This is a genomic window from Staphylococcus sp. mip270_02 (assembly GCF_054031535.1).
Genome location: NZ_CM132934.1, coordinates 2,652,888 through 2,710,558 on the forward strand (window position 1 = coordinate 2,652,888; position 57,671 = coordinate 2,710,558).

At 31.9% G+C, this 57,671-nt stretch carries 61 protein-coding genes (2 of these 61 cut by a window edge); 18 read left to right on the plus strand and 43 right to left on the minus strand.

Translation table 11 applies throughout. The features are described 5' to 3' along the window. The 5 genes from ACW5YJ_RS12700 to ACW5YJ_RS12720 form a co-directional block, all read right to left on the minus strand. Positions 1 to 214 carry the start of a 5-oxoprolinase subunit B family protein gene (locus ACW5YJ_RS12700; RefSeq protein WP_017722541.1) on the minus strand. Its footprint begins 494 nt before the window's first position, so 214 of the gene's 708 nt are visible here — the first part of the coding sequence; its start codon is at positions 212 to 214; the stop codon falls past the left edge of the window. A 22-nt stretch (positions 215 to 236) separates the two neighbouring features. Beyond that, complete coding sequence (locus ACW5YJ_RS12705; protein WP_080619636.1) at positions 237 to 443, minus strand: hypothetical protein; 207 nt, start codon at positions 441 to 443, stop codon at positions 237 to 239. 112 nt (positions 444 to 555) lie between these two features. Continuing rightward, on the minus strand, positions 556 to 1,164 hold the full coding sequence (locus ACW5YJ_RS12710) for an aminotransferase class IV (protein WP_171914733.1): 609 nt from the start codon (positions 1,162 to 1,164) through the stop codon (positions 556 to 558). Further along, entirely contained in the window at positions 1,164 to 2,306 is a 1,143-nt protein-coding gene (pabB, locus tag ACW5YJ_RS12715; protein ID WP_153672536.1) for an aminodeoxychorismate synthase component I, read from the minus strand. Before pabB ends, ACW5YJ_RS12710 begins: the two co-directional genes overlap by 1 nt. Further along, positions 2,290 to 2,883, minus strand: a complete 594-nt coding sequence (locus ACW5YJ_RS12720) for an anthranilate synthase component II (protein WP_135092207.1) — start codon at positions 2,881 to 2,883, stop codon at positions 2,290 to 2,292. Before ACW5YJ_RS12720 ends, pabB begins: the two co-directional genes overlap by 17 nt. A gap of 255 nt (positions 2,884 to 3,138) precedes the next feature. On the opposite strand from ACW5YJ_RS12720, the gene queC reads away from it, so the two are divergent. The 5 genes from queC to ACW5YJ_RS12745 all read left to right on the plus strand — a co-directional run bounded on the left by queC (position 3,139) and on the right by ACW5YJ_RS12745 (position 6,098). Continuing rightward, positions 3,139 to 3,810: a 7-cyano-7-deazaguanine synthase QueC gene (queC, locus tag ACW5YJ_RS12725; RefSeq protein ID WP_171914731.1), complete on the plus strand. Its 672-nt coding sequence runs from the start codon at positions 3,139 to 3,141 to the stop codon at positions 3,808 to 3,810. Between the two features lie 2 nt (positions 3,811 to 3,812). Then, the gene (gene queD / locus ACW5YJ_RS12730; RefSeq protein ID WP_017722546.1) at positions 3,813 to 4,241 is read left to right on the plus strand and encodes a 6-carboxytetrahydropterin synthase QueD; all 429 of its coding nucleotides are present in this window, start codon (positions 3,813 to 3,815) and stop codon (positions 4,239 to 4,241) included. Further along, the gene (gene queE / locus ACW5YJ_RS12735; protein WP_017722547.1) at positions 4,234 to 4,950 is read left to right on the plus strand and encodes a 7-carboxy-7-deazaguanine synthase QueE; all 717 of its coding nucleotides are present in this window, start codon (positions 4,234 to 4,236) and stop codon (positions 4,948 to 4,950) included. Before queD ends, queE begins: the two co-directional genes overlap by 8 nt. 236 nt (positions 4,951 to 5,186) lie before the next feature. Continuing rightward, on the plus strand, positions 5,187 to 5,780 hold the full coding sequence (locus ACW5YJ_RS12740; RefSeq protein WP_107551322.1) for a hypothetical protein: 594 nt from the start codon (positions 5,187 to 5,189) through the stop codon (positions 5,778 to 5,780). A 63-nt stretch (positions 5,781 to 5,843) separates the two neighbouring features. After that, complete coding sequence (locus tag ACW5YJ_RS12745; RefSeq protein WP_017722549.1) at positions 5,844 to 6,098, plus strand: GlsB/YeaQ/YmgE family stress response membrane protein; 255 nt, start codon at positions 5,844 to 5,846, stop codon at positions 6,096 to 6,098. A gap of 185 nt (positions 6,099 to 6,283) precedes the next feature. Here the strand turns inward: ACW5YJ_RS12745 and ACW5YJ_RS12750 are convergent, their stop codons facing one another. The 11 genes from ACW5YJ_RS12750 to norA form a co-directional block, all read right to left on the minus strand. Beyond that, a complete protein-coding gene (locus ACW5YJ_RS12750; RefSeq protein ID WP_107551323.1) occupies positions 6,284 to 7,345 on the minus strand; it encodes a glycosyltransferase family 2 protein in 1,062 nt (353 codons plus the stop codon). A gap of 369 nt (positions 7,346 to 7,714) precedes the next feature. Further along, positions 7,715 to 8,554, minus strand: a complete 840-nt coding sequence (locus tag ACW5YJ_RS12755; RefSeq protein ID WP_107552018.1) for an aldo/keto reductase — start codon at positions 8,552 to 8,554, stop codon at positions 7,715 to 7,717. A gap of 329 nt (positions 8,555 to 8,883) precedes the next feature. After that, positions 8,884 to 10,233, minus strand: a complete 1,350-nt coding sequence (locus ACW5YJ_RS12760; protein WP_017722552.1) for a hemolysin family protein — start codon at positions 10,231 to 10,233, stop codon at positions 8,884 to 8,886. A gap of 269 nt (positions 10,234 to 10,502) precedes the next feature. Next, complete coding sequence (gene nagA / locus ACW5YJ_RS12765; RefSeq protein ID WP_017722553.1) at positions 10,503 to 11,663, minus strand: N-acetylglucosamine-6-phosphate deacetylase; 1,161 nt, start codon at positions 11,661 to 11,663, stop codon at positions 10,503 to 10,505. Between the two features lie 188 nt (positions 11,664 to 11,851). Further along, the gene (locus tag ACW5YJ_RS12770) at positions 11,852 to 13,801 is read right to left on the minus strand and encodes a PTS fructose transporter subunit IIABC (protein WP_017722554.1); all 1,950 of its coding nucleotides are present in this window, start codon (positions 13,799 to 13,801) and stop codon (positions 11,852 to 11,854) included. 1 nt (position 13,802) lies between these two features. Then, positions 13,803 to 14,726, minus strand: coding sequence for a 1-phosphofructokinase (pfkB, locus tag ACW5YJ_RS12775; RefSeq protein WP_107552019.1), 924 nt, complete (start codon positions 14,724 to 14,726; stop codon positions 13,803 to 13,805). Next, positions 14,723 to 15,481: a DeoR/GlpR family DNA-binding transcription regulator gene (locus ACW5YJ_RS12780; RefSeq protein ID WP_457338265.1), complete on the minus strand. Its 759-nt coding sequence runs from the start codon at positions 15,479 to 15,481 to the stop codon at positions 14,723 to 14,725. Before ACW5YJ_RS12780 ends, pfkB begins: the two co-directional genes overlap by 4 nt. A 622-nt stretch (positions 15,482 to 16,103) precedes the next feature. Further along, positions 16,104 to 16,589, minus strand: coding sequence for a Cys-tRNA(Pro) deacylase (ybaK, locus tag ACW5YJ_RS12785; protein WP_017722557.1), 486 nt, complete (start codon positions 16,587 to 16,589; stop codon positions 16,104 to 16,106). 106 nt (positions 16,590 to 16,695) lie between these two features. After that, positions 16,696 to 17,565 carry a UTP--glucose-1-phosphate uridylyltransferase GalU gene (gene galU, locus ACW5YJ_RS12790; protein ID WP_017722558.1) on the minus strand — a complete coding sequence of 290 codons (870 nt, stop codon included), beginning with the start codon at positions 17,563 to 17,565 and terminating at the stop codon, positions 16,696 to 16,698. A 182-nt stretch (positions 17,566 to 17,747) separates the two neighbouring features. Continuing rightward, on the minus strand, positions 17,748 to 18,482 hold the full coding sequence (locus ACW5YJ_RS12795; RefSeq protein WP_017722559.1) for a hypothetical protein: 735 nt from the start codon (positions 18,480 to 18,482) through the stop codon (positions 17,748 to 17,750). A gap of 377 nt (positions 18,483 to 18,859) precedes the next feature. Continuing rightward, on the minus strand, positions 18,860 to 20,020 hold the full coding sequence (norA, locus tag ACW5YJ_RS12800) for a multidrug efflux MFS transporter NorA (protein WP_017722561.1): 1,161 nt from the start codon (positions 20,018 to 20,020) through the stop codon (positions 18,860 to 18,862). A gap of 204 nt (positions 20,021 to 20,224) precedes the next feature. On the opposite strand from norA, the gene ACW5YJ_RS12805 reads away from it, so the two are divergent. The 3 genes from ACW5YJ_RS12805 (at position 20,225) to ACW5YJ_RS12815 (ending at position 21,915) form a co-directional block, all read left to right on the plus strand. Then, positions 20,225 to 20,644, plus strand: a complete 420-nt coding sequence (locus ACW5YJ_RS12805; RefSeq protein ID WP_107552021.1) for a PPC domain-containing DNA-binding protein — start codon at positions 20,225 to 20,227, stop codon at positions 20,642 to 20,644. Between the two features lie 381 nt (positions 20,645 to 21,025). Continuing rightward, entirely contained in the window at positions 21,026 to 21,643 is a 618-nt protein-coding gene (locus tag ACW5YJ_RS12810; protein ID WP_017722563.1) for a DUF1361 domain-containing protein, read from the plus strand. Further along, positions 21,640 to 21,915, plus strand: a complete 276-nt coding sequence (locus tag ACW5YJ_RS12815) for a hypothetical protein (RefSeq protein WP_080619637.1) — start codon at positions 21,640 to 21,642, stop codon at positions 21,913 to 21,915. Before ACW5YJ_RS12810 ends, ACW5YJ_RS12815 begins: the two co-directional genes overlap by 4 nt. Before the next feature lie 385 nt (positions 21,916 to 22,300). On the opposite strand, the gene mdh is transcribed toward ACW5YJ_RS12815, so the two are convergent. The 5 genes from mdh to ACW5YJ_RS12840 all read right to left on the minus strand — a co-directional run bounded on the left by mdh (position 22,301) and on the right by ACW5YJ_RS12840 (position 26,176). After that, entirely contained in the window at positions 22,301 to 23,236 is a 936-nt protein-coding gene (gene mdh / locus ACW5YJ_RS12820) for a malate dehydrogenase (RefSeq protein ID WP_017722564.1), read from the minus strand. Between the two features lie 100 nt (positions 23,237 to 23,336). Further along, on the minus strand, positions 23,337 to 23,948 hold the full coding sequence (locus ACW5YJ_RS12825; RefSeq protein WP_017722565.1) for a DedA family protein: 612 nt from the start codon (positions 23,946 to 23,948) through the stop codon (positions 23,337 to 23,339). 33 nt (positions 23,949 to 23,981) lie between these two features. Then, entirely contained in the window at positions 23,982 to 24,281 is a 300-nt protein-coding gene (locus ACW5YJ_RS12830) for a hypothetical protein (RefSeq protein ID WP_017722566.1), read from the minus strand. A gap of 25 nt (positions 24,282 to 24,306) precedes the next feature. Beyond that, positions 24,307 to 25,215 carry an aldo/keto reductase gene (locus ACW5YJ_RS12835; RefSeq protein WP_107552035.1) on the minus strand — a complete coding sequence of 303 codons (909 nt, stop codon included), beginning with the start codon at positions 25,213 to 25,215 and terminating at the stop codon, positions 24,307 to 24,309. 34 nt (positions 25,216 to 25,249) lie between these two features. Next, positions 25,250 to 26,176: a CobW family GTP-binding protein gene (locus ACW5YJ_RS12840; protein ID WP_457338266.1), complete on the minus strand. Its 927-nt coding sequence runs from the start codon at positions 26,174 to 26,176 to the stop codon at positions 25,250 to 25,252. Positions 26,177 to 26,403: 227 nt separating this feature from the next. On the opposite strand from ACW5YJ_RS12840, the gene mgrA reads away from it, so the two are divergent. Then, the gene (gene mgrA / locus ACW5YJ_RS12845; protein WP_017722569.1) at positions 26,404 to 26,847 is read left to right on the plus strand and encodes a global transcriptional regulator MgrA; all 444 of its coding nucleotides are present in this window, start codon (positions 26,404 to 26,406) and stop codon (positions 26,845 to 26,847) included. A 286-nt stretch (positions 26,848 to 27,133) separates the two neighbouring features. Here mgrA and cydC read toward each other — a convergent pair whose 3' ends face one another. Together cydC and ACW5YJ_RS12855 are read right to left on the minus strand one after the other, a co-directional pair. Continuing rightward, a complete protein-coding gene (gene cydC / locus ACW5YJ_RS12850) occupies positions 27,134 to 28,813 on the minus strand; it encodes a thiol reductant ABC exporter subunit CydC (RefSeq protein WP_017722570.1) in 1,680 nt (559 codons plus the stop codon). After that, positions 28,797 to 30,440 (minus strand): ABC transporter ATP-binding protein/permease, encoded by a 1,644-nt coding sequence (locus tag ACW5YJ_RS12855; RefSeq protein ID WP_135092215.1) that lies wholly within the window; start codon positions 30,438 to 30,440, stop codon positions 28,797 to 28,799. The genes cydC and ACW5YJ_RS12855 overlap by 17 nt, the downstream gene beginning before the upstream one ends. A gap of 294 nt (positions 30,441 to 30,734) precedes the next feature. On the opposite strand from ACW5YJ_RS12855, the gene ACW5YJ_RS12860 reads away from it, so the two are divergent. The 4 genes from ACW5YJ_RS12860 to ACW5YJ_RS12875 all read left to right on the plus strand — a co-directional run bounded on the left by ACW5YJ_RS12860 (position 30,735) and on the right by ACW5YJ_RS12875 (position 33,563). Next, on the plus strand, positions 30,735 to 31,610 hold the full coding sequence (locus ACW5YJ_RS12860) for an undecaprenyl-diphosphate phosphatase (RefSeq protein ID WP_017722572.1): 876 nt from the start codon (positions 30,735 to 30,737) through the stop codon (positions 31,608 to 31,610). Positions 31,611 to 31,822: 212 nt separating this feature from the next. Next, positions 31,823 to 32,524, plus strand: coding sequence for a hypothetical protein (locus ACW5YJ_RS12865; protein ID WP_017722573.1), 702 nt, complete (start codon positions 31,823 to 31,825; stop codon positions 32,522 to 32,524). A 5-nt stretch (positions 32,525 to 32,529) separates the two neighbouring features. Further along, positions 32,530 to 32,994 (plus strand): YaiI/YqxD family protein, encoded by a 465-nt coding sequence (locus ACW5YJ_RS12870; protein WP_107552032.1) that lies wholly within the window; start codon positions 32,530 to 32,532, stop codon positions 32,992 to 32,994. Positions 32,995 to 32,996: 2 nt separating this feature from the next. Next, positions 32,997 to 33,563: an LOG family protein gene (locus ACW5YJ_RS12875; RefSeq protein ID WP_107552031.1), complete on the plus strand. Its 567-nt coding sequence runs from the start codon at positions 32,997 to 32,999 to the stop codon at positions 33,561 to 33,563. 59 nt (positions 33,564 to 33,622) lie between these two features. On the opposite strand, the gene ACW5YJ_RS12880 is transcribed toward ACW5YJ_RS12875, so the two are convergent. Continuing rightward, entirely contained in the window at positions 33,623 to 34,237 is a 615-nt protein-coding gene (locus ACW5YJ_RS12880; protein ID WP_135092217.1) for a LysE/ArgO family amino acid transporter, read from the minus strand. Between the two features lie 118 nt (positions 34,238 to 34,355). On the opposite strand from ACW5YJ_RS12880, the gene ACW5YJ_RS12885 reads away from it, so the two are divergent. Next, entirely contained in the window at positions 34,356 to 35,783 is a 1,428-nt protein-coding gene (locus ACW5YJ_RS12885; protein WP_107552029.1) for an aminotransferase-like domain-containing protein, read from the plus strand. A gap of 229 nt (positions 35,784 to 36,012) precedes the next feature. Here ACW5YJ_RS12885 and ACW5YJ_RS12890 read toward each other — a convergent pair whose 3' ends face one another. The 4 genes from ACW5YJ_RS12890 to ACW5YJ_RS12905 form a co-directional block, all read right to left on the minus strand. Beyond that, entirely contained in the window at positions 36,013 to 36,564 is a 552-nt protein-coding gene (locus ACW5YJ_RS12890; RefSeq protein ID WP_017722578.1) for a GNAT family N-acetyltransferase, read from the minus strand. Positions 36,565 to 36,665: 101 nt separating this feature from the next. Then, on the minus strand, positions 36,666 to 36,962 hold the full coding sequence (locus tag ACW5YJ_RS12895) for a hypothetical protein (protein ID WP_017722579.1): 297 nt from the start codon (positions 36,960 to 36,962) through the stop codon (positions 36,666 to 36,668). A 312-nt stretch (positions 36,963 to 37,274) separates the two neighbouring features. Further along, positions 37,275 to 37,487 (minus strand): SA0632 family lipoprotein, encoded by a 213-nt coding sequence (locus ACW5YJ_RS12900; protein ID WP_017722580.1) that lies wholly within the window; start codon positions 37,485 to 37,487, stop codon positions 37,275 to 37,277. A 40-nt stretch (positions 37,488 to 37,527) separates the two neighbouring features. Next, positions 37,528 to 37,995 (minus strand): GNAT family N-acetyltransferase, encoded by a 468-nt coding sequence (locus tag ACW5YJ_RS12905; RefSeq protein WP_017722581.1) that lies wholly within the window; start codon positions 37,993 to 37,995, stop codon positions 37,528 to 37,530. Between the two features lie 101 nt (positions 37,996 to 38,096). Here ACW5YJ_RS12905 and ACW5YJ_RS12910 point away from each other — a divergent pair, with 101 nt between their 5' ends. Continuing rightward, positions 38,097 to 38,780, plus strand: a complete 684-nt coding sequence (locus ACW5YJ_RS12910) for a DUF1129 family protein (protein WP_017722582.1) — start codon at positions 38,097 to 38,099, stop codon at positions 38,778 to 38,780. 216 nt (positions 38,781 to 38,996) lie between these two features. On the opposite strand, the gene ACW5YJ_RS12915 is transcribed toward ACW5YJ_RS12910, so the two are convergent. The 5 genes from ACW5YJ_RS12915 to ACW5YJ_RS12935 all read right to left on the minus strand — a co-directional run bounded on the left by ACW5YJ_RS12915 (position 38,997) and on the right by ACW5YJ_RS12935 (position 43,994). Continuing rightward, on the minus strand, positions 38,997 to 40,157 hold the full coding sequence (locus ACW5YJ_RS12915) for an MFS transporter (protein WP_017722583.1): 1,161 nt from the start codon (positions 40,155 to 40,157) through the stop codon (positions 38,997 to 38,999). Between the two features lie 260 nt (positions 40,158 to 40,417). Continuing rightward, positions 40,418 to 40,906, minus strand: a complete 489-nt coding sequence (locus tag ACW5YJ_RS12920; RefSeq protein WP_017722584.1) for a DUF456 domain-containing protein — start codon at positions 40,904 to 40,906, stop codon at positions 40,418 to 40,420. A 2-nt stretch (positions 40,907 to 40,908) separates the two neighbouring features. Further along, positions 40,909 to 42,120, minus strand: coding sequence for a sugar efflux transporter (locus ACW5YJ_RS12925; RefSeq protein WP_107551940.1), 1,212 nt, complete (start codon positions 42,118 to 42,120; stop codon positions 40,909 to 40,911). 98 nt (positions 42,121 to 42,218) lie between these two features. Then, the gene (locus ACW5YJ_RS12930; protein ID WP_017722586.1) at positions 42,219 to 43,073 is read right to left on the minus strand and encodes a LysR family transcriptional regulator; all 855 of its coding nucleotides are present in this window, start codon (positions 43,071 to 43,073) and stop codon (positions 42,219 to 42,221) included. 225 nt (positions 43,074 to 43,298) lie between these two features. Next, the gene (locus ACW5YJ_RS12935; RefSeq protein ID WP_457338267.1) at positions 43,299 to 43,994 is read right to left on the minus strand and encodes a ribonuclease FAU-1 family protein; all 696 of its coding nucleotides are present in this window, start codon (positions 43,992 to 43,994) and stop codon (positions 43,299 to 43,301) included. A gap of 210 nt (positions 43,995 to 44,204) precedes the next feature. On the opposite strand from ACW5YJ_RS12935, the gene ACW5YJ_RS12940 reads away from it, so the two are divergent. Next, positions 44,205 to 45,317 (plus strand): 5-methyltetrahydropteroyltriglutamate--homocysteine S-methyltransferase, encoded by a 1,113-nt coding sequence (locus ACW5YJ_RS12940; RefSeq protein WP_017722588.1) that lies wholly within the window; start codon positions 44,205 to 44,207, stop codon positions 45,315 to 45,317. Between the two features lie 83 nt (positions 45,318 to 45,400). Here ACW5YJ_RS12940 and ACW5YJ_RS12945 read toward each other — a convergent pair whose 3' ends face one another. From ACW5YJ_RS12945 to ACW5YJ_RS12965, 5 genes are all read right to left on the minus strand, one after another. Then, positions 45,401 to 45,907, minus strand: coding sequence for a cupin domain-containing protein (locus ACW5YJ_RS12945; protein ID WP_107551941.1), 507 nt, complete (start codon positions 45,905 to 45,907; stop codon positions 45,401 to 45,403). A gap of 1 nt (position 45,908) precedes the next feature. Then, entirely contained in the window at positions 45,909 to 46,625 is a 717-nt protein-coding gene (locus ACW5YJ_RS12950; RefSeq protein ID WP_017722590.1) for a YebC/PmpR family DNA-binding transcriptional regulator, read from the minus strand. A 211-nt stretch (positions 46,626 to 46,836) separates the two neighbouring features. Continuing rightward, complete coding sequence (locus tag ACW5YJ_RS12955) at positions 46,837 to 47,193, minus strand: transcriptional regulator, SarA/Rot family (protein ID WP_017722591.1); 357 nt, start codon at positions 47,191 to 47,193, stop codon at positions 46,837 to 46,839. A 168-nt stretch (positions 47,194 to 47,361) separates the two neighbouring features. Further along, complete coding sequence (locus tag ACW5YJ_RS12960) at positions 47,362 to 49,512, minus strand: AraC family transcriptional regulator (protein ID WP_318755251.1); 2,151 nt, start codon at positions 49,510 to 49,512, stop codon at positions 47,362 to 47,364. 318 nt (positions 49,513 to 49,830) lie between these two features. Continuing rightward, positions 49,831 to 50,496: a Bax inhibitor-1/YccA family protein gene (locus ACW5YJ_RS12965; RefSeq protein WP_017722593.1), complete on the minus strand. Its 666-nt coding sequence runs from the start codon at positions 50,494 to 50,496 to the stop codon at positions 49,831 to 49,833. A gap of 463 nt (positions 50,497 to 50,959) precedes the next feature. Here ACW5YJ_RS12965 and ACW5YJ_RS12970 point away from each other — a divergent pair, with 463 nt between their 5' ends. Beyond that, complete coding sequence (locus ACW5YJ_RS12970) at positions 50,960 to 51,766, plus strand: LysM peptidoglycan-binding domain-containing protein (protein ID WP_457338268.1); 807 nt, start codon at positions 50,960 to 50,962, stop codon at positions 51,764 to 51,766. A 464-nt stretch (positions 51,767 to 52,230) separates the two neighbouring features. Here the strand turns inward: ACW5YJ_RS12970 and ACW5YJ_RS12975 are convergent, their stop codons facing one another. From ACW5YJ_RS12975 to ACW5YJ_RS12995, 5 genes are all read right to left on the minus strand, one after another. Next, a complete protein-coding gene (locus ACW5YJ_RS12975) occupies positions 52,231 to 53,238 on the minus strand; it encodes an inorganic phosphate transporter (protein WP_017722595.1) in 1,008 nt (335 codons plus the stop codon). A gap of 13 nt (positions 53,239 to 53,251) precedes the next feature. Then, a complete protein-coding gene (locus ACW5YJ_RS12980) occupies positions 53,252 to 53,869 on the minus strand; it encodes a DUF47 domain-containing protein (RefSeq protein ID WP_017722596.1) in 618 nt (205 codons plus the stop codon). A gap of 607 nt (positions 53,870 to 54,476) precedes the next feature. Next, the gene (locus ACW5YJ_RS12985; RefSeq protein ID WP_135092227.1) at positions 54,477 to 55,505 is read right to left on the minus strand and encodes a sensor histidine kinase; all 1,029 of its coding nucleotides are present in this window, start codon (positions 55,503 to 55,505) and stop codon (positions 54,477 to 54,479) included. After that, on the minus strand, positions 55,498 to 56,172 hold the full coding sequence (locus ACW5YJ_RS12990; RefSeq protein WP_017722598.1) for a response regulator transcription factor: 675 nt from the start codon (positions 56,170 to 56,172) through the stop codon (positions 55,498 to 55,500). Before ACW5YJ_RS12990 ends, ACW5YJ_RS12985 begins: the two co-directional genes overlap by 8 nt. 16 nt (positions 56,173 to 56,188) lie before the next feature. Further along, positions 56,189 to 57,106, minus strand: coding sequence for a Rossmann-fold NAD(P)-binding domain-containing protein (locus ACW5YJ_RS12995; RefSeq protein WP_107551221.1), 918 nt, complete (start codon positions 57,104 to 57,106; stop codon positions 56,189 to 56,191). A 121-nt stretch (positions 57,107 to 57,227) separates the two neighbouring features. Between ACW5YJ_RS12995 and ACW5YJ_RS13000 the strand changes: the two genes are divergently transcribed. Continuing rightward, a protein-coding gene (locus ACW5YJ_RS13000) for a GNAT family N-acetyltransferase (RefSeq protein WP_017722600.1) crosses the window boundary here: on the plus strand, positions 57,228 to 57,671 show its 5' portion. Its footprint extends 63 nt past the window's final position; 444 of the gene's 507 nt are visible here — the first part of the coding sequence; it begins with the start codon at positions 57,228 to 57,230; its stop codon lies beyond the right edge, outside the window.

The following is a 57,671-nucleotide window of genomic DNA, read 5'->3' on the forward strand; positions in this document are numbered from 1 at the left end:
AAAATGGAGATTGAATATGATGATGCTTAATCATGTCCCTTGCATCATAACAAATCATCATGTCTGATTCTGTAGGTACAATTTCTGTTATAAAAGGATACTGTTTGTCTGCTAAATATTTTTTCAAAGCTAACAGATCTTCAGTCAAATCTTTAGAGACTTCTTTTTCTATAGAAACCACTATTGCTTGGTCTCCTTGACTATATATCTTCATAGTTTCACCTCATAAATTGTTACTAACGATAAAATACATCAAATACTTGTATCAAATAATGTACGAGTTCTTTTACTAGGAAATAGACAAATATAAATTGAAATATGCAAGATACTGTAATGACGAAGCGTGTTAAATAAACACTTTGTCGTTTCAACAATTGATTTACGCCCCATTTGGTAAGCATAGAAATTATAATAATTGTAAATGCCCAAACCAATATCATCATTTTTCCTCACTCACTGTTTATAAATTTTGTCTTTACTATTTTGTTTATAAAATTTGATTATTTTAAATTGCGTATGCGCTATCAATGACGCCATGATTATACTTTCTATATTCTATAGATAAATTTCTACCTCGGCAACCTCTCGCAAACTATTTATTAGAAAAATCTGTATCATATTACTACTTATTTTATCTTTTAATTCATGTATATCATAATCTTTTTCTATTAACTCACCTTTGTCTAATAATTCTTGACGCATACAGCCACACAAAAAATCTTCATTATAAAACGGTGTATAGTAATAGCCACCTTCTCTTATCATTATATTCCCTATATCAAATTCTAATACTTTACCTTCTTCATTATATAATAGAACGATATCAGTTTGATGATTATGCTCTAAATGTTCTCTTTGTGTCGTCTTGTGAACTATGACTTGGTTATTCACATCAGCTGATAAGGGTAACAGCTTTGCTGTAAATGTTGACTTTTCTGGCAAAGGCGCTGCAACGTAATGCATTGTTCCATCTTTATTCAACAAAATTTTTATTCGATAAACACCCGTTGCATATTGCTCGCTAATTGATATTATAAGCTCTGACCAAGTAGACTCATCAAACAAAAACCCTAATTGTTCAGAAGCGTTTTTCATTCTTTTTTTATGATAAGAAATTCTTGGAAATAAACCTGACTCTAACCTCATCGTTTCAAAAAGTTGCATTATAATCGCTCCAATATCTTTGTTTTGTCTATAAATTCTTGAACTTCCTGCTCAGGTATAGAGTCAATTGTAATACCTGCACCGACTCCATAAATGGCTTGGTTATTTAAGTATTGTATTGTTCGAATCGGCACATTAAAGATTGATTTACCATTTGGAAGTAATAAGCCAATCGCACCGCAGTATATATTTCGTGGTGTTTGTTCTAATTCTTTTATATAGCTCATCGTATTAAGTTTTGGGGCTCCTGTAATTGAACCGCAAGGGAATAGTGCACTTAGTATCTGATTTAAGTCTGTATCTTTATGTAAAGTGGCAGTAATCGTTGACGTCATTTGAAATACTGTTTGATATGGTTCTATATGAAACGGTTTATATACATTAACACTGCCGGTTTTTGCAATTCGACTCATGTCATTACGTAGTAAATCTACAATCATTACATTTTCTGCTCTATCTTTGCTTGAGTGACTTAAAGTGTTTAGATTTTGCCTATCTTCTTTTTCATTACTACCTCTTGGCATCGTACCTTTCATGGGTTTACTTAATAATATATCTTCATTAGCTTTAAATGGACCTCGTTGGAAGAATAATTCTGGTGATAATGAAGCAACTTGTAGCTCATCTGTTTCAATAAGCGCAGAATAAAATCCGTGATTATCATTTAAAAGATGATAATATAAAGTCGCTATAGAATGATGAATTGAATCTACTAATCTCGTTGTATAATTTACTTGATATGTGTTTCCCTCCACAATAGCTGATTGAATTGTCCGAATATGTTTGATAAGCTCAGCTCTATTTAATTGAAATTGGAAGCTACATTGTTGTTGATATATTGTATCCTCAACGTCATTTTCAGTTTCTGATATATTCTCAAAAACATATACTGCCGCGTATACATAGTCTTCTTCAGTCGACACCGTTGCCATGTCTTTATTGAAGTAAGTTGCCGCTTCATAAGGTAAATATAAGGCTGCGTAATAGCCATCATTTTGATATCTTTCTGCAAAGCACACGACATCACCGACTTCTTCTATTGTATATGCAACTTTTTTAGCAATACATTGAGTGAATAAATAACGATGCGTTTCATGCGTTGTTTCATCAGTTATGTAACGGTAATTAAAGTGTATTTGCATGGTAGACCTCCACTATATCTATAAATATTTGAATCTGTTTAAGACCATATTCACTTAATATGGATTCAGGGTGATATTGTACTCCATAAATAGGTAATAATTTATGTTCCAAAGCCATTATAATGTCTTCATTATTTGTAGCTGTAACAGTTAATGTTTCTGGAAAGGATGATCGCTCCGCTTTTAAAGAGTGATAACGCATCACATCGAATGATTCAGGCAAACCATCAAAGATACCTATACCTTTATGTGTTATGCGTGTTGTATGACCATGAATAGGTTTATCACTTTTTATTATATTTCCACCGAAATAAGTCACAATTTGTTGAAACCCTAAACAAACGCCTAATATGGGCGCCTCTGTAGAAAATGTTTGAATTACTTCATTTAATATAGGATAGTCCTCAGGAGAACCTGGCCCCGGTGAAATTATAATTGCATCAGGTTGATGTAAACGAATTCGTTCATTTGTCACCGTTTCTACATCAATAACCTTAACTTGCCCTCGATAACTTTGCTTAATATAATCTACGATGTTATAAGTGAACGAATCTTTATTATCTATAATTAGTATCATTTCGTCGCCTCTTTTTAAATATCTTCGTTATTCTGTTATACTTATTATCACAAATATTAACTTGATTTTACAGTTTAAATATATTATTCTAAATCACGTTATAAATGAATACAAAGAGGTTCCTAGCTGATACCCTCTATAAAAAACTAGACACATGATTTTCGTCTGTCTTTTTTATAGAGATGGACGTTTTTTTATGCCGTCACACCATGAGTTATAACAGCTAGTTTGACAATATGAAGGAGTGCAAGCAATATGACGCAACAATCTTTAAACAATGACAAAGCTATCGTAGTATTTAGCGGAGGACAAGATAGTACGACTTGTTTATTTTGGGCTAAAAAATATTTTGAAAGTGTAGAACTAGTTACATTCGCATACGGCCAAAGACACGATACAGAAATTGAAGTAGCAAAACGTATTGCAGAAGAACAACATGTTAAACATCACATCTTAGATATGTCTTTACTTTCACAACTAACACCTAATGCTCTTACGCAACACGATATGGATATCGAAGTAGGAGAAGATGGTATCCCTAATACATTTGTTCCTGCAAGAAATTTACTATTCTTATCTTTTGCTGGTGCCTTAGCATACCAGACAAACACTAAAAATATCATTACCGGTGTATGCGAGACGGATTTTTCAGGGTACCCTGATTGTAGAGATAGTTTTATTAAATCAATGAATGTAACGTTATCACTATCCATGGATAAAGACTTTGTAATTCATACACCTTTAATGTGGTTAGATAAAAAAGCAACCTGGGCATTAAGTGATGAACTCGGAGCGCTAGACTATATTCGTTACAACACGCTTACTTGCTATAACGGCATCGTTGGCGAAGGGTGTGGAGAATGCCCTGCTTGCGAATTAAGAGCGCATGGTTTAAATACCTATTTAGCTGAAAAAGGAGAGAATTAATTATGTTCCAACAAAATTATCCAAGCGTACAACATCCATATACTTTCGAACTAAATAAAGACTTTAATTTTTCTGCAGCGCATTATATACCAAGTGAAGATGCAGGCAAATGCATGCGCACACATGGTCATACTTATTTTGTTAATTTAACGATTGTTGGCGATTCATTAGATCACAATGGTTTTTTAGTAAATTTTAGCGAGCTAAAGAAATTAGTTCACGGTCAATTCGATCACCACTTACTTAATGATTTACCACAATTCGAAGGAAAAAGCCCTTCTACTGAAATTGTAGCTCAAACTATATACGAAATGGTTCAAACATCTTTAAACCAGCGTAGTAATCAACCTAAATGTGTTCAAGTCTATGTAAGAGAAACGCCGACAAGCTATGTCGTATACAGACCAAAGGAGCAACATAATCATGAGTAAAATACCTGTATTAGAAATTTTCGGTCCAACAATTCAAGGTGAAGGCCGTGTCATAGGCCGCAAGACCATGTTTGTACGAACTGCCGGTTGTGATTATCGTTGCAGTTGGTGTGATTCTAGTTTTACTTGGGACGGTAGCGCTAAAGAAGATATTCGTATGATGACTGCTGAAGAAATTTATGATGCTTTATATGAGATTGCTGGAGACTCTTTTAACCACGTTACAATTTCTGGTGGTAACCCTGCCCTAATTAAAGGGATTCAACAATTAGTTGATTTATTTGATGAAAAACACATACAAAGTGCTTTAGAAACGCAAGGTAGTAAGTTCCAACCGTGGATGACTCAAATAGATGACTTAACGATAAGTCCCAAACCACCAAGTTCAAAAATGAAACCAAACTTGCCTATATTAGATGAAGTCATTGAACAATGTGTACCAGAATCACTAAATCTAAAAGTTGTTATTTTCGATGACGAAGACTATGAATTTGCTAAAAAAATCCATCACAGATACCCTGCTATTCCCTTTTACTTACAAGTAGGCAATCCTTACTTAGATGGTGAATACGTAGAATCACACACTAAAAAGTTATTAACGTTATATGAAACGTTAGTAGACCGCGTAATGGTCAGTAGTGATATGAACAATGTATATGTTCTACCTCAATTACACACATTGCTTTGGAGTAACAAAAAAGGTGTTTAAATTGTGTAATCTATGCGATCCGTTGTATAATGCTCTTTGTCTATATAACGAATCGCTTTTTAGTGATGCAAAAATATATAGTTGGTCATCACTGTAAAATTATTTTTATTATGCATTTAACATCATTTTTAATCACATTTGAATGATGATGCTTTGAAGAAATTATGTAATTAAATGATTAACTTTCACTTAATTGATATAATGTTGCAGTGAAGTATTTAGGTTAGGAGAGCAGCATGCTAATTAATATAATTATAAATATAGCTACGGTATTAATTGTGCTCGGCATTGATTTATATCGTCAGAATTTCAAACAACTAAAGTTTAGCTCTATACTGATTGCAATAACACTCAATGGTATTATTAATTTATTTTTAGTCGGTGAATATGATTACATCGCTTTTTATACAATCACACAATTATTTATTTGGACTTTATTACAACTTTATTTAAATCGTAAGATAACTGCTTATAAAATTACAGATCAAAAATTCATTGCAGTTATTTTAACAATTATCATGAGTACATCATTAATTCTTACATATAGTACTAGTCACGACTCGTATTATATGTCTATCCCATATTTAGCCCCTGCTATATTCCTAGTTGGTGCAATATTACTTTTCTATAGTACTTTTCAACCAAAGGAAAAAGAGCAACTTAAGCTATTACAACGTATCAAGCATCCAATTTTAATAGGCCAAATATGTATAATCGGTGCTTTTACGATAATGATGCTATTAACGCCTTACTGGTACGCCTTTATTATAGTTCATTTGCTATTTATATTTTTCTTATTATGGCAGAATATATTTTTTTCACATAAATGATTAACATATTATATTTTGTGGTATAAATAAACAGTTAAATAATTTCTTAAAGGAGGTTAAATTATGTTTGGATTTATACTTATGTTAATTGTCGGCGGCTTAATCGGCTGGATAGCTGGTGGCATTGTCGGTAAAGATATCCCAGGCGGGATTTTAGGTAATATTATTGCTGGTATCGTAGGTGCAGCATTAGGTTCATGGATTTTTGGTGACTGGGGTTGGCACTTAGGTGGCATCGCAATCTTCCCAGCATTAATCGGTACAATTATTTTAGTTGCAGTGGTTTCATTCATTTTTGGTAAATTACGTAAAAAATAATCAATCATAATGAAACGTAATGATTTACTAATATTAATATGGGGCGGTTCACAGAAATCAACTCGAGATTTTGTGGCTGCCAAGACAAAAGTGTCCGAGACAATTGTTATGTCTCGGACGCTTACTTATTGCTTTTCCTTTTATAAGTTCATTGTACTTTGTTTTAATCAAGAGTTAATTAAAATTCATCTATTTTTAATTAGTTCTTTTTTCTTTTTATCTTGTGTTTTTGAAGATTTTCTACGCTCACTATTTCCTACATCATCATTGATATCTTGCGTGATATTTTTATAATTTGCTTCATCAGCACATTTGAAATTAGAAGCCTGTACAATATATTTTGGTCGTTGTTTCACTTCGTAATATATACGGCCGATATATTCACCGACAATCCCAATTGAAATGAGTTGGATGCCACCAAGTAATAATATAGCAGCAATTGTAGAGAAATAACCAGGTGTTTCAACGCCTCTGATCATAATACCTACTGATATATAACCGATATATAACAAACTAATAAAGAATACCATTAGTCCGAGATAAATCATCGCACGTAAAGGTTTATTGTTGAATGAAATCAGACCGTCAATACCATAATTCAATAATTTACTAAATGACCATTTAGATTCCCCATCCTCACGCTCAACATTTTCATAGGTAAAGACTTTGGTGTTATAGCCTATCCATTCGTATAAACCTTTAGAAAATCTATTATATTCATCTAATTGAGTCAAAGATTGTACTGCACGTTGGCTTAACAATCTAAAATCTCCAACGCCATCTTCTAATTTAATATCTTCTACAAAATGATTTATTAATTTATAATAAATTTTTGTCATCAATTTTCTAGATTTATTTTCACCCGTTCTATCTCTTTTGGCTATAACTTGGTCATAACCATCCATATAACCTTCTATCATTTGAGGTATTAATTCAGGTGGATGTTGCAAATCTGCATCAATCATAATTACGCCATCACAATTTTCACTATGTTGGTATCCGGCAATCATTGCTGACTCTTTGCCAAAATTACGACTAAAGGAGATAAATTTAACATGTTCATCTTTCGTGGCCATATCTTGAATATAATTAATGGTCTTATCTTTACTTCCGTCATCTACAAATAATAAATCATAGTCATAATGATGATTCTGACTATCTTTCGATAATATTTCAGTCAATCGTTCATACGTCTTTACTATTACTTCACCTTCATTATAACAAGGTACTATAACTCTTATTTGCATATATAAACACCTTCATTTCAATTACTTCAATTTTTACTTTATCAATTCCCACCATCATTATGCTATATAAATCATTTAGATTTACATAATCTTTATATAGCCTTAATACTAAATATTAAAACTTAACTTTTAAGCGAAGATTTTTAAAAATGAATTAATTTTAAGATTGTTTAAAAAAATACAAAATCATTCATCTATTGAATTTTTAATCAAAATGCTAATATTGACTGAAATATAAACTTATAAAAATTATAAATTGTTACTTTAAGTCTATCAATTATTTCCATTATTTGAAAATAAAAACCATCACCACAATAAAGAAGAGACTATCTATTCAGAAATTAATTGAACACATAGTCTCTTTCAAAGTTATTTTAATGTTCCTATACGAACCTTGTCAGGATCATTGCCTTGTCGCTCATCTTTATTTAAGCTATCAATTTCAGCAATATCAGTAAGTTCTAAATTAAAATCAAAGATATCATAATTTTCTTTAATACGTTCAGGCGTCTTAGACTTTGGAATCACTAGTCTATTATGCGCTAGATGCCAACGTAGTACAATTTGAGCTGGTGTTTTATTATAGCGTTTAGCTAATTTTGTAATAACATCATATTCAAGCAATCCTCTATTTCTCATTAACGGCATCCAAGCAGTAACTGCAATATCATGGCTGTCACAATATTCTTGTAATGCTTGTTGATTGAAATTAGGGTGCACTTCTATCTGATTCACAGCAGGCACAACTTCAGTTGCTTCCATGAGCTTTTCTAAATGATGTTGGTTAAAATTACATACGCCAATGGCACGGATACGTCCCTCTTCATATAATTTCTCCATTGCTTTATAACTCTCAATAAACAACCCATCCGCTTCACATGGCCAATGTATTAAGAATAGATCTAAGTAATCAGTGCCAAGGTTTTCAATAGATTTGGTAAAGAATTCAATCGTTTGATCATACCCTTGATAATCATTCCATAATTTAGAGGTAATAAATAGATCTTCTCTAGGTACGTCTGATTTTTTCAATGCATTACCTAATGCAATTTCATTTTTATAGAAATAAGCTGTATCAAATGCACGGTATCCAACTTCTAATGCTGCTGTCACAGCTTGTTCCATCTCTTCCTCTGTAATTTTATAAACACCTAAGCCCACTTTAGGCATTGGGTAACCATTATTTAAATAATATACGTCTTCTATCATTGTTAATCCCCTTTCTGATTACTTTATTTTTATAAGTAATGTCTTTATTTTAATACGTGTAGATATAAAAATATACTATCTCACACTTTAATCTTTAACGAAGCATAACGCGTTAGCCTTTTGAACGTGATTACTTACTGTATATTTAGTTCTTCTATTAATAAAAGTCTATTGAAATACGGAACTTCAAAAATTAACCAAAACACCTTCGATTAATCCATTTTTAGTTATATTATTAATACAAAAAATAGGAGAGAAATCATTTTATTAAAATTGATTTCTCTCCCACTTCATCATTAATGTTATGTCTCTACATTAATAGGTAAATTTTAGTTGTTTTCTTCTTCCTCGGCTTCTTCTTCTAGTGTTGGTCTATTTTTATGATATTCTAATTCTAAAATAACAGTAATGATTTGATGGTTATCAATTTCAGAAATAACCCATCTATCATATTCAGTATCAACATAATCATTCTGTTGTAGATTCGTATTGTGTGCCTGTAACCAACCACCAATCGTATCAATGTCCTCTGAATCTTCAAATTCAATATCTAATTGATCTTGTAAATCATCTAATAATACACGACCATTGATTTGATATCTACTGTCTGTTATTTTTACAATATCATTGACTTCATCATCATCGAATTCATCTCGAATTTCACCAACAATTTCTTCTAAAATATCTTCCATTGTTAATATACCAGCTGTACCACCATATTCATCTATGATAAGAGAAATATGGACATGTTCTCTTTGCATACGAACTAGTGCATCGCTAATACGTGTTGTTTCTGAAATCATAGGTAAATCATGTACATAATTACTAACTTTCATTTGTTTACCTGAAGCGTATTCAGTTAAAAACTCTTTCACATTAATAAACCCTTTTACATGGTCTTTATCGCCATCAGCTGTAATAGGATAACGAGTAAATTGATGTTTTTTGATTGTATCTAACAATTCATCCACGTTAAATGGTTCATTCATCGTTATCATTTGCGTACGCGGCACCATAATATCTTTAGCTTGTCTTTCATCAAATGAAAAGATATTTTGCATGTAAGCTAATTCGGTCTGATTAATCTCTCCACCATTATAGCTATTGTTGATTATTATTTTTATTTCTTCTTCTGACATTGCGTCATTATTAGCATCGGGATCAACACCAAACATACGAATAATCATTCTCGCTGAACCATTCATTAACCAAATCAGTGGCTTCATAATTACACCAAAATAGAACAATGGTCTTGAATAGACCAATGCTAATTTTTCAGTATGTTGTATTGCTAACGTTTTAGGTGCTAATTCACCGAGTACTACATGTAAATAAGTTACAATTATAAATGAGACAATAAATGATATTGTTGTCGTTAACGGGTCTGGCAAGTGGAGCGCTTCGAATAACGGGTGTAATAGTTTATTAAAAGTCGGTTCACCTAACCAACCTAATCCTAAAGATGTTACAGTGATACCGAGCTGACACGCAGATAAATAATAATCCAGATTTTTAATCATTTTTTTAACTACACGTGCACTGCCATTACCTTCCGATGCAAGTTGATCAATTCTAGAACTGCGGACTTTCACCAAAGCGAATTCCGAGCCTACGAATACCGTTGTTAATGCTATTAAAAGAAAAAATATTACTAAATTCATTATGGTCACAGTTTCCAATTAGTTCCCTATTTCTAGGGATTCACCTCCAAAATATCGTGTCACAATAGGTGACCGAACATAAGTATTTATATTATTAATGATTACTTTTTGACTTACTACATCCTTCCCATTGTGACACCTCCCTAAAAATACGCATTTCTTTTATCTTATCACAAAATGAACATTTCTTGTAATTTTTACAATCAATAATTTCTTTAAGTCAATTCATTATTGAAACGTAAATCAGTGTTAAAGTCAATTTAAAAAAATATTTTTAACCTTAGTAATTATGAGTTGAAGTTGTGAACTTTACCTGATTTAATAGTTGTTAAAACTTGAATATCATTATCAACAACTACAATATCTGCGTCTTTCCCTACGGCTATACTTCCTTTGTCACCTTCAATCTTCAATGCAATTGCTTGGTTTAAACTTGTAACACGCCACAAGTCATCTAATGACGCTCCTGTAAATTCAATTAGGTTCTTTAAGCCTTCATTCATTTTCAGGATACTGCCTGCAAGAGCACCAGATGCCAGTCTCGCTTCTGAACCTTTAACTACAACATTCTGTCCACCTAGATCATATTCACCGTCTGGCATACCTTTTGCTCTCATAGCATCAGTGATCAAAAAGAAACGTTTATTCCCTTTTTGTTTATATGCAACCTTTACAGATGCAGGATGTGAATGAATGCCATCAACAATTGATTCCGTACTAAGCCCATCGTTAACCCAAGCAGCACCAGATAAACCTGGGTTTCTATGTTCGAATGCTGTACCGGCATTATAAAGATGTGTCACATGCTTCGCGCCATGCGCTACCGCTTCATTAACTTCATCAAATGTTGCCACTGTATGACCAATAGAAAAATTAATTTGATCATGTAATGTTGATAAGGTTTCATCTGCACCTTCTACTTCTGGTGCAAAAGTCATTACTTTTATTTGATTGTTAGCAATTTCTTGAAATTGTTGTACCTTTTCAACTGAAGGACGTTGAACGTAGGCTGGATTTTGAGCACCTACTTTATACTCAGATATAAATGGTCCTTCTAAATGTATTCCTACAATACTAGCTGCATTTAGTGAATCTTGGTGTTCTTGATAGTTCACAATATTCTTTAAAGCTTTGATAATATTTTCATCAGACTGCGTCATTGTTGTAGCCAAGAAACTCGTTGTACCTTCCGATAATAATGATTCTGACAAATGTTTTAAACCTTCAAATGAAGCGTCCATAGCGTCTTCGCCATAGCCACCATGCATATGTATATCAATAAAACCGGGTAACACATGTTGCCCTTTTACATCTATGGTTGTTAAGCCTCCTTGATATTCACCTTCGGCAATTTGCACAATTTTGCCATCTTCAATCAAAATGTGGCCTTGTTCTATCGTTTCGTTTTCAGTATAAATGCGTCCATTTGCAATAACATATTTATTCATTTTTCTACCTTCTTTACGCTAATTTAATCTATTTTATTTACCTGACACTTTATTAATATTTTACCAAATTCAAACACTTAATTATATTCAAAACTTTTTACTTCTAGTCATATAATATAAAAAGCCAGAAAATGAACTCAATTAGATGAGCTTTTCTGGCTTTTCTTAATTGCTATATAGCATATATTTTAATCATTCATAGCTTCAGAAGTATGAATTTCGTCTTGTGTTAACTTAGGCTTTAATAAACCGTAGATAATTGCTGCAACTAATGAGCCGATAATAATTGCAATTAATGATTGAAGTACATGACCAAAGTCTGTACCTAATATAACAATGATACCACCATGTGGTGCTTGAATTGCAGAACCAAGTCCTAACGCAATAGCTCCAGCCACACCAGATCCAACCATCATTGAAGGTATAACTCGAATTGGGTCAGCAGCTGCAAATGGAATAGCACCTTCTGTTATAAATGATAAGCCCATGATGTAGTTCGGTAGTACAGAACCTTTTTGTTCTTTTGTGAATTTCTTACGGAATATTAGCATTGCTGTTGCAATAGCAATTGGAGGAACCATACCACCAATCATTGCTGCCGTAATCGGAGCAGCATTGCCACTTGTTAACGCTGCTACAGAGAATACATAAGCAGCCTTATTAAATGGACCACCCATGTCAATGGCCATCATTGCACCAACAACTAAACCAAGTAACATTATATTTGTACCTGATAAACTTTCTAATCCGTTCAATAATGTATTATTCAACCATGATGCTGGTGGATTAATGACATAAATCATTAATAATCCTGTGACCGTAACTGAAAGTACTGGGAAAATAAGAGTTGGTTTTAAACCTTCTAATGATTGAGGCATACCTGAGCATAATTTTTTAATACCTAATGTTAAGTAACCTGCTAAGAAACCTGCAAGAATACCACCAATAAATCCTGAATCACCTGTGCTTGCTAAGACGCCACCGACAAGACCTGCTGCAAATCCTGGTTTATCTGCAATACTGCGGGCAATATAACCAGCAAGTATCGGAATAATTAACATGAATGCACTCTTATTACCTATATTCCATAATTGTTCAGCAAAAGCATTATATTCTGAACTTTTTGGGTCAAAAGAGTTAGCACCAAATAAGAACGCAATTGCCATCAAAATACCGCCAGCAATAACAAGCGGTAACATATTAGATACACCGTTCATTAAATGTTTGTATATTGTTTTGCCGACACCTTGTTTTTCATTGCTTGTTGATTGACCACTCGCCTTATTGCCACTACGTGCTACAAATGGTTTACGAGATGTATCTTGTGCCAAGTTAATTAATTCTTCTGGTCGTTTTATACCATCTGCAACCGGTACTTCAACGACATTTTTACCATCAAAACGATCTGTCTCAACATGTACATCAGCGGCTACAATAATACCTGATGCACGTTGAATATCTTCGTCTGTAAGATGATTTTTTATGCCGCCGGATCCATTTGTTTCAACTTTAATTTTAACGTTCATTTTCTCAGCTTGTTTTTTCAAAGCGTCACGTGCCATATAAGTATGAGCAATACCTGTTGGACATGCTGTTACTGCTAAAACGTATGGTTCATTTGAATTTTCATTATCTGTGGCAACACCTTGAGTCGCTTCTTCAGTTGCTTCTTCTTCAGTTGCTTCATCATCTGCCTGATCTATAATTTGTAATACTTCTTCAGGTGAATTGGCATGAAGTAATGATTCACGAACTTTTTCATCCATCAGAATACCAGACAATTTAGCTAATGCATCTAAGTGTGTTTGTGCTCCACCTTCAGGGGCAGCAATCATAAAGAATAAATGTGCTGGTTGCATATCTAAACTCTGATAATCTACACCTGCTTTTGATTTCCCAAAAGCAATCGCTGGTGTTGTAACTGCTGAAACCTTAGCATGAGGTATAGCTATGCCTTCACCAATACCTGTTGTACTTTGAGATTCACGATTATGGATTGCTTCTTTAAAAGATGTCACATCATTTAGTTTTCCAGCTTTATCTAATTGATTAACTAGTTCGTCAATGACACCATTCTTTTCTGTTGAAGAAAGATCCATTGCAATTGTATCTTTTGTTAATAATTCGGTAATTCTCATATTATTCACTCCCGTCTAGTGTCGTAATCACAACTTGTGTTTTAATGTCTTCAATTGCAGTTTTCGTAGCTAAATCATCATTAAATGCTGTAGCAGTACCTGCCGACACAGCTTGTTTAAATGCTTCTTCAATCGTCAGACCTGCTTCTAAACCTGCAACCATGCCTGCTACTGTACTATCTCCAGAGCCAACAGTATTTACAACATGACCATTTGGTACACTTGCTTTATAACTGTATTGTTCATCGACATATACAGCTCCTTCTCCTCCCAATGAGATAATTACAGATTTAGCACCTTTTGCTAAAATTTCACGTGCAAATTGAATTACTTTTTGATCAGAATCAATTGTAGTATTAAACATCACTTCTAATTCATCTTTATTAGGTTTAATAAATAACGGATTATATTTTAATACAGATTCAACTAAATCTTTTTCAGCATCTACTACTAATTGTGCACCTGTTGCTTTTGTAATCTTACCTATTTGTTCATACGCATCATTAGGAACACTTTTAGGAATACTACCAGCGACAATCACTGTGTCTTTCTCAGTTGTATCTTTAATTTGCGATAATAATGTTTCAAACTGCACATTCGAAATTTGTGGACCAGGCGCATTAATTTCAGTTTCTTCACCCGTTTTTAATTTAACGTTAATTCTAGTATCCTCATCTACTTGAACAAAATCAGTAAAAATATTTGCTTTTGTTAAAGTATCTACAATAAATTGTCCTGGAAAGCCTCCTGCAAAACCAAGTGCAGTAGATTGTACTCCTAACGTTTTTAATACTCTGGAAACATTAATACCTTTGCCACCTGCAAATTTATATGTTTCTGTGGCACGATTTAACCCATTAAGTTCAAAGTCACTCGCAAACATAATGTAGTCAATAGAAGGATTAAATGTAACTGTATAAATCATAATGTTCCTCCAATAAAATTATATTTTTCAGCAAATAATCTAAAATATTTATTTGTCATTGCCTTCTTAGAAGTAATAAGTGATACATTAGCTTCTAATGGGACATGAGCAAAATAAACTTTTTCATATTTAGCATGGTCGATTAATACATAAACTTGTGTTCCTAATTCCATGGCATGATGTTTGATGATTGCTTCTTGTTCATCAGGTGTTGTTAAACCATATTTTAAATCAATACCATTCATTCCCAAAAATACTTTGTCAAAGCGATAACGCTTTAATGTTTCTAAGGCACTCGCACCAACTGTAGCAAATGTAGTGGATTTAACTTCCCCACCAATTATCAAAGTTCTAATCCCATATTTAAGGAGCTCTTCAACATGCGTTAGACCATTAGTCACTACGATTATGTCACTTGCTTTAATAAAAGGAATCATTTCGAGTGTAGTAGATCCTGCGTCCAAAAACACACAGTCACAGTCTTCAATTTGGCTCGCAGCGATTCTGCCAATTTCTTGTTTTTCTTTTAAATTAGTACCCCGTTTATCTACCAAATTAGGCTCTAACACTGATGATTGATTGAGTGTCGCGCCCCCATGCAATCGTTTTAATTTCCCAAAATTTTGTAGCTTTGATAAATCACGGCGAATTGTCGAGGCACTACAGCCAGTGCGATCTATTAATTCTTGTAATGTTAAAAAATCTTTTTTTGATAATTCAGTCAAAATTAACTCGTGGCGCTTTTCCGTTATCATACCTTCACCTCAGCTCATTGTCATTATAATGTTTCCGCTTTCTTTTTTCAATCATTTTTTGTCAAAAACAGTCAAAAACAGTCAATTATTAGTTGGAAATTTCATCTTTCCGTCATATTTTATTCTTAATATATCCACCTGTTTTAATTTCGTATATATTAAATTTTAAACAAGAGAGGCTTGGGCCTCCCCCTCTCAAACAAAACTATAAAAAATAGGATAAGGGCATAAATCCCAGAAAAAAGAAGCACTCAAATGATTTAATTCAATTCATCTGAGTGCTTCTTTTTTTATTCAATACTTCGTATTGATGGTTCGCTTTCTCAGAGGACAGATTCAGCCTGTAATCCAGCTTGTCCTGTTTCCTCAAGAGTCTCATCAAAACACGTCGTGTTCCTATGTTATTTTACATTAAAATACTTTTAAAAAATAAGGCCCTTACGTATAATTTGATCAATACGATTAAACTAAACTAACAAAGCGCCTTATAAATAAAGGTTATAAATTGACTTAGCACACACTATTAATGAAACTTTTAACATTAATACATTTATAGTAGCAACAACTAATTTCTGGATAGTAAACTTTAACATGTATATTCAGTCACAATGTCATGTTCCTGTTACTTTGTCTCTTGGATGATATGCATTACTTGTGCTTGCGTTACTGCGATTAAATCTTTTACACGTATATTAATTTGAACACCTCGGTCTCCACCACTTATATATATAGAATCTAATGCTTGAGCATTTTGGTCAATCACTGTTGGAAACTGACGCTTCATTCCTATTGGAGAACAACCGCCTCTAATATAACCAGTAACTTTTTTCAATTGTTCAAGCGGCATTAAGTTCAACTTTTTTTCTGTCACTGATTGGGCTGCTGTTTTCATATCTAATGTTTTATTTACTGGTATAATAAATACGAAGTGCTCATGCGCTGCATTTTCTAAAACAAGTGTTTTATATACATGGTCTGGATCAACACCTACTTTTTGTGCTACATGTTCCCCATCCATATGGTGTGTACTAATATCATATGTATTCACGCTATAAGCAATAGCTTGACTGTCTAAAATTCGCATCGCGTTTGTTTTCTTTTGTTTCATTTCATCACCTCATAGTATACCAACCATTTCAGTCGATACATATAACAGTTCAAATGATAGAATTCTACCCTTATCTATTATGTTTGAATAATCTTAATGCAAGAATTCAATCTATTTTCAAACTTTTAATAAAATCAACTAATTCATCACGCATCGATTCATCTTTCAAAGCATACTCAATCGTAGTTTTCACAAATCCTAATTTTTCCCCTACATCATAACGTTCACCTTCAAAATCATAAGCATAGACTTGATCGTCAGTGTTTAAACGTTCAATTGCATCTGTAAGTTGGATTTCACCCCCTGCGCCTTTACCTTGCGTTGCTAAGTAATCAAAGATATCTGCAGTCAATACATAACGTCCCATGATTGCTAAATTAGAAGGTGCTGTGCCTTGTTTTGGCTTTTCAACAAATTTCGCCACCTCGTATTTTCTACCTGACTTTTCCATTGGATCGATAATGCCATATCTATGCGTTAAGTTTTCTTCAACTTCTTGGACACCAATCACTGATTTCCCAGTTTCTTCGTATGCATTCATCAATTGTTTAATCGCTGGCGTGTCAGATTCGACTATATCATCACCTAATAATACTGCAAAAGGTTCAGTGCCTATAAATTGACGTGCGGAATATATTGCATGTCCTAATCCTTTTTGCTCTTTTTGTCTAACATAAAATATATTAGCAAGCTCTGTAGAGTATTTTACTTTTTCAAGTAACTCTTGCTTATCTTTTTCTTCTAAAATCATTTCCAATTCTTTCTGATTATCAAAATGATCTTCGATAGCTCTTTTATGTTTACCTGTTACGATAATGATATCTTCAATACCCGCACGAGCCGCTTCTTCAACTATATATTGAATTGTAGGTTTATCTAAGATCGGCAACATTTCTTTCGGCATAGCTTTCGTAGCCGGCAAAAACCTCGTACCCAAACCAGCAGCTGGTATGATTGCTTTCTTTATTTTTCTCAAAACGCTCATCCTTTTCTTAAACAAAATTTACGTACTGATTGAATATAATCTACGCTTCATTATTCATTTTAACCGTTAATATTATCATAACATTGAAACGTTTCACTTAATACTTTTTTCATTTATAAAAAAGAGCCACATAAACGTCATGGGTTAACGTTTGTGTAGCTCTATTTTAATGATTAATTAAGTGATGGTTGGCGAATTACATCTCCCGTTTTATTTACAACAACTTTATAGTCTCTTTTCTTCTTATATTCATGGAAAGTATAAAACATACCATCTTTCGATTCTTTTACATTTTTTAATACTGCATTTTGACCTAGTTCATCAATAGCGTATTTTTGCGCTATAACCTCAGATTCTTGAGGAGAGATATTAGGTTTATCATTTTGCTGTTTGATTTGATAAGACTTATCAAAAACACTTGCTTTATTATCTTCATCTACAGTTACTCTATAATACGTATTTGGTTTACTTTTATTTTCAAATGTAAAGATGTAATAATGAGCCCCTTGGCATGTTGTATCAATACCATAATCATTATAGACATTTGAATCGTTATTATCTTTATTCACTACTGTTTGTGCTTTTTTTAATGCATCGGAAAATGGAGGTAAATTTGCTTTTCCAACTTCGTCATCTTTTAAATCATGTGTAGTCAATTTGGCAATCGGTTTATAGTTTTCAGCGTTATACGGTTCATTATTTATTTCTTCTTTTGTTGCTGCTTTTATTGGATTCTCACTTTTTTCTTTAGTTATATCCTTAGCTTCTGCAATTTCATCCACAATAGAAAAACTAGAAATGGTTTCATGAACTTTGGCTAGAGCTTGTTGATTTGTAGCTATAAAAAGAAGAAACGCTAAACAGCAAGCGAGAAGGAAAGCCATGATAGTTAAAATTAAATTTTTCAAGTTTATCCCCTTACTTACAATTATTACATTTCCTATCATGTTATCACAGATTATTGACGAAAAACTTATATAGAACACAATTTAAAAGAATCGTAACCTTTGTTACATGTTTATTACGTAAAGCCTACTTTATTTAATACAAGTGTCATATTCAATACTTTATTCAACACAAATAATATAAATATCACCGTTGACACAATTAAATTCACGTGTAAAAAAGCGGAACAATGAAATCTAATTACTGTAATCAGATTTCATTGCTCCGCTTCTATAATAGAGAAAAAATTATTTCAAAAAATATCACTAGTGTCTATAACATATATAGGATTCAGACATGTCAACCACACTATAATCTATTCGCTCTTTCTTATGTTGAATTATGTTTTTCTAAAACGTGATCTCAACTGGCTCTCTATAAAGATGACCAGCATACCTAAAACCATGACGAATATCGACATGTATAATGGAAATTCAAAATTAATATCATATAATGTACCTGCAACTAATGGACCGATAAAATTCCCCATACTAGTAAACGTAGAATTTAATCCACCTGCGAAACCTTGTCTATTACCTGCTATATTCGAGAAATAGTTTGTAATAGCTGGGCGAATCATATCAAAGCCAATAAAAACAATAAAACTAATTAACATAATTGACCAATAGCTGTGAACAAAAGTTAATGCTAATAGAATAATTGCTGAATATAGCAATGAATAAGTAATAAACGTTAATTCTTTAAAATAGTTCATAAACTTATCAAAGAAGAATACTTGGAATACTGCACCCAAAATACCGCCACCTGTGATAGCAAACGAGATATCAATAGGAGAATATTGTGCTTTGTCTGCAGTATAAAGTGGGAACAGTGTTTCAAATGAAGACAACCCGAAAGCTAGTACTAAGGTTAAAATGATTGGCGTAAGAAAGACTTTCCAATCAATTTTTGTTAGCAACTCAGGTTGATATTTGGTAAATCCATCTTGCGTTTCATGTTTCGGATTTTTAATAAGTATAATTGAAAGTATCAAGGCTAAACAGCCACTAAAACCCGCTACATAGAATGGTAATCTATGTGAAACTTCTGCTAATAAACCACCAAGCCCTGGCCCTAAAATAAATCCAGAATTAATTATTGCTGACATGTATCCAAAATTTTTAGCTTTATCTCTACCTGATGAGATATCTGCGATCATGCCTGTGACACCTGGCATAACCATACCTGCACTAAACCCACCAAGTATTCTAGAAACAATCAGAAGTGAGAACGTATGACTTGCAGCAAATAAGAATTCTGAAATCGCAAATAGGCCTAAGCCAATACAGATGATTAACTTTTTACCTAATTTATCTGCGAGTGTACCGCCAAATGGTGAGATAATCATTTGGGCTAAAGCAAATACAGCTACCAGTATGCCTAAATCGCTACCTTTTAAACCTAAATCTTTTAAATAAACAGGGAGCACAGGAACGACTAAACCAATACCTAAAAAGACAAGAAAAATATTAAAATATAAAATAATAAACTGCTTCTTCACGTTGCTCGCTCCTTTCTTTTTATAAATTGTTTGAAGCGGCTTTCCATTCTCTAATATACGAGAACAAGCCTAATATTAGAATATTTTATAACAGTTTCATGAGAAATGACAATAAAAAATTTATTTTCTAATCACTATCATATAATATCGTAATTATAACTTGTATAATAAAGATGTATCTAATTTTCAGGATGGAGGTTTCCTATGATTTATCAAGTAGATGGTAAGACGATTGTTTTAGTATTAGAACAAGGTGAAGACATTGTATCTGCAGTAACAGATATTGCAACAGAACAAGGTGGACAATTTGGCACAGTTAGTGGCATCGGTGCATGTGCTAGCGCAGAACTTAACTTCTATAATTTAGAAACCAAAACTTATGAAAAGAAAACCATTGATGAACCTTTAGAGCTCATCAGTTTAATGGGTAATATCTCTCATATTGACGAAAAGCCATTTGCGCATTTACATGCCACATTCGGAACTAACCAATATGACACATTGAGCGGACATTTAACTAAAGCCGTCGTTTCTGCTACAGCAGAAATTGTAATCACAATGACAAATTTAGATATAAACCGCAAATACAATGAAACAATTGGGTTAAACCTGTTAGATTTATAATTTGTTAGTTAAAGTAAAAAGCGTGACTTTAGATTAAACTTTGTTCAAAAAGCAAAATGAGTAGTAAGCAGAGATGTTTCAATATATTAGGAGCATCTCTGCTTTTATACTTGTATTTATTCTCCTATAAATCACATGTTTTAATACCCTACTACAGAGTTACGTCTGTGTGTTTAACATGTATAACTTAAGTTAATAATTGAAATTTATATTTAAAAAATGTATCATGTAGTCTCATATTTCAAAAACATAGGTTAATATTTATCTTCGTTTATTAGCACAAAAGAAGTTTTAGATTGCATTTACTAATGCACAATCAAATTACAATTCATTAGTAATCTATTATATTAGCGCTTAATTAAAAAGAAAGTAGGTGTATTTATGCAAGCGCGTTATATCGCTAGAAGCATTTTCCTTATATTGATATTAGTTTCAATATTTTTCAATAATTATTTCCAATTTATGACGCTTAATCTATTTCTAGCGTATGTGCCGTTTGAACTATGCTTACTGTTAAATTTATTTAAACCAAAATACAAATATGAGTGGCCACTATTCATTATTTTCACACTTATTTTTGTCTTGATGGTGCCAAATACTTTGTATATGATTACTGACTTAATACATTTAAATCAGTTTAATTTCAATTTCTATCAAGGTTTAGTAATTAGTGAATGGGCGTATTTTGCATTCCTTGTATCTGGCGTATTACTAGCTATTTACCTATTAATTCTAATGTTTTTAGAAATGGAACAATTCACGCAACATCTCTGGCTCAATAGATTAATTATTGTAGTTATGATGTTCTTAAATGGTCTTGGTATATTTATTGGACGCTTCTTACGTCTACATTCAGTTTATCTTATTCATGAACCGCTTCGTATTTTTAATGAAGTATCTTCGAGTTTAAATACTGATACGTTACGTTTTATTTTATTACTTATTGCATTACAAGTGATTATCTTCCTATTTGCGAAAGGAGTGCGTAGCGTAAAATGACTTTGAATATTTTAGTTCTCATTATAGTTTTAATTTTATGTCAATTAATCATCGGACATTTATTACATGATGTAGGTTTTTCATATCTTCACAGCATTATATTGATGTTGTTCCCATTAGGTATTGGTTTATTTTATCTACAACTATTTTATTATGAACGTCGTTTTCCAAATTGGAGCGTCCCCATCAACATAAAATTAAGATTAAAATATATGTATATATTAACGTTTTTTGAATACGTAACTTTATATATTTGTGTTTTTAGATTTTAATAGATTTATGAAGCATTTATTATTATATTTATAAACAAACGGTCTCATCCCTATAAATATATGTAATAATTTATATACTTGCCTAAACAATACTAAGCTGTCGACAAGTCTTTAAACTTTTGTCGACAGCTTTTTATGTGCATAAATATTGATTCATCCATTATGATAATGTGATCAAAAATCGATTCATTTCCCTAAATAAAGCAAATATATTCTATCAGATTTCCATACTTTTATTAGCTAAGCAAACCTATATTTAACGAATCTTTATTACTACCTCATCATTATCAAAGATAAGGGGCTAAGACATGTTACTATGCCCCAACCCTTAACTAAAGCGTTATATATATAAACTAATTTATATGAATACATTATGCCATATATTTTAAAGCTTTAATGCTTGTTTAACTTCTTGAACCGACTCTGCAGAAACTTTTAATTGCTCATATTCATCATTAGATAAATTTAAATCTACAATACTTTCAATACCATTTGAACTTAAAATTGTTGGAACCCCTAAGCATATATCTGTAAATTGATATTCCCCTTCTAGTAGTGCAATACTAGGCAGTAATCTATGTTGGTCTTTCAATATAGCTTCAATCATACTGTATACTGCTGAAGCTGGAGCATAATAAGCTGAGCCATTTCCCAGTAATTCTACGATTTCTGCACCGCCCTTACGTGTACGTTCAACAATTGTCTCAATTTGTTGTGCATCAAGTAGTTTATGAAGTGGTACTCCATTAACATTAGTTGAATCTACTAACGGAACCATCGTATCGCCATGACCACCTAATACTAAACCTTTAATATCTTTAATAGAAACTTTTAAGGCTTCAGCAATAAACGTTAGATATCTTGATGTATCTAATACACCGGATTGTCCTATTACTCGCTCTTTTGGAAATCCAGAAGCTTTCAATACTGAATACGTCATAGCATCTACAGGATTCGTAAGTACGATAATCTTACAATCAGGTGAATATTTCACGATTTCTTTTGTAACATCATGCATAACCGCCTCATTAACCTGTACTAAATCGTCTCTACTCATCCCAGGTTTACGTGGCACACCTGCTGTAATCACTACAACATCTGAATTTTTTGTATCAGTATAGTCAACGGACCCTTTTACATTTACATCAAAGCCATAGACTGGACTACTTTCTAAAATATCTAGTGCTTTACCTTTAACTTGGCCTTCATTTGTTGGACGGTCAATCAGTACAACGTCAGCCAACTCTTGTTGAGCAACAATAAAAGCCAATGTTGCACCCGTATTGCCGCCACCTATAATAGAAACTTTTTGTTTTGTCATAAAAGCAACTCCCTCATACAATCTCTTGATCACGTTACTTAAATTATATCATCTCTAGCCACCGATAATGATTTCATTTCGTTAAGTTAAATTATCAAATTTACTTATGTGTTTTTTGCCTTTTAATCCATTTCCAAATTATAAAAATGACTAAAACAATTAAAATGAAATAAATAATTTTAGAATAGATATTCATGTAGTAAACAATTGCATGCCAATTTCCGCCCACTGCTTGTCCTAAATAAATCAGCACGATATTCCAAATTAAGGTACCAAGCGTAGTAAACAAAATAAACAAAGGTATATTCATTCGAGTTAAACCAGCTGGGATGGAGATTAAACTTCTTAACAGTGGCACAAAACGACAAAAGAAAATTGTCCAATATCCATACTTTTCAAACCAATTAATTGTTCTATCTATATCTTTGATTTTCACACGTAAAAATTTCCCATAACGGTTTACAAAGCGATATAAGTTCCGCTCGCCGATCCAGGCACCAATACCATAGAGAACAATAGCCCCAATAACAGAACCAAGCGTTGAAGTGATTGTCACGCCAATAAAGCCTAAATCAGACTTAGTTGTCATAAAACCACCAAAAGTTAAAATGATTTCAGATGGTATTGGAGGAAATATATTTTCCAATAAGATTAATAATCCTATACCTAAATAGCCATGTTGCTCCATAAAATGCGTTATCCACTGTTCCATTCATTTCCTCCTAAAGCTCGTTAAAACAAAGCATTAAAATAGATTATTTGTTAACGCATATAAATACATTGATAAGCCAAATAGAACCATACTTAAAATTGTTAGTATCAATGCTAAAACCATTACACGTTTATAATGTTTAATAAATGCTATGAATAAAATAGCACCATTATAAAAGAAAAATAGTCCAAAAAGTGTCATCATTATATTAATATCAGGATATACAATATTTAATATTGCAATGACTAAAGCAAAACCTAAAAACGGAAAATTAATAAAATTACGTTGAAACTTATGTTGTTTTAATTGATGTTGTTCGTTCTCTGTATTCATTATCTTTACTCCTTCAAACTTTAAACTACGGGATGTCATGACCTAAAGAAGCCGTATAAATATCAAACCATTCTTGATCTGTAAGTGACACCTTCAAGCCATTAATCGCTTCATCAATACGTTCGATTTTGTGTGTGCCTAGCACTGGCATTAGTGATGCAGGATGTTTATTTAACCATGCCATAACGATACCATTCAAGGTTACATTATATTTTTGTGCTAAAGGAGAAACAACTGCCATGATTCTAGCAGATTTTTCGTCTTCTAAATCGAATAATTTACCACCTGCCATAGGGCTCCACGACATAATTTTAACATCATCTTTATACATATGATTAATGATACCATTTTCAATAGCGTCTAAAGTATATGGCGACACTTCCAGTTGATTTAAAGTGATATGCAATTTATCACAAACTAAACATTTGCTTAGTAAATCATATTCAGATTTATTGAAGTTTGAAACACCAAATGACTTAACTTTTCCTTGTTTAACCAATGCTTTTATTGCTTCAGTCACTTCGTTAGGGTCCATTAAAGGTGATGGTCTATGAATGAGCAGAGAGTCTAGTTGCTCAACTTGTAAGTTTTGTAACGAACGATCAACAGATTGAACAATATGCTCTTTACTATGATCATAGCGATGGCCACTTGTTTCATGAAGTGGACTTGATGGCAATACAATACCACATTTAGTTACAATTTCAATTTGATCACGAAGTTGTGGTGATAATTTTAGCGCTTCACCAAAGATACTTTCACAACTGTATGAGCCATAAATATCAGCATGATCCATAGTTGTAATACCTCTTTCAACCAATTCATTCAAATATCTATTTAATTGTTGAGGTGTCCAGTTCCAGTCTTTCGCTCTCCAAAACCCTTGTATTACATTCGAAAAAGAAACGTATTGATTAATTTTCACTTTATTCATATATCTTCAACACCCTTTTTATTATATTCAATAATCAAGTGAACTGTAGCATATCCAATTTATTGCGCAGTTGGTTTTCATCTATTTGTTCACCAATAATTACAATTGTTAACGGCATCGCTGTGTCGATGACTTCATAATCTGGCAAACCAAATGCATATTGAAATTCATATATATCATTTGGCGTATCGTGAAACTTGACGTATCCCTTTAATCTTAGAACATTATCAGGTAGCCGTAAAATAAACTGATAGAATAATTGACGATCAATTGGCCCAGTAAATTGATACTGTAAGCTCTTAATTCCATGATGATGCATTGGCTGACCTAAATGTGACATACTATCATCTGTTGTTAAAATTAAATTATCCATATTTAAATCAGCATATGATGTATAAAATTTCAGTGCTTGTGGGTTAATTTTTTCAATTTCTTTCATCTTATCGTACTCAACACTTTTCAACAAATCCATTTTATTGATTACAATTGCATGACTTACTTTTAATTGTTCTTCCATTAATTGTATTGTACTATCAGTATATTGGGCTCTATTCAAAAATCTCGGTGCGTCTGCTAAGCCTATAACTACTGGTGTGGCAAGGTGTTCAACGATTTCAGGATCTTGGCAAGCCGCAATAATTTCAATTGGGTGTGCGATACCCGTAGCCTCAATTATAATATGGTGCGTTGCACTTTTGTTAATAAAATGTTTTAATTGTTTTATTAAATCCCGTTGCAAGTCACAACATATGCAACCATTTAATATCGATGCAACCTCTATATCATGGCTTAATGCATTGCTATCTACATCTATATTGCCGTATTCATTTACGATGATACTTGGGTTTTCATTTTTATTTAGTAAATATTTTACATAATTACTGAGAAAAGTTGTTTTCCCACTACCTAAAAAACCTGTTACTACGGTAATAGCGATTTTAGGCTGTTTAATATTTTTCAAAAATCTCACTCATTTCATAAATTTAAATGTTTGTGTAAAAGATAATTTTTTCGTATAATTAATCTTTCACTTGATAAAATATTAGATATCTTCTAAACTTTATACACGCTATATTTTAGCATGGCACAGTGCAAAAGTGTATTTGAGGAAGTGTCACACACAACGTTAGACGGATTCAGGTCCGATGCAAAGTAAAGAAAACGGATAGAATGTCTGGAGGAGAACTTATGTCTGAACCACTTAATTTAAAGGAACAACTTTGTTTCAGTTTGTATAACGCTCAAAGACAAGTAAATCGCTACTACTCTAATAATGTCTTTAAGAAATACAAACTAACATACCCACAATTTTTAGTACTTACTATTCTTTGGGGTGAATCACCTGTCAATGTCAAAAAAGTCGTTACAGAATTGGCGCTTGATACTGGTACTGTATCTCCATTACTTAAGAGAATGGAACAAGTTGATTTAATCAAACGTGAACGTTCTGAAGTTGATCAACGTGAAGTATTTATCCATTTGACTGATAAGAGCGAAGCAATTCGTCCAGAATTAGATACTGCATGTCAAGATGTTGCAGTTGCATCTTCTCTTGATGAAGATGAATCTAAAGAATTAAATAGATTACTTGCAAAAGTAATCGACGCCTTTACTGAAGAAAAAGCAAAATAAGCTTTTCTACCTATATTAAAGGTTAAAGATATATCAAAATGATTCCTTAAATATACTTGATTTAAAGAGAGAGCTCAAACACTTTTGTGTTTGAGCTCTTTTTTGATTATTTTAAAACTTCAAACTGCGAACTGTAAACCTTAAAAATACCTGGTCGTAATTCCCATGATTTTTCGACTTAAACTCGCTTAAATTCATGCTCTGCATATAATTGAAAGTAAGAGTTTATTTTGTGTTTTTATGCCAAGTTACAATCACATAATTTTAGAATTTATAATTCTTCCCATTATGAGGCATTAATCTTAATCATTTTTTGTAGATAGCCTTTTTCTTTAGTTGCTAAAGTTTCATAACTACCTTCTTCTAGAATAGCACCTTCTTGCATAACAATAATTTTATCAAAGTTTGGTAACAACCTTAAATCATGCGTAGCTACAACTAACGTTTCAGCGTGCTTATGGACTAAATCCATAACTACATTTGTATGATGAACATCTAAAGCAGTTGTTGGTTCATCAAGTATCCAAAGTGAAGAAGGTTTTAATAATAGTCTTGCTAAAGCCAATCTTTGTATTTCTCCTCCAGATAATGTCTGACCAGAAAGTGTAATCACTCTATCTAAATTAATGTGCGCTAATCCAAGTCGGTCTAGTACCTCTCTAAGTACATCGTCTTCTTGTTCTGAAAATAAATTCTCTCTTACAGTGCCATCAAACAATTGTTGGGATTGTAAGAGTGCGTTGATATAACTATATTTATCTTCATTTAATATTTTAGAAATATGTTGTTGATGTAAAAGCACTTCCCCTTCATCACTTTGATATAGGCCTAGCATAAGTTGTAATAAAGAGCTTTTACCTGAACCAGATGGCCCTACTATCGCTACGTGTTCTCCTTTATTAATGACTAAGCGAATCTGGGATAATACAGGTGTTGATTGGTTCCAATATTTGAAATCAACGTCTTTTAATTGCATTAAAGGCAATGCATCTGACGTTCCTATTTGCATAGATTCGTTACCTTGTGTCATTGGATGGGCAATCACCTCATTAATATCAGTTAATGCTTGGTCCGTATCAGCTTTATAATAAGCCACGTTACTCATTGGAATCGCTTGTTCAAATAACGTTAACATCATTAATACAATACTTGTCAAATACACAACATCTAATTGTTGGTTTTGTACTTGAACAACACCTAAGTATAAAGTTAAAAATAATGCAATCATCGCTACAACATTCAAGCTATATTCATAAAGTGACAGAAAACGTTGCTCTTTAGCTTGTACACTTTCATATGCATCTAATTGCTCTATAACTTGCTTTTTATAATATTCTGTTTGATTAAACCGTGTTAACTCATCATAGCCTTCTTTATAGTCATAAAATTGACTTAAAAATTCACCTTGGACTTCATTTACTTGTCTTTTTAATATACGTGCTCTTTTAGCACTTAACCAAGGAATAACAATTAACGTAGCTAGCATACTCAAACAAATAATCACTGCATGTATATATGAAAAATAAAATATCGTAACCATTGTGACGATTGCCGTTAATCCGATGACTACTGGCGGATAATAAACCCTTAAATATATGTTTTGCAAAGCCTCTACTCTACCAATCATACGTGCAATTAAGTCACTAGAATTGAATTTTCTATAAACATCAGGTACAACTGGAAGTAATTTTTTGAAGAATTGAACTCTCACATCGCGTAACATTGTAAATGTTGTTCTATGAGAAAGTAATCTCTCAATATATCTTGCTACCGCTCTAAGAAATCCAAACATTTTCACTGAAACAATCAATACCATCAGCGCAAACAGCGGAGCCCCTAAGGCACTTTGAGTAATCATATAACCGCTTAAAAAGAACATACCTAATGCGACTAAACTACCGACTACACCAACTAAAATAGATAATATTAAATCCTTATCTATACTAAATTTAATCCGTGGTTTCATGTTCATCACCGCCTTGTCGAGGGTCGTTTAATATACGCGTATCGCCTGACTTTAAAACTCCTTGTTCAATCAAAATACGTCTGTCTGCATTTTTAATCGTATGTGCTCTATGCGCAATAGTAATCATTGTGATATTAGAAAACTGCCTTTCAATAACATTTTGTATTACATTTTCAGTTTTCACGTCTAAGCCTGTTGCTGGCTCATCAAAGATTAATAGGTCTGGGCGTCCCAATAATATTCTTGATAGCTCTATACGTCTCATTTGACCGCCTGAGAGCATCTCTCCACCTTCACCTATTCTTGTATCTAAACCATGTTTTAGCGATAACACTTTTTCTTTTAATTCAACATCTGCTAAAACTTGTAATATTTGTGCTTCCTCAACTTGATGAAACATCGTTATATTATCTCGTATAGATGAATTGAAAATATAAGGAGCTTGACTAAGAAACCCTATATTTAAATTTTTCTGTTTGTAAGTAATTGTGCCATCACTAGCTTCCAAATTTTGTGCGATCAGTTGCGCTAATGTTGACTTTCCAGCGCCACTTTTTCCAATTAAAGCGATATGCTCACCACTTTTTATGCTTAAATTAATATCTTTTAATGCATACTTAGAAGTGTCTTTATATTTAAAATCTACTTGGTCTAATCGAATCAAAGCACTCTGATTTAAATTAATTTGTATTTGAGGTTTAGGATCTTTATTCTCTTTATCTAGCACTTCAAACAACACATCACTAGAACCTTCACTTTGTTTCCCGGTATGGAAAGATTGACCAAGATCTTTAATTGAATTGTAAAATTCTGGTGCCAATATAATCGCAATCGCCGCTGTCTTAAAGTCTAAATTATGAAATAAAATCAAACCTAAACCAGCCTCTAACGCAACTAAACCAATACCGAGCATACTAATAAATTCGAGCATTAAGCCAGATAAAAAAGCACTTCTTAAAATACGCATCGTTAAATCCCTAAACGTAGTACTTTCCTCATAAAGTTCTTTTTCTGTATGTTCAGTTCTATTAAAAAGTTTTAACGTTATTAGACCTTTTATTTTATTTAAAAATTGTTGACTAAACTGATTTAAATAAGTCATTTTATCTTTAGATTCATCACGGGTTTTCAAACCAAAAATGATATAAAAAAGTGGAATAAAAGGTGCTGTGACTATCATAATCAATGCCGTATTTAAATGAACAAAACACATAGCAATGATTACTAATAACGGTATCATCATTGATTTAAATACTTGCGGAAAATAACTATTAAAAAAAGGAACAATGCCATCAACACTTTCAGTTAAAGTGTTCATTTGCACACCAATTGGATCTTTGGATTGCTTTATAATAAGTTGCTTTCTTAAATCGCGCTTAACTTTCGCTGCCATTTGATTGCCTATCATTTGGTTTATAGTATTAAATGTAGCACGTGCTATTAAAACTACTAAGGTAAACATTAAAATATTTAATAAATCATGATTAGCGCTTAATAACATTGCGTTTAATATTTCTGCAATTGAAATATTTTGTACTACCACTGTAATTGCTAAAAGTGTACTAACTACAAACATAAAGATAGGATATATTTTATATTGCATTGCTAAACTTGTTAATCTTTTCACAAATATCACCTACCTCACATTATAGACTGCCTGTATAAAAGTTAAATTAATTCGCTCATTGTTTTATATACTTTTTATGATGTTTTCATATTTTAGACATAATTAATTTTTTTAATTTTAATTGAGGATTTACTGTAACTTTACACATGTCCTTTAAAATGACTATTATCTATTAATTATATACATCTTTAGTCCAAAATCACATTTTTAAGTGGCATAATACATTTTTATTGTGCTATCATTAAAAAATGAAAATACACAAAATTTTATAAGTACTATGAAAGTAGGTAAATTATGTTAATACTTGAATTGATTAAAGGTATCATTCTAGGTATCGTTGAAGGTTTAACAGAATTCGCTCCCGTTTCATCGACAGGTCATATGATACTCATAGATGACATGTGGTTGAAATCGAGTGAATTTTTAGGATCTGAATCGGCATTTACATTTAAAATTGTCATCCAACTAGGTTCAGTATTCGCAGGCGCTTGGGTATTTCGTGAGCGTTATTTCGAAATGTTACATATCGGTAAATATAGAGCAGAACCTATTGATGGTATTGGTCAAAAGCCAAAACGTTTAAATTTATTACATATCATTGTAGGTATGATTCCCGCAGGTGTTTTAGGTTTGCTATTTGATGATGTTATCGAAAAATATCTATTCAGTGTACCAACAGTAATGATTGGGTTGTTTATAGGCGCAATTTATATGATTATTGCTGATATCTACAGTAAAAGAGTTACAAATCCACAAACTGTAGACCAAATCAATTATTTCCAAGCTTTTGTTATTGGACTATCTCAAGCCATAGCAATGTGGCCAGGTTTTAGTAGATCTGGTTCAACAATCTCTACTGGTGTATTAATGAAAATGAATCATAAGGCTGCCTCAGATTTTACGTTTATTATGGCAGTACCTGTCATGCTTGCAGCAAGTGGTTTATCACTAGTAAAAAATTTGGAATATATTCAATTAAATCATATTGGTTTCTATATTCTTGGCTTTATCGCCGCGTTTATTGTTGGGTTAATTGCAATCAAAACTTTCTTATACTTAATTAGTAAAATTAAATTAATACCATTTGCAATTTATAGAATTATATTGGTCATTATCATCGCTATTCTTTACTTCGGCTTTGGTATTGGACAAGGTATCACAGGAGAATAATTTAAAGTCTAATTTAAATGCTTGAACATTAAAGCTGATAAACATCTCACTATTTCTTAGATGTTTATCAGCTTTTTATTCTTTTTTACAGATTGCTTAAACGTTAGTCGATTTCTCCTTAATAAATCCTGTACTCAGGCTATATTTACCGTTTATTTTCATGTATGATAGGGTAATATGAACATAGTATAAATTAAATGGAGGCAACGCATATGGACAAAAAGCAATTAATTAGAACGATAATCACAGTGGCTCCTGTGTTTTTAGTACCATTAATCGTTGAACGTAAACGAATTAAAGATCACCCAGACGTTAAAAAAGCGAGTGATGCAACCGTAAGCGCTTCTAAAACAGTTGCAGATAAATCTGTACAGTTTAAAGATACTGTCGTAGAAAAATCATCTCATGCGAAAGAATATGTAGTAGATAAAAAACACGACATGGATCAAAAACGAGAACTTAAACGTATCGCTAAAGAACACGATCCAGCATATATCGAGAAAAAAGGCGAAAAATTAGAAAAAGAAAATCGTAAAGAAGCTCAAAAAATGGATAAGATTCTCCAAAAAAATATCGACAAACGTCATAAAGAAGAAGATAAAGCGCGTCAAGATAATGAAAAACAGCGTATTAAAGATATGAAAAAATCTAACAAACATATGGAAAAAGTTGGATTAACACCTGGCAAACTTGACGATGAAACTGAGAAAAAAGGCGAAAAATTAGAGAAAGCAAACCGTAAAGATATTCAAAAACTAGATAAAATCCTACAAAAAAACATCGACAAACGCCACAAAGAAGAAGATAAAGTACGAGCAAAAGATAAAAAAGCTCGCTTATCTGAATTCAAAAAATATAAAGACTACGTTGCTAAAAGCGTTGTTAAACAAAACAACGAAAATAAAGGCGAATAACACTAATGACACAGGTCATTATAGATGGAGATGCTTGTCCTGTAATCAATTCAGTTATTGAATTGACTGAAAGGACAGGCATTTTTGTTACAATCGTTCGTAGTTTCAGTCATTTTTCTACTATAGAACAACCAGAACATGTAAAAACCATTTATGTCGATGATGGACCAGATGCTGTTGATTATAGGATTGTTAAACTAGCAGGAAATAATGATTTAGTAATTACGCAAGATTATGGTCTTGCAAGTTTATTACTTAATAAAACAAAGATTGTCATGCATCATAAAGGCTATGTATATAACCACCAAAATATTGACACTTTACTTGAGCAAAGGCATACAAGTGCACAATTTAGAAAAAGTGGTGGACGTACAAAAGGCCCTTCTGCATTTACAGAACAAGATTTGCTTAAATTTGAATCTGCATTTTCATCTATATTACAAGATCAATACTTGAACAAGGAGGATTAAACATGAAAAGAATTGCTGTTTACTGTGGCGCTAGTAAAGGAAATGATCCTTCCTATATGTCGGAAGCTTATCAGCTAGGTAAAACTATGGCCGAAAACGGTTATGAATTAATCTTTGGAGCTGGTTCTGTAGGCATTATGGGGGCAATTCAAGATGGTGTACTAGATCATGGTGGTAACGCTATCGGCGTTATGCCTAATATGTTAAATGAAAAAGAAATAACTAGTAAGAAATTAACGGAACTTATTTTAGTTGACTCTATGCATGAAAGAAAAAACAAAATGGCAGAATTAGCAGACGCATTTGTCATGGCCCCTGGTGGTGCTGGTTCTTTAGAAGAATTCTTTGAAATGTATAGTTGGTCACAAATCGGGATTCATCAAAAACCGATCGCTATATTTAATATCAACGGCTTCTTCGATCCATTACAATCTCTATTATCTCATATGATTGAAGAAGGCTTTATCGATGCTAAATACGATACTTTAGCACCGTTATGTGATTCAACTGAAGCACTATTTGAAACAATCAATAATTATAAACCTTTAGGCGTTAGAACTTACGACTAACTATCAAGGGCAAGGAAGTAAATTATTTTAAAATCGCTTCCTTGCCCTTTGTTTATAATTCAAATAATTGCTATTAACTGTTTTAGTATCATCAATGCCACGATAATGATAATAATTGCTGAACATTTATTTAATACTGTAATATATTTTCCTGTTTTATCTACATGTCCTATAATCTTCCCTGCTATCGCTAAAAAGAAAAACCAAATCCATGACACCAATACTGTGGCAATGCTAAACACTACCTTTTCCACTCCTTCATATATAGCAGCACTTGTACCTATTACACCTATCGTATCCATAATTGCATGTGGATTTAGTAATGACACTGATAATGCAAAACCTATTTGCTTTTTAGCAGTCATGGGTTTATAAGTTTGAAGTTGATATTGATACGATGTCCATAAAGACCATGCCATATAAATTAAAAAGACAATACCTATACAATATATAGTTATCTGCAAAATAGGTAAAGACAACAAAATTAATGATACCCCTAAAATAGCTAGCAATATTAATAATGTATCACATAAACCAGCGGTGATTATTACCGGTAATGATTTGTAAATACTTTTATGATTAGCTCCTTGATTAAATACAAAAATATTTTGAGCTCCTAAAGGCAATATAAGTCCTAATGCCAAAAGTAATCCATGAACTGCTGGTTGCAACATACAAAACTACTCTCCTTTAATTATTACGTCTATATCAACTATGCTATACTATATGCACAGAAATTGGACCAACCAGATGCAAATTAAAATACCAACCAGATTATATAGGAGCTATTTTATGTTCAAACCAAAATACAAAAAAATTATTGATAATATCATTTTACAAATTGATACCGGAGAATTAGAACCAGGCATGCAATTACCTTCTCAAAGAGATATGGCAAGAAAATATCAAGTGAATCGTTCTACCGTTATACAAGCAATCGATATCCTTAAAAGTCAGGGGATAATAAAAGGTAGAGAGAAACAACGCTTATATGTATCTGGAAATACTTGGCATACTTATATTAGAAACAATATCAATTGGCAAAACTATATTAGCAATAGTACAACTAAAAATAATCAATACTTTGTTCAACAAATAAATAAACTAGAATTCCACTCCAATATGATGCGTTTAAGTACTGGTGAACTTGCTCCCAACCTTATACCTAATGAACAGTTCAAAGAAATTTTAAGTAAGTGTAATACTAATGTATTAAACACTAATTACGAACCACCTCAAGGCAACATCAAGCTTAGAGAAGCAGTTGTACAATATATGCAAAAATTAGGCATCACATGTACCGTTGACCACATTTGTATAACCTCTGGTGCATTACAAGGTTTAAAACTAATTGCAGACGGCTTACTTATCCCTCAATCCAAGATTATTGTTGAATCTCCTTCATACATTAATTCAATACGTACTTGGCATAATATTAGAGCTGATATACAGAAATTAAGCATTTCTGATATTAAAAGTAATATTAACAATATATTTAAAGCACAAGCACAATATGCAAACAGCATTTTTTATTGTATACCGACATTACACAACCCAACACAACATTGTTATTCAATAGAAGAAAAGCAAAAAATTATGATGCAATGTGAACAACACGGTATGCCTATCGTAGAAGATGATGTTTATGGTGACTTATATTTTAATGGTGAACGTCCTAAACCTTTAAAATCATTTGATACAAATGACAATATTTTATACCTGAACAGCTTATCTAAAACTGTAAGTCCTGGTTTGCGTGTCGGTTGGATCGTTGCCAAACCTTCTGTTGTGGCACATTTAGCTGATTTAAAAATGCAAAATGACTACGGCGCAAGTTCTATATCACAATATATCGCAACAGAATGGTTAACACAGACACATTATCACGACCAACACCTCAAAGGACTAAAAGATAAACTTTTAATTAAAAGAAATTTATTTTTAGAATCTCTGAACAAATATTTTAGTAATTTAGGTTCATGGTCAACGCCAGAAGGTTCATTTTACATTTGGTTCCAATTTAAGTACTCCATCGATATGAAAAAACTTTTCGATGCAGCTATTGCAGAAAACATACTAATTAATCCCGGTGAAGTCTATGATAAACATGCGCATCATTGTATCCGTTTCTCGTATGCTTATATCGATGCCGATGATATCGATGTAGCGTTAAAACGATTAAGCGAAATTATCCAAACACGTTTTATCACATCGTCTTAAATAGGGAGCGAGAAAGAAATCTAACTTATTTAAAAAGATTTTGTCTCCCCACTTCAGAAAAAACGACTAAGGTTGATAAGGATAATAAATTTACCTTCACGAAACTCATCTATAAATCTCACTAACTCAATAAATTGTTAAAGGCTGAGACAATTAAATTTGTCTCAGCCTTTAACTTAATCCCTATGCATTTGTAGGAATTACAATGCGCATTATCAAAAAACGCTTCTCAGACATTTTTTGATAAATCTTTATAATATCTAACATGTCTTTTAAGTGGATGATATTTACTAAGGTTAGGATACTCAAAATAATCATATAATTTCATGCCGATTTTTTCCATCACTTTTCTAGAAGCTGCATTATTCTCTGAAGTAAAGGCATAAATATCTTCTAAACCTTGAGCTTTGGCATATTTCAATACAGCTTCCGCACCTTCTGTAGCAAAACCATTCCCCCATACTTCAGGGATTAAACGCCATCCTATTTCATAAAATGGCAACTCTTCAAATGTATATTTACTTTCTTTAGGCACATAATTCAATCCAATAAAACCTAACCAACCATTCGTCTCTTTCAATTCAACAGCGAATAGGCCAATATTATATTTTGATATAACTTCATCCATTTTATTCATATCGTGTTCTGAACGTCGATAACTTAATAAACTAGGAAAATATCTACGAACTTGTTGATTTGCGTTCATTTGTTGAAATGGTAGCAAGTCTTCCTCTCGCCAGTCACGTAACCTTAAACGTTCAGTTTCAATATAAACTGTCATATGTTACACCTCTATACTGGAAAATAAATTTCTATAAAAAAGTAACGCGTTACGAAACAATTCATATCGCGCTACCTACATATTCTATCAATAATCAACATTTAAGCTCTTGAAATATAACTAATCAACTCTACGTTTACTGCAACTTCTTTCAAACGGCCGCGTTCACTTTTTGGTGCAGTGAATGTTGCATCAATAAAATCATTTTTATGATTTAATCTGTAAGTAGCTACAAAAGTATCTGTATCAGATTCAAAGTTTGGTAAGTGTGCAATCACACGTTTAATTTCACCTGTAGAGTCTTTTATTTCTCTACCTGTAATATTTTCTATTTCTCTACCTAATTCTGGTAAAGTAATAGTTCTGCCTTCTAATAAATTGAAATCTTGTTCGTGCATATTCATTACCTCTTTTCTATGTAAGGAAATTATCAAAATATAACTTACTCCAAACCAGTCGTTAACTCAAGCTTGAATGATTAATTAATAACTACCTTGTATTTCAACTTCATTGCATTTTTATACGTATTTACTAATCCACATTATGTTTAATGATACCCATTATAACAATTAGTAAAACCATATTACAATGATTTCCTAGGAAATATTACAACGTATTTAAAAAAATAATTAAATCTAATTTCTGTATATTATACAGATATATTTTTTAATTCTCTGTATTTCATTCGACTATCCAATAATCTATGCGCTTTAGGTCTCTGAGTTTATATCTTTTTCTAAACTTTCAGATTTATCCTTCAACTTATCATGTTCTTTTTCTAATTTATCTTTTTGCTTTTTCAAATCTTTTTGTTGTTTTTCTAATTTATCAACATCTTTTTCCAATGATGCTTTTTCATCATCTTTACCACAAGCTGTTAATGTAACTGTCGCTGCTAATATGAGTGTCAAACATCTTTTCATGTAAGAGCTCCTTTTTCATTATAATATATTAATTTTATCATTAATTATTAACATCTTCATTAATTACTGATAGTTTTTTAGACATAATTACCTTCTCTACCTGATAACCCATATTTAAATTCATTTCAATCATTTGTTTGTTGCTATATGCAACGGTGCTTTCTATTTTTTGAGCACCTTTACTAATCCCCCACGCTTCAATGGATGATTTCAATTTGCCACCTACACCCTGATGTCTATATTCAGGACGGACATAGAGCATTTCAATCACAACTTTACATCCAATTGTCTCAATTCGTCCCCATACAAATCCTAGTAAGACACCATCCAGTGTTTCAATTAAAATTCGACTCGTTTCTAATTTCAAACTTCGCTCAATTATTTCTATACGCAAAGCAACTGACAAATTAGTTTTTTTGTAATCATGATACTGTTGTTCAAGTTGTTGTTCATGTATGTTTGCAATTTCTTCTATAAATTGATTTTGCGATAGTGAAAGTTGTTTCATAATTCCTCCTTTTAAAAAGTTAAGTTGATTTATGTGGTGATATTCGTCATAATAAGCCATATCTTATTCTTACATTCTATAAAAAAGGTAGCGGAATTAAAATGAAATCTACTGAAAGATTAATGCGTGAAAATAATGTAAAATCACTACGATTAAACAATACTGATAGAGAAACATTCGAAAACTATATGACATATGTACGTGCCGATCTAAGTGTGAATCCCCATGATTCCGAAAAGATGTTAAATCGTATATTAACTCAATTATTACAAGCCGAAAAAGAAGGCACGCTCGCTATGGATTTCTTTGATCATGATCCTAAATCACACGCAAAAAAAGAAATTAAAAAATTGCCGAATGAGACACTCTTCAACATATTCAAATATATTTATCAACATATTCTCCTTTTCTTTGGTATTTTTTGTTTCCTAAAGGGGTTTATTGGCTTTTTTATCGGCGCCAAACGACTATATATATATACGTTTCCGATAATGTTACTCGTCGGTATTAGTATTATTTTCATTTTTATATGGATGGTATTTAAAACTGTACAAATGCAATGTTTTACCAAATCACATTGGACTTGGATTATGACATATATCAGTATTATATTGTTGTTATGTGCAATATTTTATGTATTTTTTGTGCCCCAAGCAGCGCTTGCTGTAGGCCCTTACATTTTCATTAGTAATTGGACATTTATTATTATTTCTTTCATAATTATTCCAATCTCATTGTATATCGATCATCACTATATTAATAAAGATGCAAATACTTCACTATGATTTAGTGAGAACATGATTTTAATATTTAAAAACAAAGCAAGAGCCTGAGACATATAGAGTTATGTCTCAGGCTCTTGCTTTATATAGCTCAGTATCTAGCTGAATTAAAAATATTTCTACTTATGATATCTAAACTCTATTACCTTTTCTGAACAGGTGTAGATGGAAAATTGAAACTTTATATATCCCAATTTTATTAATTATGGCAGCACTACTTTAAGTTGTCATGCCTTCTTTTTTCTCAACTGCAACACTGATAAATAAGAATATTAAGCCTATCGCTGTCAAAATAGGGGCGATAAGACTTAGAGACGCTACTGGTAAATGTGTAACGACTAAACCTCCTATGAAGGCACCTAAAGCATTCCCTAGATTAAATGCTGATTGATTCAATGTACTAGCAAGCGTTGGCGCATCTTTTGAAATTAAAGTACTTTTGAACTGTAGTGATGGGCTCATACTAAATCCTATTAGACCAAAGAAGAATATACCTGCGACCATTAAGAATCCGTTCATTTGGATAAAGTATAACAGTACGAAATATATAATAAATACTATAAATATCATCTGTAAAGCTCTATTTAAATTCCAATCTGCAAGTTTACCACCTACGACATTACCTAATGTAACACCTATACCAAATATAATTAGTAAGTATGAAATAAGATGTTCTTGAACATTAGATACATCAGTTAAGACTGTAGAAATATATGTGAAATAAGCAAATACACTACTAAAACCAAATAGTGTTACTGCTAATGTTAACCATAAACGCTTCTCTTTCAAAATTTTCAATTCATTTAATACTGAAGATTTAACTGTTTCACGTTGCATTGGCACAAAAATAATGATTCCTACTAAAGCTATCGCACCAATAACAGAAATAACAATAAATGTCATTGGCCAACCGAAATTCTGACCAACCAATGTACCGAATGGCACACCTAAGATGTTACTTAAACTTAGTCCCATAAACATTAAAGCCATAGCACTTGCTCTTTTCTCTGGTCTAACCATATTTGCAGCTAGTATAGAGCCTATACCAAAGAATGAGCCGTGCGCTAATGATGTAATAATACGGCTTGTCATCATAAATCCATAACTCGTACTAAATGAAGCAGCAAAATTACCTAAAATAAAGATGACCATTAACACTAATAATAGATACTTTCTATTCCATTTTATTGTTAACATAACTATGATTGGTCCACCGATGGCGACACCTAATGCATAACCAGTAATTAGCTGTCCTGCTTGACTCACAGTTACACCAAAGTCCCTTGCAATATTTGGTAAAAGTCCCATAATTACAAATTCTGTCATACCGATTGCAAATGCACCGATAGCCAGCATCCATATAGCTATTGGATATTTCATTTCGACTCCCCTCCTATTCCGTTTTTTAAACATGTTTGTGATTATACTAAAATAAAGTTACCGAAAACAAGGCAATTGCTTAATTTTTTATTAATTTATTATATTAATGCGCTTTCATTAAAATTATGTATGTATTTAATAGTTCTAATTTAATTTTCGAGTGATAATTTTTCACAAAAAAAAGAGCTAACAATACTCTTAGAATTAAATGAATTGCTCACTTTATTCTCAAGATGAAACTATTAGCTCAAAATATGACTTTAATTAATTAGTAATGCGTCTACAAAAAACCATACTACCATAATAATCATGATAATAGCTTGTGCAATAGTACTTGCTAAGAATGCTACCACCGAACCAAAACTTGCTTTTAAAGCTTTTGAAAAATTTGGTTCTTGAATCATTTCTACAATTAATACCGCAGCAAATGGAACAATAATAATGCCGAAAGGCGGAAATACAAAGCACCCTACAATAACACCAACAAGGGCTGCGTATTCACTTTTTTTTGAACCACCAAATTTATTAACAAAGTATTGATTCATTATAAAATCTGCAACGATTATAAATAGTGTAAGCAAAATCATAGATACATAGAACACCCATGACAAATTACCATTATGAAAACCGAATTGATAAATTAGGAAACCAACCCATAAGACAAGTACAGATGGAATAACCGGCTTAATTAAACCTATAAACGCTAAGACAAATGCCACTATAATACATAACCATAAAATAATTGTCATTATTAACTACTCATACTTTCTTCTGTAAATTTTTGATCTTTAGTAAAGAAAATGAGAATCATACCTATAAATATAGACCCTGCAGAAACATAGAAGACATTTCCTAAACCAACCCATTGACTCATTATACCACCTAACAAGTTACCACATAATTGTCCAATAACCATCGCATTAGCAAATAATGTTGAGGCATAGCCCGGAAAGTCTGGCAATATATCTTGAAAGTAACTGATTCCTAAACCAAGTAGTATTGCTAAAAATATCGCTAAAAATACTTGGCCTACAAACATCATAGCTAAACTTTCGAACACGCCAATACTAAAGTAAAATAATCCTCCGAAGAGGCCACCTAACATGAGTAATGTACGTGTTGTCATTTTTGCTGATAATATGCCTAAAATAACCATAAAGGGCACTTCCAATCCAGCACATAAACTTGCTAATCCACCAACAAAACCTTCTGGTTCATTAAGGTATTTCGTCACAAATAGCGGCATATTCAATGTATACATCCATTGCCCTATATGCAGTAAAATAAACGCTAAAAACGGAACAAATAGTGATTTATCCTTTAACATATTGGGAGCTGTTGTCTCAACATGATTTACATCAGAAACAGTGTGTTCTGTCTTTATATCTTTAAAGAAAAATACTTGCAATAGTAAGGTGAAGATAATGATTGTAATCGTACCACCAAACAAGCCGGAATAACCATTAGCACTTAGTAGTAAGGCCCCGATTAAAGGACCGAATAAAAAGCCAAATGAAAACATAGACCGCAAAACTGCATTGGCAAATTTAGCTTTATTTCTTGATGCAGAAGCATTAATTGATTCACGTGCTGATGCATACATTTGAGGCATCGCTGGCGCAAAACACCCTTGGAAAATAGCATACATTGCTATAAAAATCCATATTTCATGTATATAGAAATAAATTGAAAAACTAACTGCCCCCATAAATAAGGCTGCAATTATTATTAATTTTCTATTAATATTATGCGTATCAGAAAAGCGCGCAACTATCGTATTCATTATAAATTGACTAATTGCAGCTAAGGCTAACAATAATCCATATTGCGTGGAAGTCATACCTAAATCATTTGTGGCAAACAATACTAAATAAGGTACTGTAATTGCTATCCCCATACCTAATAGCATCATATTCACTACAAATAATTTGTAGTTTTTAATATGTAATAAGGCACTAAACATGTAGACAACCTCTATTCTCTTAATAATATATTTCTTCGTCAGTGCAATAACTTTAATATTATAAAATAAAATCTTAAATAAAATCTATAGCTGTTTTATTACTCAACATATTCCATCATTAGATTTATAAATGACTCTACCTGGGGCAATTGTGTCATACTTGAATCGTAGCTTAAAAACGTAGAACGTATGAGCGATTTATTATCGATATCCACACGTTTAAATTCGAACAACTCGCGATCTAAATGTTTCATCATAATTTCTGGTAATATTGTTACTCCAACACCATTTAATAACATTTCTTTACAAGTTGCCACTTGATCTACTGTAATCATTGCGTGGTAATCTTGCCCAATTTGACTTCCATACCATTCCTTTATTTGATTAATATAAATTGGGTCTGCTTGGAATTCGATAAAAGGCATTGTTTCTAGTTCATCATTCCTATTTTTAGGATAAATAAAGTAATGCTCGTCATTAAAAAGATGTGTGTTACTTAAATTCATAATCTTATTACCACGAATAATCATGACATGATAATCTCTATGGTTTGCCTTAATTTGTTCGCTTGAGCCAACTTGAACTTGAATTTCTACATTAGGAAATTGTCTCGTGTACAAATTCAACACCTCAGGTAACAAGGTTTGGCCAATCAGAGATGAACAACCGATTGATATTGTTCCATTGACTTCACCAATATGCGCTTGCATTTTATCTAAAAACAAACGCTCTCTATTCAGCATTTCTCTAGCATGTTCAATTATCATCGTACCTTCAGTCGTCGTAATCAATTGTTTCTTAGTTCGGATAAAAACGTTGACGCCAAAAGCATTTTCAATCGCTTTAAGTCTTTGCGTAACTGCAGGTTGTGAAATATAAAGAATTTCGGCTGCTTTTCTCAGTGTTTTTGTTTCATCCAAAGTAGTTAACAAGCGATAATCGTCAATCTTCATAATTATCCCCCTATTTTTATAAGCCCCTGTTAATTATCGTATAATAACTCTCATTTTTATTTGTGTAGACTAAATGTAATTCTAAGTTTTCCATTATACATGTAATATTCACTATAACACGTTTATTTATATACTTATATGCCTTTTCAATACATGATTTTTTGGAGTTTGCATCGTTTGCGATTCATATAAAACTACACTTCAATTACTTTACATATATTAGCTCTATTCATGATGTGAAGTCTTTTGTTGTCCTTGTTTATGCGTAGATGTATGTTTATGGTGTTTATGTTTATGGTGTTTATATTTATCATGTGTGTGTTGTTTGGGTTTATGAGTATTATGTTTGTTCACTTTTGGCTTATGTTTACTATGTTTCTGCCCTTTTGCTTTCTGTTTAATTTTATGATAACAATACATAATTTTCTCTTGCATAGTTGGAAAATCAGCATCAATTTTTATCATGAGCTGATGCGCAATTACATATGCTTCATGATATTGTTTTTTAGTAATTTGTCCTGTATCCAATGCACGTTGTAAATCATCTTCATCAACAAGTTCATAAGACCCATTTGGCAATACAAGCACATCTAAACATAAATCAATCGTACGTGCATTCCCTTTCTGTGTAACATTCTTTAAATTGATATCAAAATAATATTCTAATGGGTTGCCCTTGTCATCTAACATCACTGTAATACTATAACGTTTTTTCTCAGGTAAGATTTGTAACCACTGATAGTTGTCATCAGCAACAATAATGTTTTGTCCAACAACTGATACCTCTAATGGCTCTCGAACTTTTTTCATAGTGACTAAACCAATAATACCTTTAAACTTATTATTGTTCACTTTGACCTCTGTGTATTCTCTATCAATGATGCGACGCCAGTGACGCTTATCAATATATTTTACTTTCACTGTCACCAACTCCTTGTCATTATTATATAAAACTGTTTCTCCCATGTCATCTCATGAATTATATTGATGTCTTTTATTTTTAACTTTAAAATTTGATTAGTATTATTGTACTATATTTCATAGTGTAAAAGCGAAATTGACAATTTCACAGAAGTCTGTTAAATTTTATCTATATTTTTCAGAAAATTCCATAAATAAAGGAGCCTAACCATGACAGTTATCCATAGACCATTTAGAGCAGATCATGTTGGTAGTTTATTACGACCAGATCGCTTAAAAAAAGCACGACAAGATTATAAAAATAATGTAATAGATTCACAAACATTGAAAGCTATTGAAGATGAAGAGATTGAACATATCATCGAAAAACAATTAGAAGTAGGGTTACATAGTATTACAGATGGAGAATTTCGTAGAAGTTGGTGGCATTTTGACTTCTTAGAAAACTTAGAAGGTGTTCAAGGCTATACATCTGAACACGGTTTAGAATTCGAAGGTGTTGAAACTAGAAATCATAATGTGAAGATTGTAGACAAGGTTGCATTTAACCCGAACCATCCCCATTTTGAACATTTCCAATTCTTACATGAAAAAGTAAACGGCCGCGGGACATCAAAAGTCTCTATTCCTAGCCCTAACCAACTGTTCCATCCAAACATTTTGAATGAAACAATATATCCAGATATTGAAGCGTATTCACATGATGTTGCTAAAGCATATCATGATAGCCTATTAAAATTTTATGAACTGGGCGCGCGTTATATTCAATTAGATGATGTTTATTGGGCAAACCTAACATCAGGAACTCAAAAAACACGTGGTCGTGATCGCACCGAAGATGAAAAAGAAGCCGCACGTCAACTCGCATTCCGTGTCGTCAACGAAGCAGTACAAGGATTGCCAGAAGATTTACTCATTACAACACACGTTTGTCGAGGTAACTACCAGTCTACTTGGGCAATTTCAGGTGGTTACGAACCAGTAGCTCCTTATTTATTCCAAGAAAATTTAGGCGGATTTTTCTTAGAATATGATGATGATCGCTCTGGAGACTTTGAACCTTTACGCTATTTCCCAAATGATAAATCAGCAGCTGTACTAGGTTTATTCACTTCAAAAACTGGTGAACTTGAGGATAAAAATACTATACTTAAGCGTATTGAAGAAGCTCAACAATATGTGAAATTAGATCAAATTTGTTTGAGTCCTCAATGTGGATTTGCCTCTACCGAAGAAGGTAATAAACTTACGGAAGATGCACAATGGCAAAAACTTGCTTATGTAGTAGAAATTGCAAAAGAAGTATTTGGCACTGCAAAATAACATAAAGTGAAAAATTCTTAAGAATTCGAGAGCCCGAGACATAAAGTAATGTCTCGGGCTCTCGAATCTATTTTTTATAGAATTTAAAATTTGTTTTGTTCAATGGCTTCAGAAGATAATGCATAACGCATATTGATATCTTCTAAGTTAGGATATTGTTCGTTTAACCAACTTTGGCTCAATAATTCAAAATGTTCAAACTCAAATGCAGGTTGACACATGCATCCAACAAGTGCGTAATCATTTTGCCCTTCAACTGATGATGCGAATATGGTTCCTTTTGGTACTACATACTGTAATACGTCACCCGCTTCTATATTCTTCCCTAAAGATACTTGTTCATATCTACCATCAGGATGAATCATATGAATCGTAAGTGAGTCACCATCATGATAATACCAAATTTCATCTGCATCTATACGATGGAAATGTGAAATATTGTCATGCGTTAATAAGAAATAAATACTAGAATACTGCGCTCTTTGATTTGTATCATCTGTAGTACCTTTAATTACTTCTTTATAAAAACCACCTTCTGGGTGCGGTTGCAGTTGTAATTGTGAAATCCATGATTGTATGTGTTGATTCATATTATTTCAAATCCACGTTATGAAATACGTTTTGCACATCATCTAAATCTTCTAATACTTCAACAAGTGTTTCGAATTGTTCCTGATCTTCTTTTGATAATTCAATATCAGATTGAGGTAACATTTCAAATTCCGCAACTTTAAAAGTATCAATACCTATTTCTCTTAATGCATCTTGTACTTGAGCAAATTGGTCTGGTTCAGCATATACAATAGTTAATCCATTTTCATCAATCACATCTCTAACGTCCACATCTTTTTCCATTAATTCTTCTAATGTATCGTCTACTGATTTACCTTCAAAACCAAATACAGCTGTATATTCAAACATATAAGCGACTGATCCTGATACACCCATATTGCCTCCATTTTTACCGAATGCTGCACGTACATCTGAAGCAGTTCTATTTACATTGTCTGTCAAAGCATCAACAATAATCATTGAACCATTTGGACCAAAACCTTCATACCTTAATTCATCATAATTTTCTTCACCAGATCCCTTAGCTTTTTCAATTGCTTTCTCAATAATGTGGTTCGGAACTGAATAAGTTTTGGCACGTTCTAATGTTAAACGTAAAGCTTGGTTGGCATGTGGGTCAGGTTCACCTGATTTAGCTGCTACATAAATCTCTTTACCAAACTTCGCATAAATTTTACTTGTATTTTTATCTTTTTGGGCCTTTTTTTCTTTAATATTATTCCACTTACGTCCCATGATTTCATCTCGCTTTCTCGATTACTACATCTATTAATATGATATATTATACAATATTTTTGCTTTAGAATATAGATTTACGCACATCAGTTGAACTCAAGTCCTTTTAAACTATAAAAACTACAGATACTTACCATATAAAGTAAATACCTGTAGCTTTTTATTTTATTATTTTATTTAGACTATTAAAGCCGTTAAAATATACTTTTATTTATTTTACATATCCTTCAATATCATCTAATAAAATTTTATAGTTTTGCGCATTTTCATTATCCATAAATAAGTATACTTTACGTTCATCTTCAGTTGAACGTATTTTGCTTACTCTATCTTGATCAATCAATCTGCGAATCGATGCAAGCACCTTAGTCCTACTTAACTCAAGTTCAGTAGTTGCAATTTTTAGAAATGGCTGCATTAACATGTTATTTTCACTACAATTTTGTTCTATCAATTCTAAAATTGCAACGTCATTCATAGTCAATTTGTAGTTTGATTCAATGTAGTGCATTAAACTTTTGTATTTTTTGTAAATATTTAAAAATTGCTCTTTTTTGTCTTTATTCACTGTTGTTACACCTCCAAATGCTAGTAAGTAAGCAATACAATACAATTATCCATAAATTACAAGTCTATGTCCTTATTATTTATAATTATAGATTTGTCAAAATTACGAATAACGATAAATTATATTTTGCTACGCATATTTTCAAAAGAGGTGAAATATAATAATATTTTAATTTTTGTAAATATCAATAATATGAACAGTATTATAATTTAAATCAATAGTCAAATTCTCTTCTTCAAAATGATGTTGCATAACGCTAAAATGCGGTTTATTATACTCATCGATTTTGCTAATTAATTCATCTGACCACGTATATTCAATTCTTAAAGCTGGCGCAATAATACCATTTATATTTCCAAACGTACTATTTATTTTTTCATAAAAAATAATATAAGGACGTTTCAAAGCCTTATCTTTAAAATTTAAATGTATTTGTATATTTTGCGATTCACTTTCTGCAGTTTCACTTTCCCCTATACGCCAATCATTTATAAAAATTGAAATTTTCTCTGGTTGATTTACTATCGTATAATATTCAAAATCTTTCACTTCATATCTCATTTTCTCCATTATTCTTTCATACATATTACCTAAAACAGAGCGAAATCCTTTTTGATCATATAAATATAATGCATTTTTCTCACCTTGTTGCTGGAATAAATCTATCCCAACGCCTGTAAAATATTCACGCATCTGTTTAAACATACCCATCAATAACGGCGGACTTTCGATAATTTCCATATTGTCATCATTTAATAAGTAATTATTATGCACATTCAAAAGAAAGTATGCTCTTTCTTCCAATTCCATATCATTCATAATCTTTTTAATATTACTAAACTTAAACACTTGTTTTATAAGCAAGTCTTCATGATCTTCACTCAAATAAGGAGAAGTTAATTTATGATTATCTATAAAGAAATAATCAAATCCTATACGTTTCATCTGCTTCTCCATCAATTTAAAATATTCAGGGTTATTGAATAAATGTGTAATATCAATTCCAAATTTCACATGTTCTCTATACTGCTGAATTTTAATAATATTACGATAAATTTCTTTGATAGTCATACTCTCAACATTAAAGATGTAACTCACTGAATGCATATGTTTTTCTGACAATTCTGGATGTGCCTGTAAATAAGCTTGATATTGACTATATATTTGATCGATATATATATTAACATCGTCATTACTAGTAATTTGAAACGCAAGATTCACATTTGCGTGATAAACAAAATTAATCAAGCCATAAGATTTATCCATAAATGTTTCCCGTAACTTTCTCGGATCTATCATGCAATAAATAATCACTTTTTGTGTACCTTCAAATAGATAACTCATACTTTTATTCGCAAACAAATTATGAAACTCTTCTATACTATGAATTTGAATTACAATAGTATCGTTAGTAGACTCTTTAATATGCTGCAAATCAATACATATATAATTATTTTGAACATTAAGTTTGTTAAGTCGTTCAGCTATTATATTCTGAATTTCAGCGATTGCACTAGTATTATAATCCTCTGATGTAAAAGGAAATGATTTATCCAATTTTGAAAGTAGACGATAGTCCTTAGGTGAATAACCAAAATAATGTTTAAACTTTTTACTATAGATAGCAGAATTGCTAAATCCATAGTAGTCGGATACCTCGCTTATTGTAGATTTCCCTGTTAGTAAGCTGGATATCGATGTTGAAAGTTTTAAAGTATCTATATATGTTTTAAAGCTCATCCCCAACGTATTATAAAATTGCGTCGATATATTTGATTGCGAAATAAAAAGTTTATTAGCAATTTCTTTTAACGTTAATTTTTCTTCTAAATGGTTGTTAACATAATCCAGTATTTCTCCTGTAATACCATAAAATGAATAGTCTGTTTGTTGTTTCAAATATTTTATGTCGACTTTTGCTTCAGAAGCAATAATATCGACAATATTATTCATGTAGGACTCAAACAATGGTTCAGTCAACGTTTGATTTAATTGATGCTGAGTTAAGCTAAGTATAGATTGGAATAATGCATTGGAAGATTGGATTAAGTTAGATGTATATTGATAAGCAAAAAAATCATAGCCACGCTCATAAAACCAATCACTTGCAATGTACAACTTAATCGCTTGTTCATTCCTTTTAATTGTAAAAATTTCAGAGTTATTGATTATAAACAAGTCATTTTCAACTTCTATATCTGTTATAAAATGTTGTATCTCTGTGATTCCTTTTAAAGGAAATATTAGTAATAAGCCGTCAGCTACACGTTTCGTAGGATAATTATCCTTAGAAATAATATTTAAGCACTGCGCTTTCATAATTTAACCTCTTTCAAATATTGTCATACGCTATGCATTAAAATGTCACTCTATCATAAAAGCTAAAGTTGGTACTTTATATCTTAATTATTTAAATAAGTATTTTTTGTCTTTAGATAATTTTGTATAAAACAAATAATTTTGTCAACTTTTTTCATTAATTAAACTCAATTTTAAAAATGTTGCATTGTATTTTTTAAAATTTAAAAAGACTGTTTCATCAAAAAATGATATCAAATAAAAATCACCTTCAAAAAACCTCTCATTTCACAAGGTCTTTTTGAAGGTGTCTTCATCAAATTGATTATTAAAATTTTATTATTTTCTAAACTTAGTTGCAAGTCTTAATACATACTTGATGATATGCAACAGATTCACAAATAAATTAAAGCCCATTTCTCTTGGAGAAAATTGCCCACGCTTCATACGATTGAAATCGTACAAAGTATAGAGTAAAAATAGTAATAAGCCTACTACCGTTATAATCGTATGGAAAATTGGATTTTGTATAAACATACCGATTAAACTTGCTATAATAAGCGCAACTAAAGTAACAAATAAATATTTTCCCATACTAGCCGCATTACCAATTAAAAAATAGCCGATAATACCAAAAACAATAAACGCTGAAATTGCTAAAATGATATTTTTGAAAAATACCTCTGGTCCTAAATTCTGTAAATATGCAGTGAACGTTGCATAAGATAATAAACCTACAACAATCGCGTAAATGTGGGAAATTACTAAACCATATTTACGTGCCCGATTAAAGATAACCGTAATCAGTACTAAGGCAAGAAGTACGAATGAAAGTGGTTTTCTCCATTCCATAGGTAAGAACTGCCCAAAATAGCAACCAATACCAAAAATAATCCAGTAGTACATAAAGAATAGCCATACTTTACTATATGCATGTGACTGTGATTTAGATTGGTTTTTAGATTGGTTTTGCTGCTTGTTTACATGTTGTGTTGATTCAGCCAATTTACTCACTCCTTCTCATTATAGAACTATTTATAAAAATAATATGCGTTTAATCATAACATTTATGGGATATATGTATAGCATGTAAATTTTCACAATGTCCTACGATTGCAATTATTAATACTTTAAATGTTCACTGTTTCATTGATTAGCAAACATGACGAATGTATTTTCTAACAATTTTAATGTTAAAATTACTATTTTGTTAATAGTTAATGTTACATTTTAAATAAAGTTAATTACAAGTGAAATGTAACACATGCTTATAAACCTCTATACAAAGGCATTTATCGAACAATTCTCAGTGAAACACTAAATATTAATAATATTACAACTTTATAACAACGTACACAAAGCAAATGATTTTTGTTAGTATGAAACGTGAATTGAGATTAAAAAAACTAACGACATGTATTTATTTCAATAATCACTGTTAGACATAGGCATTGAAGGAGGAGTTTTTTTGAAAAAGTTAGCATTTGCAGTAACAGCTGCTTCAGGTGCAGCAGCATTCATAGCAAATCATGAAGCTGATGCATCAACACAGCATACAGTAAAATCTGGTGAGTCACTATGGTCAATTTCACAGCAATACGGTGTTTCAATTGATGAAATTAAACAAAATAATAACATTAATAATAACATTGTATTCCCAGGCCAAGTCATTGAAATTGGCGGAAGTGGTTCTCAGGGACAAGAATCATCTTCAAACGCTACTTCTGGTGGATCAACTCACACTGTACAATCAGGTGAGTCTTTAAATATCATTGCAAATAAATATGACGTTTCAGTTGAAGAAATTGTTTCAGCCAATAATTTAAATGGTTATATCATCTACCCTAATCAAACATTAACAATCCCTGGTGCAACAGGAACTGGTGGTGCGGGCGGAAGCTCAACAGAAACACCAAACACGAATACGGGTGGATCATCTGCAAGTGATGCTAACCTATATGATTGGGGACAATGTACTTGGCACGTGTTTAATCGTAGAGCAGAAACTGGTCAACCAATTAGTACTTATTGGTGGAACGCAGACCACTGGGCAAACAATGCCGCTGCAGATGGTTATACAGTAAATAATTCACCAAGTGCTGGTTCAATCATGCAAAATTATGAAGGACCTATTGGACACGTTGCTTACGTAGAACAAGTAAATCCAGATGGTAGTATTCTAATTTCAGAAATGAATTACAATACACCTCCAGGTACTGTTGATTATCGTACTATCCCTGCATCACAAGCTTCAAGTTATAATTACATTCACTAATTACAAACTTATTATGTGAATAAACTGATGATAGTCGTAAAATAAATCAAATAATAGCCTGAGACATAAATGTCTCAGGCTATTATTTTGTGCTCATGAATTTTAACCATTTATCATTTCCATACCACTATATTTGAATCAAAAAAGTGTGAGACAGAAAATTAATTTATCTAATAGCTTTCATTGTCTTCCCTGGCAATGAGAGCTAAGATTGATAAGTTTAAAAGATTTATCCTAACCAATACTGAAGCGTAAGTTCCATTAACTGAATGTATTTATTACAAGAGCTGGAGTTTTTACATAAATAATACTAATTTTTATAAGTGCACACCTGAGTAAAAGCTTATGTCTAAATACCACTAACTCAATAAATTAAGAAATGTGCCTTAAAACTACTGCTATAAAATAATTACGGCTGAGACAATTAATTTGTCTCAGCCGCTTTTGGAATGCTTTATCTTAAATTATAAGAAAAAATTAATAATGTAATAAATTAACGCTGCAACTATTGCAGAAATTGGTAATGTAATAACCCATGTAACAATCATACGTTGTGCTGTATTCCACTTAACGCCTTTAATACGGTTTGAAGATCCTACACCTAAGATAGATGAAGAAACTACGTGTGTTGTAGATAGTGGGAAATGTAGTGATGATGCTACAAATATAGTTAACGCAGATGATAAATCTGCTGCAGCTCCATTAGCTGGTCGTATTTTCATAATATTACCACCAACTGTTTTAATGATTTTCCAACCACCAACAGCAGTACCTAATCCCATCGCAGTAGCACAGGAAATTTTAACCCATAGTTGTGGTTCTACGCTAGAACCCGTTTGAATACCTGCAACAATTAAAGCTAATGTAATAATCCCCATTGATTTTTGAGCGTCATTCGTACCATGTGAAAACGATTGTAAAGACGCTGTGAAAATTTGAAAGAATCTAAAATTACGATTAGTTTTTGTAAGGTTCGCATTTTTAAATACTACTTTTACAATCGAGTACATTATAAACCCTACACAGAATGCAATGACTGGTGATAAAAGCAATACAATTATAATTTTTGTAAAACCTTGATAATGTAATACGGCAAATGAACCTTGTGAAGCAATTGCCGCGCCAGCGATAGAACCTATCAATGCATGAGAAGATGAACTTGGTATACCGTAATACCAAGTTAATAAATTCCAGAAAATTGCAGCGATAATAGCTGCTAATACTACAACTAGACCATTTTCTAATTTAAATGGGTCTACGATATCTTTAGTTATTGTTCCTGCAACCCCAGTGAACGTTAAAGCACCTATAAAATTCATGACAGATGCCAAAAGTATAGCCGTTCTAGGAGTTAAGGCACGCGTTGAAACAGCAGTAGCGACAGCATTGGCTGTATCATGGAAACCATTGATAAAGTCAAATATAAGTGAAAAAATAACAATAGCTACTGTGATGATCAAAATATATTCCATAAGTTAGGACTCCTTAGCTATTTTTCATTATTATAGTTTCAAAGTTATTTGCTACGGCTTGGCATTTATCTGCAATTTCTTCTAAACTTTCATATATTTCTTTTATTTTAATTAATGTGATTGGGTCTGTTTCACTATTAAAAATATGTTTAATTGATTGACGTAAAATACCATCACAGTTTGTTTCAAATTCTTTAATATTAATAGAATGAATACGCATGTGTGATAATTTTTTATCTACTAATAAACCAACAGCTAATTTCATTTCTGCTATAGCTTTTTGAATATTATCTACAAATTCAGCCATATATTCATCAGTATATTCAATAGAATACATTTCAAACATGCCTGAAGTTTCTTCAATTGCGTCTAATACGTCATCAATTGCATTACATAAAGAGAGGATATCCTCACGTTCGATTGGTGTAATAAAAGTTTGGTTTAAGTCTGAGATCACTTGATGCATTAATTCATCACCGTGCGACTCATATGTTTTAATATTATCAGAGTATGCTTTCAAATCTAAGTGTGTATTAAAATCCATTTTCCCAAATTCAATTGCTGCTCTATCTAAATTGAACACCATTTCTTCTAGTTTCACCATGAACTTATCTTTTTTCTTGTTAAACATCCAAAAAATCCTCCATTTACAGCGATTGTCCCCAATCACCTTCAATAAATTTAAAAAATTTAAATACCTATATTTAAGATAAATTAAGATTTACAAGATTTACAATTCACTCATCATTTTGAATCATTTCGCTATTGTTAAAATTGTGTAAATGAGCATTTGCTTCTATTGGTTAAAAAATCTCATAAATGTTGATTTATCCTTATTTGAAAATAGCACAAAATTTACAATCCTACAATTGCATTTACAAATTCTTAATATTACATTTTCGTAAAATTAACAAAATTTTACTACTTTTATTGTTATAAATCATAGTTGCATATTTAGAAATTGTAACCTATCAGATTGGATTAATTTTAATAACTATTTCATATTAAACTCACCTTAAATATGATTGCATATTTATTATTTGTATTCAACAACTTTTTTCACTAATTTGCAAATATTTTTATAAATAATTTTAAATACATATACATCCACCATATAATGTTAGGAACAAAAAGAACCCAAGAAACAAACAATCTTCTCAGGTTCTAAATACGTATTGGCTAACATAATTTATAATACCTATACGTTTATTATTATATTTTTGCAATTACTCATTAATTTATATATTTTCAGATAATCTTGATATCAATTCATTTTGCTTAGGGAAAATAAAATTCATAGTTGTCCCTACTTTCGGTTCTGAAGAAACCGATACATGGATTTTTAACTTTTCTTTCACATGATTGACAAGGTATAAACCAAGCCCAGAAGCTGATGTTTCATTACGATCATTAGTGGAAGTAAAACCTTTTTCAAAAATACGTGGTAAATCTTTAGCACTTATCCCTTTACCTTCATCTGTAATTCTAAGAACTGTATGCCCTTGATCGGCATAAGCATGAACATGAATTGTACTTTCTTCACTATATTTAACTGCATTTGATAAAATTTGTCTAATCATCATTCGACACCATTTAGCATCTGTATATACTTTATAGTCACCTTCAAAATTCAAATCATAGTCAATACCTTTAGACTGGCTAATATATCGAGTGATTTGTATTTCTTCAATTACAAGACGTTTTAGTGCCACATGTTCAAAATACATATCTTTATTTTGTGACTCTAAGCGAGTTAAAAATAACTGCCTATCTAACATGTCGTTTATTCGTGTCCATTCATATAAAAGCGCATTTTTTCTAGTAGTGTCTTGTTCTTTTTCTATTAATAGTTTCATTGCTGTTACAGGTGTTTTAATATCATGTACAAAATCTGTTAATGATGCTTCAGTAGATTGAATTTGCTTTTGCTGACGCGTAACTAATGATTTTTGATCGGTAATTTGGTTGTATAAATAATTAACCATTTCTTGCTGTAACGGCGTATCCGCCAATGATTTATGCTTTAATGCTTCAGGTTCTACATTTTCATCTAAATGCTTAAAAAATTTAATTTCCTTTAAAAATGTGAACGACAAGAACAATATTGAAATACCTAGATTTAAAATAATAATATAATATGTACTCCCCACACTAATATCATAATCTAAATAAGCAATAAGCAGAGTGATAAAGTTTAAGAAAATAAACCATAATATCCAGTATATCCGTGACCTTAAAAAGATATAAACCCATTTAAAGTTATCCATGCGCCATATATCCCTTACCTATTTTCGTTTCAATCGCGTCACTCATATCAATATCAGCTAATTTCTTCCTTAAACGATTCACGTTAACCGTTAATGTATTGTCACTAACGAATGCTTCATCATCCCATAATGCAGTAATCAATGTATCTCTCGTAACAATTTGGTCTTGCTTCTTAACTAGCATTTCTAAAATAATCATTTCAGTTTTGGATAAGTAAATTTGTGCTTCATTTTTATTAATACTATCTTTAGACAAATCTAAAGTTGCATCTTGCCAAGTCAGAACTCGCTTTTCTTCCAAACTAAATTGATATACTCTTCTATAAATTGCTTGTAGTTTAGCAATTAATATACTCGTGTTAAATGGCTTTTGAACATAATCATCTGCTCCCAATTCCATACTCATCACATGATCCATTGGATTGTCTCGCGACGATAAGAATAATATTGGTGTATTAGATGTTTCTCTAATCTTTCTAGTCCAGTAAAAACCGTCATATTTAGGTAGTTTCACATCCATAATAACGATAGCAGGGTTAACTGCTTCAAATTTAGCTAATACATCATTAAAATCATCAATACCATAAATTTTAAAATCCCATTGCTCTAATTCTTCACTTAATTCTTTAAATAATGTCATATCATCTTCTACTAATAAAATATCCACGTCATCACCACTTTATCTATTTAGTATATTTTATGTCTTCCCCAGACTGAATTCTCCCGTTAAAATGCTTAATTCGACAATCTATCTCGAAACCTCTCATCATCAAACCTTGAAATGGAGACTGAATTAAATAATACACCGGCCAAACTAATTTAGGTATATAATCATATAAATGTACTACTACAGTTTGCGTATTTTTGAGTCTACGAAATTCTAACTTACCTTGTTTCAATAAATTAGGTTTAACTAATGTACCACCCACTAAATGTAATGAAATGATGTCTTCTTCTATTTGCATTTTATGAAAAACAAGAATAGGCTTAGTCTTATCTTTAAGGTATATTATATAATCCTCATCTTCTTTGTATGTGTGTAGTAATGTGCCTTTAGTTTCATTCAACCATTTAAAATAATATTCAACCATTTGTTCTAGTGTCCAATTCATAGGTAGCTGCATGCTTAGAGCACTACGAACATCATCGTATTTAGAAGATTGAAGTTCCACCGATACATGTGGACGCGATACAGTTGTTTCTGTTTTTTCCACAAAAACACCATATGACGACAAACGTTGGATGGTTTCATAATCAAATCTACTTCCACTAATATAAATAATTTTACTTATACCATTTTTAGCAGCTGCCCGACCAAAGTTATCTGCAGCGATTAAATTCAAATCTCTTGCTGTGGCTTGTGTTAATTTTGCAGAGTGTTTAGTGGGATCCAAATAATAGATGGCTATATCTATACATTCCATCGCTGATAACACATCCATATAATTATAAATATCTTTCTTTAACCATGTCACTTCTTTAAAGTCTTCTTCTTTAGGATATTTTGATAATGTATATAAATTAGCCTCATTTTTTATATGTTGGATTAAATTTTTACCTATATAGCCTGTGACACCTGCCAATAAAATGTTAGGTTTCATAATCATACTTCCTTTATATTAGTTTATCTCAACATAAATATGTCCTAGTAATATCACGCTAATGATGTTAAGTTATACTATAACTAGGCATTAGCAAAATAGAAATAAGGAGTGGACATACATGGTTCATCAAATACGTGAAATCGGTATCAATGATGTAGATCCATTTGTTAAATTATTAACGACAATTTATGATGAATCTGATTATTTAATCTACAATCCAGGGGAATACGCACCTTCTAATAACGATGCGCTTTCAAACCTAGAGCACTATATTACATCACCTTCCAATGCCATTTATATCGCTGAAAATAACGGCGAACTCGTCGGCTTTGCAATCGTAACGACAGAAAATTTTGAACGCACACGTCATGAAGCTCATTTTTCAATGGGCGTCATTAGACACTACAGAGAAAAAGGCCTCGGCCAATCTTTAATTAATTCTGTAGATGCATGGTGCTTAAATCATAACATTCGTCGTATAGAAGCAACAGTAGTACCTGAAAATACTACAGCTGTTGAATTATTTAAAACTGCGGGTTATCAAATAGAAGGAGAACTTCGT

Excerpts from the sequence above, each read along its gene's own strand:
- ACW5YJ_RS12875 (WP_107552031.1), top strand. The coding sequence starts at position 32,997 with ATGAAAAGAATTGCTGTTTACTGTGGCGCTAGTAAAGGAAATGATCCT.
- pabB (WP_153672536.1), bottom strand. The coding sequence starts at position 2,306 with ATGCAAATACACTTTAATTACCGTTACATAACTGATGAAACAACGCAT.
- ACW5YJ_RS12920 (WP_017722584.1), bottom strand. The coding sequence starts at position 40,906 with ATGACAATTATTTTATGGTTATGTATTATAGTGGCATTTGTCTTAGCG.
- mgrA (WP_017722569.1), top strand. The coding sequence starts at position 26,404 with ATGTCTGAACCACTTAATTTAAAGGAACAACTTTGTTTCAGTTTGTAT.
- ACW5YJ_RS12950 (WP_017722590.1), bottom strand. The coding sequence starts at position 46,625 with ATGGGACGTAAGTGGAATAATATTAAAGAAAAAAAGGCCCAAAAAGAT.
- queE (WP_017722547.1), top strand. The coding sequence starts at position 4,234 with ATGAGTAAAATACCTGTATTAGAAATTTTCGGTCCAACAATTCAAGGT.
- ACW5YJ_RS12830 (WP_017722566.1), bottom strand. The coding sequence starts at position 24,281 with ATGAATACAGAGAACGAACAACATCAATTAAAACAACATAAGTTTCAA.
- ACW5YJ_RS12905 (WP_017722581.1), bottom strand. The coding sequence starts at position 37,995 with ATGAAACAACTTTCACTATCGCAAAATCAATTTATAGAAGAAATTGCA.
- ACW5YJ_RS12810 (WP_017722563.1), top strand. The coding sequence starts at position 21,026 with ATGCAAGCGCGTTATATCGCTAGAAGCATTTTCCTTATATTGATATTA.
- ACW5YJ_RS12860 (WP_017722572.1), top strand. The coding sequence starts at position 30,735 with ATGTTAATACTTGAATTGATTAAAGGTATCATTCTAGGTATCGTTGAA.
- ACW5YJ_RS12900 (WP_017722580.1), bottom strand. The coding sequence starts at position 37,487 with ATGAAAAGATGTTTGACACTCATATTAGCAGCGACAGTTACATTAACA.
- ACW5YJ_RS12895 (WP_017722579.1), bottom strand. The coding sequence starts at position 36,962 with ATGCACGAACAAGATTTCAATTTATTAGAAGGCAGAACTATTACTTTA.
- ACW5YJ_RS12945 (WP_107551941.1), bottom strand. The coding sequence starts at position 45,907 with ATGAATCAACACATACAATCATGGATTTCACAATTACAACTGCAACCG.
- ACW5YJ_RS12985 (WP_135092227.1), bottom strand. The coding sequence starts at position 55,505 with ATGGATAACTTTAAATGGGTTTATATCTTTTTAAGGTCACGGATATAC.
- ACW5YJ_RS12940 (WP_017722588.1), top strand. The coding sequence starts at position 44,205 with ATGACAGTTATCCATAGACCATTTAGAGCAGATCATGTTGGTAGTTTA.
- ybaK (WP_017722557.1), bottom strand. The coding sequence starts at position 16,589 with ATGAAACAAAAGAAAACAAACGCGATGCGAATTTTAGACAGTCAAGCT.
- ACW5YJ_RS12780 (WP_457338265.1), bottom strand. The coding sequence starts at position 15,481 with ATGATAACGGAAAAGCGCCACGAGTTAATTTTGACTGAATTATCAAAA.
- ACW5YJ_RS12705 (WP_080619636.1), bottom strand. The coding sequence starts at position 443 with ATGATGATATTGGTTTGGGCATTTACAATTATTATAATTTCTATGCTT.
- ACW5YJ_RS12720 (WP_135092207.1), bottom strand. The coding sequence starts at position 2,883 with ATGATACTAATTATAGATAATAAAGATTCGTTCACTTATAACATCGTA.
- mdh (WP_017722564.1), bottom strand. The coding sequence starts at position 23,236 with ATGACAAAACAAAAAGTTTCTATTATAGGTGGCGGCAATACGGGTGCA.
- ACW5YJ_RS12825 (WP_017722565.1), bottom strand. The coding sequence starts at position 23,948 with ATGGAACAGTGGATAACGCATTTTATGGAGCAACATGGCTATTTAGGT.
- ACW5YJ_RS12710 (WP_171914733.1), bottom strand. The coding sequence starts at position 1,164 with ATGCAACTTTTTGAAACGATGAGGTTAGAGTCAGGTTTATTTCCAAGA.
- pfkB (WP_107552019.1), bottom strand. The coding sequence starts at position 14,726 with ATGATTTATACAGTTACATTTAATCCTTCTATTGACTACATTATGTTT.
- ACW5YJ_RS12755 (WP_107552018.1), bottom strand. The coding sequence starts at position 8,554 with ATGATAGAAGACGTATATTATTTAAATAATGGTTACCCAATGCCTAAA.
- queC (WP_171914731.1), top strand. The coding sequence starts at position 3,139 with ATGACGCAACAATCTTTAAACAATGACAAAGCTATCGTAGTATTTAGC.
- ACW5YJ_RS12865 (WP_017722573.1), top strand. The coding sequence starts at position 31,823 with ATGGACAAAAAGCAATTAATTAGAACGATAATCACAGTGGCTCCTGTG.
- ACW5YJ_RS12975 (WP_017722595.1), bottom strand. The coding sequence starts at position 53,238 with ATGGAATATATTTTGATCATCACAGTAGCTATTGTTATTTTTTCACTT.
- ACW5YJ_RS12890 (WP_017722578.1), bottom strand. The coding sequence starts at position 36,564 with ATGACAGTTTATATTGAAACTGAACGTTTAAGGTTACGTGACTGGCGA.
- cydC (WP_017722570.1), bottom strand. The coding sequence starts at position 28,813 with ATGAAACCACGGATTAAATTTAGTATAGATAAGGATTTAATATTATCT.
- ACW5YJ_RS12925 (WP_107551940.1), bottom strand. The coding sequence starts at position 42,120 with ATGTTTAGTGCCTTATTACATATTAAAAACTACAAATTATTTGTAGTG.
- ACW5YJ_RS12870 (WP_107552032.1), top strand. The coding sequence starts at position 32,530 with ATGACACAGGTCATTATAGATGGAGATGCTTGTCCTGTAATCAATTCA.
- ACW5YJ_RS12980 (WP_017722596.1), bottom strand. The coding sequence starts at position 53,869 with ATGTTTAACAAGAAAAAAGATAAGTTCATGGTGAAACTAGAAGAAATG.
- ACW5YJ_RS12835 (WP_107552035.1), bottom strand. The coding sequence starts at position 25,215 with ATGAATAAAGTGAAAATTAATCAATACGTTTCTTTTTCGAATGTAATA.
- ACW5YJ_RS12740 (WP_107551322.1), top strand. The coding sequence starts at position 5,187 with ATGCTAATTAATATAATTATAAATATAGCTACGGTATTAATTGTGCTC.
- ACW5YJ_RS12910 (WP_017722582.1), top strand. The coding sequence starts at position 38,097 with ATGAAATCTACTGAAAGATTAATGCGTGAAAATAATGTAAAATCACTA.
- ACW5YJ_RS12815 (WP_080619637.1), top strand. The coding sequence starts at position 21,640 with ATGACTTTGAATATTTTAGTTCTCATTATAGTTTTAATTTTATGTCAA.
- ACW5YJ_RS12880 (WP_135092217.1), bottom strand. The coding sequence starts at position 34,237 with ATGTTGCAACCAGCAGTTCATGGATTACTTTTGGCATTAGGACTTATA.
- queD (WP_017722546.1), top strand. The coding sequence starts at position 3,813 with ATGTTCCAACAAAATTATCCAAGCGTACAACATCCATATACTTTCGAA.
- ACW5YJ_RS12960 (WP_318755251.1), bottom strand. The coding sequence starts at position 49,512 with ATGAAAGCGCAGTGCTTAAATATTATTTCTAAGGATAATTATCCTACG.
- ACW5YJ_RS12805 (WP_107552021.1), top strand. The coding sequence starts at position 20,225 with ATGATTTATCAAGTAGATGGTAAGACGATTGTTTTAGTATTAGAACAA.
- ACW5YJ_RS12885 (WP_107552029.1), top strand. The coding sequence starts at position 34,356 with ATGTTCAAACCAAAATACAAAAAAATTATTGATAATATCATTTTACAA.
- ACW5YJ_RS12770 (WP_017722554.1), bottom strand. The coding sequence starts at position 13,801 with ATGAGAATTACCGAATTATTAACAAAAGATACAATTGCAATGGATCTT.
- ACW5YJ_RS12745 (WP_017722549.1), top strand. The coding sequence starts at position 5,844 with ATGTTTGGATTTATACTTATGTTAATTGTCGGCGGCTTAATCGGCTGG.
- ACW5YJ_RS12995 (WP_107551221.1), bottom strand. The coding sequence starts at position 57,106 with ATGAAACCTAACATTTTATTGGCAGGTGTCACAGGCTATATAGGTAAA.
- ACW5YJ_RS12930 (WP_017722586.1), bottom strand. The coding sequence starts at position 43,073 with ATGAAGATTGACGATTATCGCTTGTTAACTACTTTGGATGAAACAAAA.
- ACW5YJ_RS12750 (WP_107551323.1), bottom strand. The coding sequence starts at position 7,345 with ATGCAAATAAGAGTTATAGTACCTTGTTATAATGAAGGTGAAGTAATA.
- nagA (WP_017722553.1), bottom strand. The coding sequence starts at position 11,663 with ATGAATAAATATGTTATTGCAAATGGACGCATTTATACTGAAAACGAA.
- ACW5YJ_RS12915 (WP_017722583.1), bottom strand. The coding sequence starts at position 40,157 with ATGAAATATCCAATAGCTATATGGATGCTGGCTATCGGTGCATTTGCA.